Source organism: Streptomyces adelaidensis (assembly GCF_016598475.1).
GTDB lineage: Bacteria > Actinomycetota > Actinomycetes > Streptomycetales > Streptomycetaceae > Streptomyces > Streptomyces adelaidensis.
The window spans coordinates 1-57,671 of record NZ_JAEMUX010000011.1; the positions used below are offsets into that span (position 1 = coordinate 1).

Consider the following 57,671-nt stretch of genomic DNA (forward strand, 5'->3'; position numbering starts at 1 on the left):
CGGTGGACACCGGTACGGACCGCAGGCGGATCTCCGCGACGAGGGCCTGTGCCGTCTTGGTCAGCGGCGCGAAGCCCGAGCGCTCCGGACCGTGCGGCGAGAGGTTCGCGGGCAGTCCGCTGACGGCGGGGTCGAGCAGCCGTCGCATGCGCTCCGCGGAGAGCGCCGCGGTCTGCGTGAGCGCCAGCGCGACGGTGTCCAGGGCGAGGGCCAGGGCCGGGGTGTGGAAGTTGCCGCAGGAGAGGATCTCGCCGCTGTCGGCCAGCACCACCGGGTTGTCGCCGCAGCCGTTCAGTTCCGGGTCCAGCGCGGCGGCGGCGAAGTCCAGTGCCGCGTACGCCGCCCCGTGGACCTGGGCCGCGCAGCGCAGACTCAGGGGGTCCTGGACCCGTCGCGCGGCGCGGGGGTCGGTCAGTTCACCGCCGTCCAGCAGGGCGAGCAGTTCGCCTGCCGCGCGGGACTGCCCGGGCGCGGGACGCAGCTCCAGCACCCGCGCGTCGAGCGGACTGGTGTTCGCCCGGAAGCCCTCGTAGGTGAGCGCCGTGACCGCCTGGGCCAGCGCGAGGACGGCGCCCGTCTCGTGCAGGGCGAGAGCGCCCTGCCCGGCCGCCAGCGGGCTCGCGCCGCACAGCACATGCCCGTCCTTCGGGCCCAGTGCGGCCGGGGCGAGCCCCGCCCGCACTGGGCCGTGGCGCCGTCGAGCACCTCGCCGCCGGACTCGGCGGTGCCCTCCCCGATGACGACCAGCCCGACATGGGCCAGCTGGCACAGATCCGAGGCGCCGATCGACCCCACCTCGGGGATCACCGGATGCACCCGCGCGTTGAGCAGCCCCACGAGCAGCCGCGGGATCTCCGGCCGCACCCCGCTGCCCCCGCCTGCCAGACCGTTCACCCGGGCGAGCAGGGCGGCCCGTACGACGGGCACAGGCAGCGGTTCGCCGACCGCGTTGGCACGCCCCCGGACCGTACGGACGCTGAAGTCCTCCAGCTCCTCGCGCGGCAGCGCGTACGACGAGCGGCTGCCGAGCCCGGTCGTCAGACCGTACGTCGGCACCTGGCGGTCGACGACGTCGTCCACGACGGCCCGGTCGCGGGCCAGCCGGGGGAGCACCTCCTCGGCCAGGACGACCCGGGCGCCGTGGTGGGCGACGGCCACGACATCGCCGTACGACAGGGTCCGCCCGTCGACCACGACCTCCGTCGGCCCGGTCGGCCCCGTCACGAGAACCGCAGATTCTGGCCGAGGCCCCGTTCCTCGGTCTTCCTCAGCATGGCGGCGCCCAGCGCGATGTCGGAGAGGGAGAGGCCGCGGTCGCCCACGATCTTGACGCCGGCCGGCGCGAGCGGGGCGACGTAGCCGCGCAGCCCGTCCTCTACGGCGTCAAGTATCTCGATATCGGTCAGTTCCAGCTGCTCGATGTCCGAGCCGTTAAGGAACGTGAACCAGACCGGTTGCATGGATGTCTCCCTCCGTCCGAGTGGCCCATGGTGAAACTGTGAATAAGCCTCAAAGCGTTCGCAGTTCGGGCACTCCCGGCCTGGCTTTGCGTGAACGTAACGTGTCGTTCACGGGAGGCCATTGACTGTCATTCAGTCACCGGCAACTCTGCATGACAATATGCAGTCGGGTAAGGGGCAGTCTTGATCAGATTCGACGCGGTGAGCAAAAATTATCCAAACGGCACGACAGCGGTGGACGAATTGTCCCTGGAGCTGGCCGAGGGTGGCATCACGGTCCTGGTCGGTCCTTCCGGCTGCGGCAAGACCACCACCCTGCGCATGATCAACCGCATGGTGGAGCCGACCGCCGGCACGGTGAGCCTGCGCGGACGCGACATCCGGGAGGTGAACGCGCCCGAACTGCGCCGGGGCATCGGGTATGTGATCCAGCACGCGGGGCTGTTCCCGCACCGCACCGTCCTGGACAACATAGCGACCGTTCCGATGCTGCTGGGCTGGAACAAGAAGAAGGCCCGGACCCGGGCGGCGGAACTCCTGGAACTAGTGGGCCTGCCCGCCGAGATGGCCAAGCGCTACCCCAACCAGCTCTCCGGCGGCCAGCAGCAGCGCGTCGGAGTGGCCAGGGCGCTGTGCGCCGACCCGCCGGTGCTGCTCATGGACGAGCCGTTCAGCGCGGTCGACCCGATCGTACGGGCGGAGTTGCAGGCCGAGTTCATCCGGCTGCAGAAGGAACTGCACAAGACGATCGTCTTCGTCACCCACGACATCGACGAGGCGATCAAACTCGGCGACAACATCGCCGTGTTCCGAACGGGCGGCAAGCTCGCCCAGTTCGACACCCCCGAGCGGCTGCTCGCCCACCCCGCCGACGACTTCGTGGCCGACTTCGTGGGCCAGGACCGGGGCATCCGCCGGCTGTCCTTCGTCAACGCGGCCGAACTGCCGCTGCGCGACGGCCCGGTGCTGCCGGCCACCGCGCCCGTCGCGCAGGCCCGCGCGGCGGACGAGCCCTGGGTCCTCGTCGTCGACGAGGGCCGACGACCGCTCGGCTGGGCCTCGGTCGCCGAACTGGCGGACGGCGGCACCCTCGCGGACGCCTCCCTGACCCCGCTCGGCCACACCTTCAGCCTCGTCGGCGACTCGGCACGTGCCGCCCTCGACTCGGCCCTGCTGTCGCCCGCCCGCCTCGCGGTGGGCGTCGACGCGGAGGGCGCGGTCGTCGGCGTCGCGGACGCCTGCGAGCTGTCCGCCGGGACGACCGCCGTGCAGGCGGCAGCGGGGGAGCAGGCCTCGACGGAGGCCGAGTCCGCGTCGAGCGAGAGCAGGGCGACCGTGGGGAAGACCTCCGCCGACACCCCGGGCGGCGGTGACCGATGAACGACGACGAACCGCTGATCCGGTGGCAGTGGATAGCCGACCACACCGCCGAACTGGCCGACTACACCGGCATCCACCTCAGACTCGGCCTGCTGCCCGTGCTGTTCGGACTGATCATCTCCGTGCCGCTCGGGATCCTGTGCCACCGCTGGCGCTGGCTGTACCCGCCGGTGCTGACCGTCTCCAACATCATGTACTCGGTCCCGTCGCTCGCCCTGTTCATGATCTTCGTCCGCTACACGGGGCTGACCGAGCAGACGGTGATGATCCCGCTGACGCTCTACACCCTGTCGGTGCTGGTGCCCAACGTCGTGGACGGTCTCGCCTCGGTCCCCGAACCGGTCCGGCTCGCGGCCACCGCGATGGGATTCGGCGCCGTACGCCGCGTCATCCAGGTCGAGCTGCCGATCGCCGTACCCGTCGTCATCGCCGGCGTACGCGTCGCCGCCGTCTCCTCCATCAGCCTCGTCGCCGTGGGACAGCTGATCGGCCAGGGCGGCCTCGGGTACTACATCACCCGCGGCCTCCAACTCGACTTCCCCACCCCGATCCTCACCGCGATCGTGCTGATCATGCTGCTCGCGCTCGCCACCGACGCGTTGCTGGTGCTGGCGCAGCGGCTGCTCACCCCGTGGTCCAGGAACAAGGTGACGTCGGCATGAACGATTTCCTGAACCAGATGGAGCTCGTGGGGGACTGGCTGACGTCCTCGGCGCAGTGGCAGGGCGACGAGGGCATCCCGCAGCGGCTCCTGGAGCACCTCACCTACAGCGGACTGTCGCTGCTGTTCGCCGCCGTGATCGGGCTGGCCTTCGGACTGCTCGTCGGGCACACCGGCCGCGGCGCGTTCGCCGTGGCCAGCGTGGCGAACCTCGCGCGGGCGATCCCCACCTTCGGCCTGGTCGTCCTCGTCGTCACCCTGGCCGGGCTCAGCACCGCGCCGGTCCTGGTCGCCCTGGTCGCGCTCGCGGTCCCGCCCATCCTCATCAACACCTTCGAGGGAGTGCGGGGCGTGGACCCCGCGGCCAGGGACGCCGCACGCGGGGTCGGCATGACCGAGTGGGAGATCCTGACCCGGGTGGAGGTGCCGATGGCGCTGCCGCTGATCCTCCTCGGACTGCGGGTCGCCGCCATCCAGGTCGTCGCCACCGCGACCGTCGCCGCCTACCCCGGTCTCGGCGGCCTGGGCCGCTACATCGTCGACGGACTCTCCCGCAACGACTACGAGCTGGTCATCGGCGGCTCCGCCGTCGTCGTCGCCCTCGCGCTCATCGTCCAGGTCCTGTTCACCGGGCTGCGGCGCGTCGTCGTCTCGCCCGGCCTGCGGGCCCCGGCATCGTCGAAGTCCTGAGCAGTGCGCATCCCGAACCCCTCAGAAAGGAAACACCCATGAGAGGCATCTACCGAGGCGCCGCGTTCGGCCTGATCACCGCCCTCACGCTGACCGCCTGCGGCGGCGGCGGCGACAGTGACGACAATCCGCTGGCGGGCGACAGCGGTGGCGGCGACGGCAAGGCCATCATCGTCGGCTCGGCCAACTTCCCCGAGAACCAGCTGCTCGCCGAGATCTACTCACAGGCCCTGGAGAGCAAGGGCCTGAAAGTGACCCGGAAGTTCGACATCGGGGCCCGCGAGGTCTACTACGACCAGGTCGTCAAGGGCGGCATCGGAGTCTTCCCGGAGTACAACGGCGCCCTGCTGTCGGTGGCGGTCGACGAGAAGAGCACCGCGACCAGCACCGAGGAGATCAACGCCGAGCTGAAGGAGAAGCTCCCCTCATCGGTGGAGATACTCGACTCCGCGGCGGCCGAGGACAAGGACTCGGTCACCGTCACGGCGGAGACCGCGGCCAAGTACGACCTCAAGACGCTCGCCGACCTCAAGCCGGTCGCGGGCGACATGACGATCGGGGCCGGGTCGGAGTTCAAGACCCGCACCCAGGGTGGTGTCGGCCTGGAGAAGGTCTACGGCGTCAAGTTCAAGAAGTTCCAGCCGCTCGACGCGGGCGCCCAGAGCACCCTGGTGAAGCTGCTGAACTCGAACGACGTGCACGCCGCCAACCTCTACACCACCGACCCCGCGATCGTCGAGGACAAGCTGGTGGTGCTGGAGGACCCCGAGCACCTCTTCTCCTCGCAGAACGTCACGCCCCTCGTCTACAAGGACGCGGTGAACGACACGGCCAAGGAGGCGCTCAACGCCGTCTCGGCCAAGCTCACCACCGAGGACCTGCTGGAGATGATGAAGAAGCTCGTCAACGACAAGGAGGACGCGAGCGCCGTCGCCGAGGACTGGCTGAAGTCGGCCGGCCTCGAGAGCTGACCGGCCCGGCCACAACCGCACCGTCCGCCTCCGCTCCTGCCCGGCACGCCACCTGGCCGGGCAGGGGGAGGGGACCGAACACGACGACCGGCTGGGGGATCAGATGACTGACGCTGTCGGCACCGAGAGATCCGGTGGAGTCGGCGCGTCCGCGCGACTGCAACAGCTCTTCGAGGGCCGTCGGCTCACCCCGACGCAGCGCCGCATCGCACACTGCCTGGTCCGGCAGGCGGCCGACGTGCCCTTCCTGTCGAGCATGGAACTGGCCCGGCTCGCCGGAGTGAGCCAACCGTCGGTGACCCGTTTCGCGGTCGCCCTCGGCTTCGACGGCTATCCCGCCCTGCGCGCCCTCCTGCGGGATGTCGCACCCGCCGCGAACGCCGTCGACGGACGGTCGCGGAACCCGTACCAGCAGGCCGTCCAGGCCGAGATCGACAACCTGCGGCATCTGGCGTCCCTGCTCGAGGACCCCGAACCCGTCGAACGCGCGGGCCGGCTGCTCGCCGCCTCCCGGCCGCTGCCGGTGCTCGGGCTGCGCGCCTCCGCCTCCCAGGCGCGCGGCTTCGCCTACTTCACCGCGAAGGTCCACCCCGACGTCCGCCTGCTCGACGAGGGCGGCTCACTGCTCACCGACCGCATCGACGCGGCCCGGCAGGCCGGCGCCGACGCGCTGCTGTGCTTCGCACTGCCACGCCACCCGCGCGAACTCCTCGACGCGCTCGCCCACGCCCGAAGCGTGGGCCTGACGGTCGTGACCATCGCCGACGGTACGTTCGCCCCGGTCGCCGCCCACAGCGATCTGCTCCTGCCCGCCGCCGTGGGCACCGGCCTGGTCTTCGACACCGTGAGCGCGCCCATGCTGCTGGGCCAGGTCCTCCTGGAGGCGATGTGCGACGCCCTCCCGGACGCCCAGGCCCGCCTGGAGGAGTTCGACGCGCGGGCCGCGGCGCGGGGGCTGTTCGTCGAATGAGCGAGGCCGCCGGTCGCGGTGCCCCGGCGGAATCCGGCGGTATCCGACGGGGTCCGGCGGGGTCCGGCGGCCGGGGAGATCACTCCGTGGCGCGCAGCGCGACCCAGGTACGGCGCTGGACGACGCCGTTGGCGACCATCCCCCTGTCGCTCTGGAACTGCTGCACCGCGGCCTGTGTCCCGCTGCCGAACTCGCCGTCCAAGCCGCCGTCTCCGACGCCGTACCCGCGCTTGGTCAGGATGCACTGCACCTGCAGCACGCGTTTGCCGCTCTGCCCCAGTCGGGTGCGTCCGTTGCCCGAGTAGTAGGCGCAGTCCGAGATCCAGGCCGGGGTCGCGGGTTCGGTCGACACGTCGCTCGGGGACGGCGTGACCTCGGGCGGGGCGCTCGTCTCGGTGGCGGGGGTGGTGGAGGAATCGCCGGGCCGGTCGTCGGAGCCGCTGTCCGGGCCCGAGTCGGGGTCGGACTCGTCGGAACTCGTGGTGCCGTCGTCGTCGGCCGTCTCGCCGTCTCCTTCGCCGGACACCTCCGAGACGTCGGACCCGCCGTCCGGGGCGGCCCCGCTCCGCGGGTCGCCGGTCGCGGTCGCGGGGGCGCCGTCGCCGGGCCGGTCGCCGACCGCGGTCGCCGTACCCGTCTCCGGCGAGGCGACGCTGGTGTCGGGCTCCCGGAGGGTGAGTACGAGGACACCGGCGGCCACCGCGCAGACGGTCAGGCCCGCGGTGCCGACCAGCATCCGCCTGCGGTGTGTTCCGGTGCGGGGCCGCGTCGGAGGTAACCCCTGGGCCGGTGCGTCGGCCGACGGGCTCGGCGCTTCGTTCGCCGGCTCGGGGCCGGGCTGTTCGAGGGGAAGCCGACGCAGCACCTCGTACGCCTGCTGCCGGGCGAGCACTCTGCCGCCGAGCGGGCCGGGCCAGCCGGACGTCTCGGACGGTCCGGCCGCCTCGCGCTCCCCGGAGCCGTGCCCGACCGCCTGGATCAGCTGCTGCGGCGTGGGCCGGTGCCCCGGCTCCTTGGCCAGGCAGGCGGAGAGCAGTGCGGCGAGAGCGGCGTCGGCCGCCGCCATCTCGGTGATCACCTTCGGGTTGGGCTCCTCGAAGGCCACCCGGTGCATGACGTCGACGCCCGTGCCGTCCCCGAACGGGGCGCTGCCGGTCGCCGCGAAGACCAGGGTGCAGGCCAGGGAGAACACGTCGGAGGCCGTGTCGCACTCGCCCGTGCGCAGGTACTCCGGGGACATGTAGGCCGGGGTGCCCACCCGGTTGCCCGTGCCGGTGATCGCGCTCGCGTCGGCGGCCTTCGCGATGCCGAAGTCGATGACGTGCGCGCCCCGCGCGGACAGCAGCACGTTGGACGGCTTGAGATCCCGGTGCACGATCCCTGCGGCGGAGAGGTCGGCGAGCGCCTGCCCCAGCTCCGCCACCAGCCGCCGGACGGCGACGGCGGGCAGCGGACCGTCCTCGTGCACGGCGGCCGCCAGATCGAGCCCCGGGAGGTACTCGGTGGCCATCCACAGCAGTTCGTCCCGGAAGCCCGTGCCGGACAGCCGTGGCATACGCGGGGTGCGCACCCGGCTGTGGACCGACGCCTCGTGCTCGAACCGGCGGCGGAAACGGAGGTCCTCCGCGTACTCGGGCCTGATCACCTTCACCGCGACGAGATCGGGGCCGCCGTCCACTGGGCGCGCCAGATAGACGCGCCCCATGCCCCCGCTGCCGAGCAGCCCCAGCGGCACATAGGGACCGATACGGTCCGGGTCGCCGGGGCGCGGGGGCAGGGCCCCTGCCTCCCGCAGCGCCCGAGCCCGGTCTGCCGCCGAACCTGCCGGCACCGGCCGCTGGTCTGACACAACACCCCCGAAGTGACTTTCGACGTACCTCAGTTCGCCCCCCAAAAGGCTGAGGCTAGCTCAGCCCGGGCCCGTGGTCCGGGTTTCTGTCACTTCTGCCGCGCCCCGCCGGCTCAGGAGACCGTGCGTCGCACCTCCGTCGGGCCCGAGCCGACCGGTCCGATCCGCAGCACCGTGCCCGTGAGATCGGTGAACGACTCGACCTTCACCCGCCCCTGTCTGCCGGGTGCCGTCCCCTTCACCTGGTACGCCTTCGGATCGGCGTCGCCGATCTCCACCTCCAGCACGGCACGCGAGTTCGGCGGCACGGTCACCCGAGTCGTGTGCGTGTCCCCGGAGCGGCTCACCCGGACCGAGACCGGCCCGCGCACGGAGGGCACGGTTCCCTCGGCCTCGGTGAGCGAGCCGGTCCTGGGCCGGATCCGGAACCCGGCCGCGCCCGGCTCGCTGACCTGGACACCGAGGACGTGCCGGGCCACCGCGTTGGCGGGCGCGGACGCCCAGGCGTGGGAGAGCGTCAAGTTGGACTTCAGCGCGGGGTCCCACGCCTCGGTGACGATGGTGGCCTTCAGCGCGTCCAGCATGTGCAGCCACGAGTTGGTCGCCGTCGAGGTGAGCAGGGCGAGCGCCGCGTCGGAGCGGCCCAGCCGGAACAGCGCGTCCAGGAGGAACTGCGAGCCGTACACGCTCACCTTCATGCCGCCCGCCGCCAGGGTGTCGCCCAGCCTGGCCAGCACCTCCTCGTCCAGCGCGTCCGCGACACCCAGCGCCACCGGGAACGCGGTCGCGTGCTGGGCGCTGTGGGTGGTGCCGACGCCGTCGAGGAAACGCCCGCCCGCGCTGTCGAGCAGCTTGGCGCGCATGGCCGTGGCGAGAGCGCCGGCCAGGCTGTGCAGGGCGGTCGCGTCGTCGTCCTTGCCGAGGGCCTTCGCGCACTGGGCGAGGGCCTCGAAGGCCGCGTACTGGAAGGCGTTGACGACCGTGTTGACGTTGGTGAAGACGTATCCGTCACGGCTGGCGGTGGGCCAGTCGACCAGATCACCGAGGTTCTGGCTGGAGCTGCCGGGCGCCTTGTGGACCAGACCGTCGGAGTCCAGATACGACGTGAGGTTCTTCGCGGTGAGCAGGTCGTAGTCCTTGGCGAGCTGCCGGTCGTCGCCGGTGGCGAGATAGTCCTCCCACGCGGAGATCGCGCACATCAGCCGGTACTCGGTGGGCCAGGTCCCCTTGCGGACCAGATAGTCGTTCGACCAGCGGGCCAGCGCGTACGAGCGCTGTACGCCGTACTCGGAGAGCTGGTTGATCAGCGCGTCACCCTCGTACGGGCCGCGCTCGCGGGTGGGCGTGTCCGTGTAGAGGTCGCCGCGCGTGGCCTCGATGGAGTAGCGGCACAGCTCCCAGACCCGGTCCAGATCGGCGTCCGAGCTGCGGAAGGAGGCGTCGGAGTCCTCCCAGTCGAGCTTCCAGGCGCGCCCGGTGACGACCGCCTCCGACAGGTCGAGCGTCGTGCGCAGCTCGGCCCAGCGGAAGCCGCGGTAGCCCCAGTGCTCGAAGCGCTGCTCGCCGTCCCGCAGCGTCCACACCTCGCGGTACGTGTTGGTGGCGCGCAACTGGTACTTGACCGTGCCGTCGGAGTTCAGCTCCTCGCCGAGCCGCACCTCGACGGTGTCGCCGGCGCCGCCGGTCACCTCCAGGGCGAGCCCGCCGACGATCTCCCGGCCGAGGTCGACCAGCCAGCGGCCGTCGGCGACCCGGGTGACGGAGGCGGGGGTGACGCCGTGGGGCCGGATCGCCTCGATCAGCGCCGGTACGAGGCCGTCGATCGCGGTACGGACCACCGGCGCGAGCCAGTCGGCGTCGTCGAAGCCGGGCTTCGTCCAGCCCACGGGCTCGCGGCGCAGATCCCAGTACTCCTGCGGAACGGTGAAGTAGCTGCTGCCCGCACTGCCCTTCGAGGGCAGCAACCCGGCCTGGCGGCGCGCCTTCCAGCGGTCACCCGAGGCGACGGTGGACCGGCTGCCGTCCGCGTACGTGATCTCCAGCTGGGCCAGGAACTTCTGCTGCGAGGTGGTCCAGCACAGCGCCGCCAGCGCGTTGGCCTTTCCGTCGGCCCGCAGCGTGGAGGTCACGTCGAAGGCCTGGTAGGCGGTCCCGTCGCCGGAGCGGACGGAGGCGTAGCCGACCGTGGTGCCGTTGCTCCACACCTTGGCCACGTACTGCCGGGCCGGGTCCGGCGAGGTGGCCGCCACATAGAGGACGGCCGCGGCTATCTCCTTGCCGGCCGCCGTGTCGTACTCGTGGCGCAGCAGGGCCCAGGTGTCGTCGGCCCCGTAGGAGGAGAGCGAGGAGGCGCCGGTCGGGACGGTGAGGACGCCGCCGGAGACCGTGCCGGTGGCGAAGGTGCCCTTGTCGGAGGCGAAGTCGTCGTCGAGGAGGACGGTGCCGTCGGCGGCGGTGAACGTGACCCGGTCGTAGGTCTGGGACTCGGTGAGGCCGTTGCGCAGCCCGATGTTGCCGTAGGCGTAGCGGGAGTCGGTCGTGGTGTCCACGACCGTGCCGTTCACGCTGGTGGTGAAGGTGGCGCCCGCCATGGTGAGGCTCAGCTCCACCCACTCCCCGGCGGTGACCGCGAACGGCAGCCTGACCTCGCCGAGCACGGTGTACGTACCGCCCACGCAGACGTGCTTGCGCAGCACACCGGTGCTGCCCGCGCGCAGCTGCCACATGTAGTTGTTGGCGGTGTTCGTGGCCCGGAACCAGATCCCGGCCGCCACGGTGGTGATCTTCACGCGGACGGTGAGGGTGCCGTCGGTCATCACCGGCCCGGCCGGCACCCAGATCGGCTCGGCCTTCCACTCGTCCTCGACCGAGGTGGCCAGCAGCGCGGGCTCCGACCAGGCCGAACGCTTCTCACCCCAGCTGCTGACCCGCCACCAGTAGGCCGTACGGGGCTTCAGCGCCGGCCCGCCGTACGGTACGGCCGTGGAGTCGGCGGACGTCCGCTTCCCGGAGTCCCACACCAGCTCGTCGGCCTCGAAGCCGCCCGGCGTGGCCGCCAGCTGCAACTGGTAGGCGCGCTGCACGGTACCCGCCCCGAAGTCGGGCACCTGCCAGCTGAAGCGAGGGTTCTGGCCGGCGCTCGTACCGAGTGCCCGCGGCAGCAGATCCGCGAGCATCCCGGTCGGCGCGGGCGGCTTCCCCGCGGCCCCGGCCAGGCTTCCCTGACCGGGGGCGGCGAAGGCCGTGGGCCCGGACAGGACGACGGAGGCGGCCATGGTGCCGCCGACCTGGAGAAGTCTTCGCCGTGAGAAGTCCCGCGCCATGGTGCACAACCTTCGGTTCGTGAAAGGTTTCAATGAGATTGCCCGGAGGTTAGGGTTCCGGATCGAATCCGGTCAATAGGCGGTCCATGATTCGTTCCATGGATCGAATGAAACGATTTAAGCAACTGGGGTGGGCCGCAGCTGGGGCGCGGCGCTCGCGCATAATCACCGCGCCACGTTCGCCGTTCGCCGCAACCACCGGAGGTCCCGTTGTCCCCGCTGCACGACTTCGCCACCTGGGAACCTCTGGTGAGGCTTCTGCGCGCCGACAAGGCGGAGGCCTTCGCCGCCGGCGGCCAGGTGGCGGGACAGATCAGCCAGGGCGCGTGGAGCGTGCCCCTGAGGCGGCCGGCGCCGCAGCCGGGGCGGGCCGCTCAGGTCGAGGACATGCAGGCCGAGTTCGACGCGGTGCGGCGGGTGCAGGGCGCGCTCGTGGACCTCGGCGTCGAGGGCGTCTCGTTCACGGTCAAGATCGAACCGACCGGGAGGACCGTACTCCGGCTGCTGGGTCCCAGCCCCGCCGTGGAAGACAGCATCGGCAGTGCGCACCCCGGTTCGCTGGTCCTGGTCGAGGGCGCCCTCCCCGAGCCCTGGCGCCGCCTGCCCGAGCCGGTGCCCGGCGCGGTGCCTGCCCCGACCGTCGATCTCGCGCTGCTGGAGCGGACGCTCCGCGAGCGGATACCCGGCGCCATCGGTGCCACGGCGGAAGAGATCGCCGCCGCGGAGGCCCGCCTCGGTGTCGCGCTGCCCGACGAGCTCAAGGTGCTCTACCGGGTGACGCGGGCCCGCTGGGAGGACTGGGACGGCGACTACGAAGCGGCTGAGCGTGAGGGCATGGCGGTCGGCTGCGAGCTCTTCTCCCTGGACGACCTGTACATCGCCGACGTGCCGTCCCGCCCGTCCCTGTGGCGGTTCGCGGCGAAGGAGGCGGTCGTCACCCCGCCCGCCGCCGCCGTGCAGGGTCTGGTCGGCTCACCCGGCTGGATCGCCTTCGGCGACAACGGCGGCGGCGACCGGCTCGCCGTCGACCTGACCCCGGGCCCGCGTGGACACGTGGGGCAGATCATCATCCTCAGCCACGAGGAGAACATCGGCGCCGGCCTGGTCGCCGACTCCCTCACGGATCTCGTCCTGCACGGGCCCGACGCGCGGCCCCGCCGCCGCCGTCCTCGTGGGGACGAGGAGCCGTCGGCGGTGGCCTGGGTCCACCACAAAAGCCTGCGAAGCATCGAGGCCGCCGCCCACCCCGGGCTGGAGGTCCTGAACATCGGCGTATGGGACGAGGAGCCGTTCAGTCTCGCTCCCGTCATCGGACTGCCCCGGCTGCGGACCTTCACCGCCTACCCCGGTACGGTCGCCGACCCGCTGGAGATCGCCCGGTTGAGCGGACTGGAGTACCTCGAACTCCCGCCGGAGTACTGGCGGGTCCTCCTCGACGCCGGGGCCGTCCCGCGCTCCCTGCTGGCCGCGGGCATCGAGGCGCGCGGTGACCGTTCCCCGCTCCCGGTCGTGGACCTCGCCAACGAGATCCTCGCCCTCTGGAACCGCCCCCCGATCACCCGGACCCGCCTCGAAGGCGACCTCGGTCCCCGGCCGTAGCCGGCGGAGACGGTAACGGGCCCGGCCGGGCGTACCGGTGTCCGAGCCCTCGGCTAGAGTCTCGCCTCACCTCGGGCGGACGTCCTGCCCAGGGGGTGTGCGCTGGGGGTACGGCACCATGGGGCCCGAGAGACCCGCAAGAATGGAACTGCCCGGTTACGAGGTCCAGGATGTCCTGGGCCAGGGCGGATTCGCCACCGTGTACCGGGCCCGGCAGCTGGCCGTGGGCCGGGAGGTCGCGCTGAAGGTGGACAGCAGGGTGCTGTCCACCCCGCGTGACCGGCAGCGCTTCCTGCGCGAGGTCACGGCGGCCGGGCAGCTCTCCGGACACCCGCACGTGGTCCCCGTGTACGACGCCGGGGTCCTCGCCGACCACCGCCCCTACATGGTGCTGGAGTTGTGCCCCGGTGGCTCGCTGGGCGACCGGCTGCACCGGCAGGGCGCGCTCCCGGCCAAGGAGGCACGCGACATCGGCGTGGGCCTCGCCGACGCGGTGGCCGCCGCCCACGCCGCCGGGGTGCTGCACCGCGACATCAAGCCCGGAAACGTCATGGTCAACCGGTACGGCGGGGTGGCCCTCACGGACTTCGGCCTCGCCGCCATGCCCCGGCCCGGGCGGGAACTGTCCGTGACCCGGGAGGCGTTGACCCCCGCGTACGCGCCGCCCGAGGCCTTCCACATGGCGGACCCCAGCCCGGCCGGCGACGTCTACTCCCTGGCCGCCACCGTCTACGCCCTGCTGTGCGGCCGCCCGCCGCACTACCCGGACGACGGCACCCAGCTCAGCCTCGCCGAACTGATCGTCCGCCACACCTGGCCCTACCGCGACCTGCCCGGACTGCCGCCCGCCTTCAACTCGACGCTCCGGTACGCCCTGGCCCCCGACTCCGCCCAACGCCTCTGCGACGCGGGCGCGTTCCGCGACGCGCTCGCCGCGGTCGACCTCGACACGATCGACCTGGGAGGCGGCGGTGGCTTTGGACCGGCGCCCGGCATGACGACGGTGCCGCACCACTGGGACGAGCCGTCCACGACGATGCCGCTGTATCGGGACGCGCCGCCGGGCGGCGGCGGTACGACCGTGGTTCCCGGGGCGGGCGGCCCCGGCGGAACAGGCGGCACCACCGTGGTTCCCGGGGCCGGCGGCGACGGCGGGCGGAAGGGGGCACGGCGCCGGCCGGCCGTGATCGCCGTACTGGCGGCCGTGGCCGTCTCCGTCAGCGTGTCGGTCACCGTGGTGACGTATCAGAACGACGACGAGGACGGCGGGGGCAGGCGGCTCCTCCGCTGCCGCCTCGCCGTCCACCGGCGCCACGGCCGAGGGCAGGGGCACCTCCGAGTTCGGGGTGACCACCACGACGGAGAACTGTCCCGCGACGGAAGTCGGCGGTGTGGGCGGCCGGTGCGTCGCGACCCCGGAGTGCTGGAGCGGCATCGTCGACATCTCCGGCATCGTGACGGTCAGCCGTGCCGACTGCCAGACCAAGCACGTGTGGGAGACCTTCGCGATCGCGCCACTGCCGCAGGACGGCGTCACGAACAACGCGCGGGACCTGATCAAGCACCCGGACGTCAAGGCACTGTGCTCGCAGAAGGTGATGGCCGCGACGATGGTCCCCGACGGCCGTGACATCGCCGACGAGTGGAACGTCGACATCATCCCGCCGTCGGCGGTGGAGTGGGACAACGGGCTGCGGGTCCTGCGCTGTGTGGCCGCGGCGGTCTCGGACGACGGAGAGAAGACGGGGAGCCAGTTCGCGGTACAGGGCTGAACGGAGTGCGGGCGTGCGGCCCCACTGGACACCGTCACGTAGGCCAGACCTCCGATCACCTGTCAGTGACCGGACTCTCATGGCACGTCGGACACAATGCCGGGACCATGGTGTTCTTCACCAGGCAGGCCGAAGGGATCCGGAATGCTCCGCAAGGTACTGGTCGCCAACCGTGGCGAGATCGCGATCCGCGCGTTTCGCGCAGGCTACGAAGTGGGTGCGCGGACCGTCGCCGTCTTCCCCCACGAGGATCGCAACTCGCTGCACCGGCTCAAGGCCGACGAGGCCTACGAGATCGGCGAACCGGGCCATCCCGTGCGGGCCTATCTCTCCGTCGAGGAGATCATGCGCGCCGCCCGGCTGGCGGGCGCCGACGCCGTCTACCCGGGCTACGGGTTCCTGTCCGAGAACCCCGAGCTGGCCCGGGCGTGCGAGGAGGCGGGCATCACGTTCGTCGGACCCAGCGCGCACATCCTCGAACTGACGGGCAACAAGGCGCGCGCGGTGGCCGCCGCCCGCGCCGCCGGCGTACCGGTCCTCGGCTCCTCGGAACCCTCCACCGACGTCGACGAACTCGTACGCGCCGCCGACGACATCGGTTTCCCCGTGTTCGTCAAGGCGGTCGCCGGCGGCGGCGGACGCGGTATGCGCCGCGTCGAGGACCCCGCGGCGCTCCGCGAGTCCATCGAGGCGGCGTCCCGCGAGGCCGCCTCCGCGTTCGGCGACCCCACGGTCTTCCTGGAGAAGGCCGTCATCGAGCCCCGCCATATCGAGGTGCAGATCCTCGCCGACGGCCACGGCAACGTCATGCACCTCTTCGAACGCGACTGTTCGGTGCAGCGCCGCCATCAGAAGGTCATCGAGCTGGCGCCCGCCCCGAACCTCGACCCGGACCTGCGCGACCGGATGTGCGCCGACGCCGTACGGTTCGCCCGCGAGATCGGCTACCGCAACGCGGGCACCGTCGAGTTCCTCCTCGACCGCGACGGCAACCACGTCTTCATCGAGATGAACCCCCGCATCCAGGTCGAGCACACGGTCACCGAGGAGGTCACCGACGTCGACCTCGTGCAGTCGCAGCTGCGGATCGCCGCCGGTGCGACCCTGGCCGACCTCGGGCTGTCCCAGGAGACCGTCACCCTGCGCGGCGCGGCACTCCAGTGCCGCATCACCACCGAGGACCCCGCCAACGGCTTCCGCCCCGACACCGGCCGCATCAGCGCCTACCGCTCGCCCGGCGGCTCCGGCATCCGTCTCGACGGCGGCACCACCCACGCCGGTACGGAGATCAGCGCGCACTTCGACTCGATGCTGGTCAAGCTGACCTGCCGGGGCCGGGACTTCAGCACCGCGGTCAGCCGGGCGCGGCGCGCGATCGCCGAGTTCCGCATCCGGGGCGTGGCCACGAACATCCCGTTCCTGCAGGCCGTCCTCGACGACCCCGACTTCCAGGCGGGCCGGGTCACCACGTCGTTCATCGAGCAGCGCCCGCACCTGCTCACCTCCCGGCACTCCGCCGACCGGGGCACCAAGCTGCTCACCTATCTGGCCGACGTGACGGTGAACAAGCCGCACGGTGAGCGGCCCGCGCTGATCGACCCGGTCACCAAGCTGCCGCGCCCCTCCGCCACCGAACCGCCGGCCGGCTCCAAGCAGAAGCTCGTCGAGCTCGGCCCGGAAGGCTTCGCCCGCTGGCTGCGCGAGTCCCCGACCATCGGCGTCACCGACACCACGTTCCGCGACGCCCACCAGTCGCTGCTCGCCACCCGGGTCCGTACCAAGGACATGCTCGCCGTCGCCCCCGTGGTCGCACGGACCCTGCCGCAGCTGCTCTCCCTGGAGTGCTGGGGCGGCGCCACCTACGACGTCGCCCTGCGCTTCCTGGCGGAGGACCCCTGGGAGCGGCTGGCCGCGTTCCGCGCCGCCGCGCCGAACATCTGCCTCCAGATGCTGCTGCGCGGCCGCAACACCGTGGGCTACACCCCGTACCCGACCGAGGTGACCGACTCCTTCGTCCAGGAGGCCACCGAGACCGGCATCGACATCTTCCGGATCTTCGACGCGCTCAACGACGTCGGCCAGATGCGGCCCGCCATCGACGCCGTACGCGCCACCGGAACGGCCGTCGCCGAGGTCGCCCTCTGCTACACCTCCGACCTCTCCGACCCGGCCGAGCAGCTCTACACCCTCGACTACTACCTCCGCCTGGCCGAGCGAATCGTCGAGGCGGGCGCCCACGTCCTGGCCGTCAAGGACATGGCGGGCCTGCTGCGCGCCCCCGCCGCCACCAAGCTCGTGTCGGCCCTGCGCCGCGAGTTCGACCTGCCCGTGCACATCCACACCCACGACACGGCGGGCGGCCAGCTCGCCACCTACCTCGCCGCGATCCAGGCCGGCGCGGACGCCGTGGACGGAGCCGTGGCGTCGATGGCGGGCACCACCTCGCAGCCGTCGCTTTCGGCGATCGTGGCCGCGACCGACTACTCCGACCGGCCCACCGGCCTCGACCTGAAGGCCGTCGGCGACCTGGAGCCGTACTGGGAGAGCGTCCGCAGGATCTACGCCCCCTTCGAGGCGGGCCTCGCCTCGCCGACCGGGCGCGTCTACGACCACGAGATCCCCGGCGGCCAGCTCTCCAACCTGCGCACCCAGGCCGTCGCGCTCGGCCTCGGCGACCGCTTCGAGGACATCGAGGCGATGTACACCGCCGCCGACCGCATCCTCGGCCACCTGGTGAAGGTCACCCCCTCCTCCAAGGTGGTCGGCGACCTCGCCCTGCACCTGGTCGGCGCCGGGGTCGCCCCCCAGGAGTTCGAGGCGACTCCGGACCGGTTCGACATCCCCGACTCCGTCATCGGCTTCCTCCGCGGCGAGCTGGGCACCCCGCCCGGCGGCTGGCCCGAGCCGTTCCGCAGCAAGGCCCTCCAGGGCCGCGCCGACGCCAAGCCCGTCCAGGACCTGACCGCCGAGGACCGCGCCGGACTGGAGAAGGACCGCCGCGCCACCCTCAACCGCCTCCTCTTCCCCGGCCCGACCCGCGAGTTCGAGACCCACCGCCAGACCTACGGCGACACCAGCGTCCTCGACAGCAAGGACTTCTTCTACGGGCTCGGCCCCGGCACGGAGTACGCCGTCGACCTGGAGCCCGGTGTCCGGCTCCTCATCGGCCTGGAGGCCGTCGGCGAGGCCGACGAGCGCGGTCTGCGCACCGTGATGTCCACCCTGAACGGCCAGCTGCGCCCCATCCAGATCCGCGACAAGGCCGCCTCCTCCGACATCCCCGTCACCGAGAAGGCCGACCGCTCCAACCCCGGCCATGTCGCCGCACCCTTCGCCGGCGTGGTCACCCTCGCGGTCGCCGAGGGCGACGAGGTGGCGGCCGGCGCCACGGTCGCCACCATCGAGGCGATGAAGATGGAGGCCACGATCACCGTCCCGAAGGCCGGACGGGTGTCCCGGCTCGCGATCAACAAGATCCAGCAGGTGGAGGGCGGCGACCTGCTCGTCGAGATCGGCTGAGCCCCGGCCCCCGCGGGCGGCACGCCGACCGGTGAACCCGAGCCCGGTGAATCGGAACCCCGTGAACCGGAACCCGACCCACCGCAACCGTGCCGCCCGCATCCATCCGGCCCTCTGCCATTGCGGCCCGCCCCGACCCGTCCGAGTCTGGACGTCGGGACGCGGATGCCGGGCGGCGAGGAGGACGGGCGATGACGACCACCGACAGGGCCACCGGTGGTAGACCGGACGCCGAGCGACAGCGGCTCGCCGAGGCCGAGGCCGAGGTGGCCACGGTCGCCTGGCGGCGCTGGGGCCCGTACCTGAGTGAGCGCCAGTGGGGGACCGTCCGGGGGGACTACAGCAGCGACGGCGAGGACGACGTACGGCGTCGGCTGTCCGCCCGCCGAGTCCGGCTCCGGCATGTTCGGCGGCAACTCGGCGCCGACGACTGGCGGCGTGGCGGCCGGGACTCCCTGAAACCCATGGACGGCGATCGCGAGGAACCCCTGTCATGAACGTCCTCCACGAGATCAACACCCTGCTCTGGCTACGGGAGTTGAGCGAGCGGTACGGTCGCCGCGTCACCCTCGGCGAGGTGCCCGGCGAGGCCTGGGACGAGGTGGCGCTGCCGGGCATCGACACCGTCTGGCTGATGGGCGTCTGGGAGCGCAGTCCGGCCGGTCTGCGGATCGCCCTGGCCGACGAAGGGCTCATGGGGTCCTTCCGCGCGGCCCTGCCCGACCTCACCGAGGCGGACATCGCCGGATCCCCGTACTGCGTACGGGACTACGTCGTCGACGCCTCCCTCGGCGGCCCGGAGGGACTCGCGGCGGCCCGCGCCCAACTGGCGGCACGGGGGCTGCGGTTGATCCTCGACCACGTCCCGAACCATGTGGCCCCCGACCACCCCTGGCTCACCACCCACCCCGACCGTCTGATCCAGGGCACCCCGGACGACCTGGCCCACGCACCCGACGCCTTCACCGAGACCGGCGAACGGATCTACGCCCGAGGCCGGGACCCCTTCTTCCCGCCCTGGCCGGACGTGGTCCAGCTGAACGCCTTCAGCGACGGCCTGCGCGCGGCGACCGTCGACACCCTGGTGGCCATCGGTGAACAGGCGGACGGTGTGCGCTGCGACATGGCGATGCTGCCGATGAACGACATCTTCGCCAAGACCTGGGGCGACCGGGCGGGGCCGGCCCCCGCCGAGGACTTCTGGCCGTACGTCGTCCCCCGCGTCCGTGAGCACCACCCCGGCTTCCTCTTCGTCGCCGAGGCGTACTGGGACCTCGAATCGTCCCTCCAGGAGCAGGGCTTCGACCACTGCTACGACAAACGGCTCCACGACCGCCTGATCCACGAGGACGCCCGCTCCGTCCGCACCCATCTCCAGGCCGATCCCGCCTACCAGCGGGGCCTCGTCCGCTTCCTGGAGAACCACGACGAACCACGGGCCGCCGCCACCCTCCCCGCCGACCGGGGCCGGGCGGCCGCCGTCACCGTCGCCACCCTGCCCGGAGCGACCCTCTGGCACGAGGGCCAGTTCGAGGGCCGCCGGGTCCGCCCACCGGTCTTCCTCTCCCGCCGCCCGCAGGAACCGCCCGACGCCGCGCTGCGCGCCTTCTACCGCCGCCTGCTGCCGGCCGCGGCAGCCGTACGCCGTGGCGAATGGCGGCAACTGACCCCCACCGGCTGGCCTGCCGGCGGCACCCACCATGCTCTGCTCGCCTGGACCTGGACCGACGCCGACACCCGCCACCTCGTCGTCGTCAACCACTCCGACCGCCCGGCCCACGGCCGGCTGCCCCTCCCCTGGGACGACCTCCGCGGCCGCACCCACCGCCTGACCGACCTGCTCACGGACCAGGTGTACGACCGCGACGGCGACGAACTGACCGTCCCGGGCCTGTTCGTGGCCCTGGACGCCTGGCAGCACCACGTCCTGGCCGTGTCGCGGGCGGGCCGGGGGACCGGGTAACGCGATCAGGAGCGGGGGAAGAACTCCAGCACCGCCGTGCCCCCGTCCAGGGACTTCACGCGGAAGCCGAGGCCGTTGAGGCCACCCGTGGAGCCTTCACCTACCGAACTGCTGAGGAAGGTGCCGGCGCCCGAGGACTGGAGCACGACGACAGCGTCCGTGATCTCCGTGATGCGGAGATCGCTGACGCCCAACCTGCTGTCGATCTTGATGGAGGTGGGCTCGGAGACGGCGATCTCGCAGCGCCCGTCGAAGCAGGCGTCGGTGTCGGTGCTGGTGCCGTCGGCAGGGGCCGACCCATCGGTGGCGGTGGCGGTGGCGGTGGCGGTGGTGGTGCCGGTGGGCGAGGCCGAGGACGGCTGCTCCGCCTCCGACGGCGTGCCCGCCGCGCTCGTCCCCGCCTTCGACGGGGTGTGCGCGGTGGACGACGGTTCCGTCCCCTCCCCGGAACCGTCGTCCTGCCCGCCGCCCCCGCCGCAGCCGGTGAGGACCGCCGTCAGAACCAGTGCCACCCCGACGCCGCCCCGACCCCTGCCCGTGCTCATAGGCCAGCCCCTCAACTCGTACGCCCGCGGTCGCCGTTGAGCCCCGACGACGGGGCACGTCCCTTTATACGGGCCTCTTTTGGGGAGGGGTCCCGGAGCGGAGGCGGACCCTGGTGACAGAGTCCGTGCCGCGTGCCGGGAATCGACGAACCGAGGAGACCAGCGATGCCCCTCTCCACCAGCCTCGCGCGCGGGGTCGCGCCCGCGACACCCGGTACGTTGCACGCCCGTACGGTCACCGGAGACCTCAGCGCCCCGCCCCGGCCGGGCCTGACGGTTCGCTTCGGACGCGGGGAGAAGCCGGACGTGGACCTCGGCGTCGGCGTGGACGACCTGAGGGTGAGCCGGCGGCACGGTGAGTTGACGTACCGGCAGGGGCAGTGGTGGCTGCGCAACACCGGGCAGCAGCTCGTACGGCTGCCCCGCGGCCGGATGATGCACCTCACCACCGAACCGGTCCCGCTCACCCCCGGCTACACCCCGCTGTTCGTGAAGGGCTCCGGCTACCGCGAACACCTGGTCGAGCTGTACGTCGCGGGCCACGACGACCAGGGACCGGTGACGCGCCGCCGCGCCGAGACCGTACGGCCGGAGATCTGGGCCCTCGACGACGACGAACGCCTGCTGCTCGTCGTCCTCGGCCAGCGCTACCTGCTGTACGAGGAGGACCCGCGGCCTCTGACGTACACCATGGCCGCCAAGCAGCTCATCTATCTGCGCCCGGACGCGGGGTGGACCGAGCGCAAGGTCGAGTACCGGATCGAGGCCGTACGCCGCCGGCTGCACAGAACCGGTTTCAGGTATCCGCTGATGCATGACAAGGCCGAGGGCCGGCCTTCCGACAACGGTCTGCTGCACAACCTGCTCAAGGGGCTGGTGGAGTCCACGACCCTCGTACCGCCGGACCTGGAGCTGATGGAGGACGACGCGGCCTGGCCGGACCCCGAGGCGTGAGGCGCGTGAGGCCTGAGGTTCAGGATGCCGAGCGGTGTCGGGCGCGCAGTTCCGCGGCGGCGGAGCGGGCCAGGGCGGTGGCCATCTCGCACAGCTCGTCCGTGGGACGTTGCCCGCTGACGCGCAGGCGCAGCATCTCCGCGGCCGTCTCGGCGTTCTCGCCGCTGTACCGGCGGTACTCGACGTAGACCCGGCAGGTCTCGCCGTCGTCCGCCGGCACGACGAAGGCGTCGTATCCGCTGAGGCCGATGGGGGTTCCCTCGGCCGCCGACTTCGGCTGATCGCGGAAGAAGTCCACCTCGGCCTCCACCTCGTCGACACGGCTCGACCATTCGCAGTCCCACTTCGCGACGCCGACCTCCGGTGTGTCCGCCTTGAGGACGGGAACGACGGACAGCGCCTCGGCGTCGAGCAGCCCGCACGCGTCCGACCAGGCCAGCGACGTGTCCGGGTAGCCCAGGGAACGGCGGGGGACCGGGCCCTCGTTCAGGACCTCGGCCGCGCTCCGGGCGGCCTCCTCGGCGACCGTGCACAAGGTCGCGCTGCCGCCCGCCACCGAGCCTTCGCCCATGTTGACGCGCACGCCGACGATGCCGTCGGCTCCGTCGTCGGGCGTCAGAAGCAGGGTGCACTCGTCGCTCTCCGGCGACTCCTGCGTGATACCGATCCGCCCGACGGTGCTGGTGGGCTCCGACGTCTCGGACGGCGGGCCCGGGCGGAGCCGGAACGACACGTCGATCCGCGTCTCGTCGTCCGGGTGGACGAGCAGGTCGCACTGATCGAAGTTCCCGTAGTCCAGGTCCACTTCGGCCACGCCGAACTGGCTGAGAGCGGCGGGGTCGGCCAGAGCGCATACGTCGGCGGTGCGCGGATCGCCGATCAGGGCCTGTGCTTCGGGTGTGGCGGAGTTCCCCCGCACGCTGCTCCGGCCGGACTCGCGGGTGGGTCGGCCGTCCCCGCCGTCGCCGTCGCGGTCACCGGGGAGGAGAGCCAGGCCCAGGGCGAGTACGGCGCTGACGCCGAGGGCGGCGGCGAGCAGCACCCGGAGCCGCCGCGGTCGCGGGCGTCCGGCGGGCTTGGTCTCCGGGGTGTCCGGCGCGGGGGCCGCGGGGGCCTCGGCGGACTCGGGTTCGGCGACGGCCTCCAGGAGCCGCCCGGCCTCGGCGGCGTCGGGACGTTGCCGAGGATCGCGCCGCAGCATGGCCGTGAGAACGGGGTACAGCGGCCCCACGGCGTCGGCGTCCAGCGCGACGACGCCCTGCTCGGCCTTCCAGTACCTCAGACGCTGCCCGTCACCGTCGTCCTCCTCGGGTTCGCCGCCGCGCGGTGGCGAACCGGTGACCAGGGCGTAGAGGGTGGTGCCCAGGCAGAACACGTCCGAGGCGGGCCGAGGGACGTTGCCCCGGGCCAGTTCGGGGGCGGCGTAGTCGGGCGTGAAGCTGAACGGGCCGTTGGCCGTGATGGTCTCGGTGCCCCCGACCCGGTACGCGGCACCGAAGTCCAATAACTTCGCCGCACCCCGTCGGGTGAGGCCGATGTTCGCGGGCTTGACGTCGCAGTGGACGATGCCCGCCTCGTGCAGGGCCACGAGCGCGTCGGCGAGTTGGGCACCGATACGGGCCGCACGCACCGGCGACATGGGCGGCTGTCGGTCGAGGTCACCGCCTGGCACGTACTCCGTGATGAACCAGTACGTGTCCGGCTCCGTGTCCTCGCCGCTGCCTCTGACTCCCTCGTCCCCCGCGCCGTGCTGTGGCACGGTCACGACGTCGAACAGGGTCACGACGTGCGGATGGTCACGGAACTTGGCCATGGCACGCGGCTCGCCCAGCAGCCGCCGCACAGCCGTCTCACGGTCGCCCTCGACCCGCTCCGGCTTCAGCGCGACGTCCTGCCCCACCACCGTGTCGTGGGCCAGCCACACCTCACCGCTCCGCCCCGCGCCGATAACCTCCTTGAGGACGAAGCGGCCGGCGAACACCTCCCCGGAACGCACAGTTCCCCCCTCACCCGGTCCACGGCGCGCGCACCGGCCTGGCCGCGCACGTGCACAGAAGTTACTGCGTGTGGCGATCGGTTCGCGGCACCTACGCGGAGCCTGCATCAGACGTCCCCATGCGTAGAGGTTGTGGGACAGCGCCGTCAGGAGCCCGTCCCCGCCTCCAGTCGTGCCGTGGTCGCCATGAGCGAGACGGTGAACGGGTGTTGTGGCGCGGTACGGATCTGTTGGGCGGGACCCTGTTCGACGATTTCACCGGCGTCCATGACCGCGATGCGGTGGGCCACGGCCGCGGTGTCCAGGTCGTGGGTGATCAGGACCAGGGCGGGGCCGGCGGCGTCGCTGTCGTGGTGGTCGCTGCCGCTGTCGCCGAGCAGGTCCGCGAGGACGTCGAGGATGCCGCGTCGGGCGACCGTGTCGAGGCCGGAGGTGATCTCGTCGCAGATGAGGACGCGGGGGTGGGCGAGGAGGGCGCGGGCCAGGGCGGCGCGCTGGAGTTCGCCGCCGGAGAGCAGGCCCGGGTGTCGGTGTGCCAGTTCCGGTGGGAGGCCGAGGCGCGTCAGGGTGGTCAGCGCCTCGGCCTCGGCGGCGCGGTCGTCGACGCCGCGCAGCCGGACCGCCGTACGGGCGACCTGGTGCAGGACCGGACGGTGTTCGTCGAACGCGGCGCGCGCGTCCTGGAAGACGTACTGCACCGCCGCCAACTGCTCCCGGGTGCGGTCGCGCAGGCTGCGCGGCAGGGGAGTGCCGTCGAGGAGAACCTCGCCCTCGTGGTCGCGGTGGAGTCCGGCGAGGCAGCGGGCGAGGGTGGTCTTACCGCTGCCCGAGCGGCCGACGACGGCCAGGCACTGCCCGGCGCGCAGCGCGAGTTCGGGCGCGCGCACGGTCACGGTCGTGCCGCGTGGGCCGTCGCGGTGGCGGGCCACGAGGGCGCGTACGCGCAGGATGGGCTGTACAAGCCGTACGGCCGCCGAGTCGCCCCGGTCGGCGGTCTCGCTCTCCGCACCCGCACCCGCACCCGTAGCCGTATCCGCACCCGTATCCGCACCCGTATCCGTATCCGCACCCGTATCCGTATCCGGGTCCGCGAACGACGCCTGCGCTGCGAGGAGTTGGCGTGTCCACTCGTGTCGGGGCGCGAGCCAGAGTCGTTGGGCCGGGCCCGCCTCCACCACGCGCCCCGCCCGCATGACGTGGACCTCGTCGGCGAGGGCGCGCACGACGTCGAGGTCGTGGCTCAGCAGGACGACCGCGATGCCGCGCGCCGCGACCGCCGCCAGCTGGTCGACGACGAGGCTCTTGGTCAGGGCGTCCTGGCCGGTGGTGGGCTCGTCGGCGACGATGACCCGGGCGCCGAGCAGGAGGGCCTGGGCGATGACCACGCGCTGCTGCTGACCGCCGGAGAGCTGGTGCGGGTAGCGGCGCAACAGAGCCTCCGCATCGGGCAGTTGAGCTTCGCTCAGGGCTCGTAGGACGTGCTCGCGGGCGGCCGTACGGCGCCGGCCCCTGGGCAGATGCCGTACTCGCGTGCGGGCGATGTCGGTCAGGAGCGCGGCGATACGGCGAGCGGGGTTGAGGACGGCCGCCGGATGCTGGGGCACGTACCCGACGGGACCGTCGGTCATCACGCGGACCTCACCGGTGACCCGCGCGCCGACCGGGAACTCGCCGAGCAGCGCCAGCCCGGTCGTGGTCTTCCCGCTGCCCGAGGCACCCACCAGCGCGGTGACCCTGCCGGGCAGGGTCCGCAGGCTCACCCCGTCGACGATCGCCCTGCCGCCGACCTCGACCCGTAGATCCTCGATCTCGGCCAGGGGCTCCCCGGCCACCCGGTCGCCACCGCCGTCGTCGCCGTACCGCTTCACGACCCTCACGACCGTTGTTCCTTCCGTCGTTCCTTCCGTACCCGGCGCCCGCCGGGCCTCTCCAGCGCCGCGTCGAAGAGCAGATTGGTGCCCGTGGTGAGCGCGACGATCAGCAGCGCGGGGACGACCACGGCCCACGGCTGGACGAACAGGCCCGTCCGGTTGCGGTCGACCATCACCGCCCAGTCGGCGGCGTCCGGGGCCACCCCGACGCCGAGGAACGCGGCCGTGGCGACCAGGTACAGCACACCGGTCAGCCGGGTGCCGGCGTCGGCGCCGAGGGTGCGCAGGATGGTGCGGCCGACATAGCCGACAGCCGTACGCCACCAGGTCTCCCCCTGGAGACGGAGTGCCTCGACGACGGGCCGGGCGGCGGCCTCCGTGGCGGCGGCGCGCACCAGACGGGCCGCGTCCGGTACGTTGACCAGCGCCACGAGAAGGGCCAGGCCGACGGCCCCCGGGGTGAACACCGAGGCCACCAGCAGGATCAGCAGCAGCGACGGGATCGCGATCAGCACATCCAGGGGCCGCATCAGCAGCTCCTCCAGCCAGCGCCGGTGCGTCAGCGCGGCGATCAGACCGACCGGCAGCGCCACGAGATACGCCAGCACACCGGCGCCGAGCGCGGTCAGCACGACCGGCCGGCCGCCGTGCAGCACCTGCTGCCACACGTCCCGGCCCACGAAGTCCGTGCCCAGCCAGTGCCCGTCGCCGAGGGTGAAGGACACGGTCCGCGCACCCGGCTCGCCGACGAACACCGGCCCCAGCAGGGCGAGGACGAGGGGTACGGAGATGATGGCGACGCCGAGCGCGAAGCGGCCCGTACGCCGCCGGGAATCGGTCATGCCGCCACCCCCGCCCGCGGTGCGAGCCGCCGGGCGACCACGTCGGCGCCCAGGTTGAGGACGACGGTGAGGACGCCGAACACCACGGCGAGGCCCTGGACGACGGGCACATCGCGTTCGGCGACGGCGTTGAGCAGGACGGTGCCGAGTCCGGGGATCACGTAGAGGGCCTCCACGACGATGACTCCGCACAGCAACCAGTCGATGGTGCGGGCGAGTTGCTGGGCGGCGGGGGCGAGAGCGTTCGGGAGGGCGTGGGTGTATCGGACGCGGGCGCCCGGCACGCCGTACCGGCGGGCATGCGCCACGTACGGGGAGGCCAGGGCGTCGACCATGCCGGCGCGGACCAGGCGGAACAGGGAGCAGACGGGCCGGGAGAGCAGGACCAGGACGGGGAGGACCAGGGCGGCCGGGTGGGCGAGCAGGTCGGTGCCGTAGCCGACGGCGGTCGGCGGCAGCCAGCCCAGTTTCAGCGCGAAGACGGTCACCAGCAGCACTCCGAGGGCGAACTCGGGGACCGCGTACACGGCGAGCGTCAGGGCGCTGACCAGGCGGTCGACGAGCCCGCCCTCGTGACGGGCGGCCAGTACGCCGAGGCCGAAGCCGATCGGCACGAGCAGGGCCACGGTCAGCGCGGCCAGCAGCAGCGTCGGACCGAAACCGTCGGCGATGTACTGGCTCACCGGGCGGCCGGAGGCCAGGGAGGTGCCGAAATCGCCTTGCGGCAGGCCCAGCGCCCAGTCGGCCAGCCGTTCGTGCACCGGCCGGTCCAGGTGCATCGCCTCGCGGATGGCGGCGATGCGCGCCGGGTCGGGCTGGTCCCCGGCGAGGGCGACCGCCGCGTCGCCCGGCAGCGCCTCGGTGAGCGTGAAGACCAGCAGCACCACGGCCACGGTCTGCGCCACACCGAGCAGCAGCCGCCGGGCGACGAAGGAGCGCAGTCCGCCTCCGCTCACGCCAGCCACACCTTGTCGAAGCGCGCCCAGTCGAGCGTGTTGGCGGGCGCCTTGGCTTCAACTCCCTTCACATTGCGGGCCGTTCCGAGAATCCAGTCGGCGAACCCCCAGATCAGGAAGCCGCCCTCGGTGTACAGCCGGCGCTGCATGCGCGCGTAGACGGCGGTCCGCTCGGTCTTGTCGCGGGTGGACTGCGCCTGCTGGTACAGCGCGTCGAAGTCCTTGTGCTGCCACTTGGTGGCGTTGGTGGTGGAGTCGGTGAGCAGCCGCTGCGAGATGTGCGCCTCGACGGGCATGGCGCCGGAGCGGTAGCAGGCGAGGGTGCCGGAGTCGAGGATGTCGCTCCAGTAGGAGTCCTTGCTGCCCATCTTCACGTCGATCGTGACACCCGCCTTCGCGGCCTGGTCGCGGAAGATGCCGGCCGCCTCGGTGAACCCGGCGGCCACGGCCGAGGTGTCGAGCGTGACCTTCAGCTTCTCCGCCCCGGCCTCCTTCAGCAGGGCACGGGCCCGGTCGAGGTCCTGCTCGCGCTGCGGGAGGTCGGCGGCGTAGTACTCGTAGCCCTTGCCGAACAGGTCGTTGCCGACGACGCCCGCCCCGGACAGCGCGCCGTCGACGAGTTCCTGGCGGTCGGCGATGAGGAAGAACGCCTCACGCACCCGCTTGTCGTCGAAAGGCGCCCGGTCGGTCTTCATGCAGAACGCCTGCATGGCGCTGTTGCGCAGCCGGACGATCTCGATCTGGCCCTTGCCCTCATGGGCTCGCGCGGTCGTGGGATTCAGCTCGTGGGCGTACTCGACCTGGCCGCCGAGCAGCGCGTTGACGCGGGCCGACTCCTCGTTGGCGACGACGAATTCGAGCTCGTCGAGGTACGGGGCGCCCTCCCAGTAGTCGTCGTAGCGGCGCAGGACGGCCGAGCGGCCGGGGGCGAAGGACACGAAGCGGAAGGGGCCCGAGCCGATGGGCGACTTGTCGAAGGCGGTGGCGTCGTCCCCCGCGTTCTCCGGCACGATGTACGCGCCGAACGCAGCCAGGACATTGGGGAATTCGGCTGTCGGCCGCTTCAGGACGAACTCGATGCTCCGCTCGCCGGTGGCACGGCTCGCGTCCAGGTCGATGGGCTCGAGAGACGCCTTGGCGCGGAACGCCTTCTCGGGGTCGGCGATCCGGCGGTAGCTGTACAGCACGTCCTTCGCGGTGACCGGGGCGCCGTCGTGGAAGGTGGCCTCGCGCAGGGTGACCTGCCAGCGGTCCAGGGCCTTGTTCGACTCCCACTTCGAGGCGAGTCGGGGCCGCGCGGACAGGTCGGGGCCGTAGTCGGCGAGCTTGTCGAACAGTGCCTTGGCTCTGGCGACGTCGGCGAACAGGTTGGCCAGATGCGGGTCGAGTGTCTCGCTGGCGCCGCCGCCCGCGAACGCGGCACGCAGCCGTCCGCCACGCCGGGGCTTGCCGTCGCCGCCGTCCGCCTCGGCGTCCGTACCGCCGCCGGTGCCGCACCCCGTCAGGGCGAGCGCGCCGAGCGAGGCGGCACCCGTGGCGGCGAGGAAACCGCGTCGGCGCAGGCCGGGGAAACGTTCGTCGTACATGAGAGTCCCTTGGGGTGATGTGGTGTGGTCTGGTTTCGTCTGGAGGAGAGATCAGCGGGTGGAGTGGAGCCGTGCGACGACGTGCAGCCGGTCCGCCTCCGTCGCGTGGCCGGGCAACTGCCCGTCCTGCCACGGCGGTTCGGTACGCGGCCCGGGACCGTCGTGTAGTTCGAGCACCTCGAAGTCGTGTGCGGCCAGGGCGCGGCGCAGCTCCAGCGGGAACAACAGCCGCCAGGAGGACCGCTGTTCGACGGGCGGTGCGCCGTCGTCCGATGTCCAGACACGGGTACGGCGCAGAAGCTGGGCGGTGCGGTCGACGGTCAGGGTGGTGGTGGACCGGTAGGCGGTGCCCCGCCAGGTGAAGGAGTTGACGGCCGGGGTGTCGAGCAGGTCGGTACGGCCCAGGAAATAGGCGCCGTTCCGCATCTCCGAGACCAGCAGCCCGCCGGGGGAGAGTGCCTGGCGGCAGGAGGCGAGGAACCCGTCGAGCTGGTCGTCGGTGTGGCAGTACAACAGGGAGCTGTCCAGGCAGACGACCGCGTCGAAGGCGGCCCTGCCGAGATCGAAGCCGTGCAGGTCGGCCCGTACGTACGTCGGCCCGGGGTGCCGGGCGCGGGCGTGGGCGAGCATCGCCTCGGAGAGGTCGGCCGCCGTCACCGTACGGCCGGCGCCGTGCAGATGGGCGGCGTCGCGCCCGGTGCCGCAGCCCAGGTCCAGGACGCGCGGCCCGGCCCCGAGGCGGCGCAGACAGTCCTCGGCCCAGCGCCCGGCCAGCCGGTCGGGGTCGGGGAAGCGGGCCTCGTACAGCTCGGGGTTGTCGGTGAGCAGGTTGCGGCTCATCACGCGGCCCGGCCCCCGGCCCTTGCCCAGGCCCGCCTCGCGGCCCATCTCCAGGCCCGCCTTCCGGCCCGTCTCCCGGTCCGGCACACGGTCGGCCATGCGGTCGGTCACGCGGTGCTCCTCTCGTCGGCCGGAGGGGAGGAGACGGAGGCGGAGGAGGTGACGGAGGCGGAGGAGAGAGGAGCGGAGGAGTCGGGAGCGGAGGAGTCGGAAACCGGGTCGGCCGGCAGCGCCCCGCCCCGGTGCAGCCAGGCCACCCCGCCCGCCGAGGCCAGCCCGAACAGGGCGCAGCACACCCAGGGCAGCCAGGTATGGCCGCCGTGCTCCCCGGCGTCCATGGCCCACCCGACGACCGTGTTGCCGACGGCCGCCGCGACCCCCGAGACGACGTAGAAGATCCCGAAGTACGTGCCGGTCAGCTCAGGCCGCCCGAAGCGGGGGATCAGCTCCATCACGAAGGGCGAGGCGACCATGAGGCCGAGGTACAGCAGCAGCGCGCAGAGCAGGACGGGCACGGCGGCGAGCCACCCGGAGGACCCGATGCCCGCCCCCACTGCCGGCGGCACGAACGCCAGCCCCGTCACGGCCAGCCCAACGCCGATCCAACGCGCCCTGTCACCAAGCGACTTGAGTGACTTCGTGATACGCAGCTGAAGCGCGAGATTGGCGAGCGTGCCCACGAGGAAGACGAGACCGGCCGCGCCGTCCCAGCCGGTGGCCTCCCGCGCTCCGGCGGGCAGCAGCAGGTACAGCTGGTTCTCCAGCGTGAACATGCCGACCATGGCGAGCGCGAAAGCCAGGAAGGCCCGGTTCCCGAGCACCTCACGCCAGTCCCCGAGGACACCGCTGCCGCTGGGCTCCACCTTCCGCGCGGGCAGCACCAGGGCCTGCGCCACGGTGAGGACGGCGAAGATGGCGGCGGCGGTGAGCGCGGACGTACGGAAGTCCACGAGCAGCAGCACACTGCCCAGCAGCGGTCCGATCAGCGCACCCGTCGTGGCGAACACGTTGAACAGCGCGAACGCCTCCGCCTTCCGCTCCCCGGACTCCTGCGTCAGATAGGCCCGCACCGCCGGGTTGAACAGCGCGCCGGCGAGCCCGCTGAGCACCGACGCGGCGAGCAGCACCGGCAGTCCGTCGCCCAGCGCGAACAGCCCGAACCCGACGGTCCGCAGCGCACACCCGGCGATGATGACGCCCCGCGCGCCGAGCCGGTCGGACGCGGAGCCCCCGATGATGAACAGGCCCTGCTGACTGAGGTTCCGGACCCCCAGCACGATCCCGACGACAGCCGCCGACATGCCCAGGTTCTCGGTGAGATGCGTGGCGAGGTAGGGGATCAGGAGGTAGAAGCCGACGTTGACGCCGAGCTGGTTGACCAGGAGCAGCCGGACGGCGAAGGGGAACCGGCGTATCTCATGCCACGTCTTCATGACGCATTCCCCCCGTCTCTCCCATCGCTACGGCCTTGTCCGTCTCCCGCCGCCGAACTCCCAGCCCCGGTACGTCACTTGTGCGTACGAAGCCGTCGGTGCCCCCGATGCCGGTCCACGGGTCGCGGGCGAGCAGCAGATGCCCGTCGAGGTCCACCCAGCGGGCACGGTCGGCGAGATGGACGGCGGGCGCGAGCCCGAGGCTGCTGGCGGTCAGGCACCCGAGCATCAGTTCCGTGCCGCTGCCCTCGATCAGCTCGGCGATCCGCAGCGCCGCATGGACACCCCCGCACTTGGCGAGCTTCACATTGACCCCGTGCACGCGCCCCGCCAGCCGCCGTACGTCCTCCAGCCCCACGGCGTCCTCGTCGGCGATGACGGGCAGCGGAGATCGTTCGGCGAGGGCCGCCAGCGCGTCCGGATCGCCGGGCGCGAGCGGCTGCTCGACGGCCTCCACCCCGAGTTCCGCGAAACGCGGCAGCAGAGTCTCGGCCTGCGCCGCGGACCAGGCGCCGTTGGGGTCCAGGAGCAGCCGGGCCCGGGGCGCGGCGTCACGGATGACCCGTACGCGCTCGACGTCCTCCTCCGGGTCGGGTGCCCCGGCCTTGACCTTGATGACCTCGAAGCCGCTCGTGGCCAGGCGGCGCGCCTCGGCGCCGGCCCGCATCGGCGAGGTGATGCCGATGGTCCGGGCGGTGGCGGCCACCGGCGCGGCCGGGGCCCCGAGCAGCCGGTGGACGGGGCTGCCCGCCCGCTTGCCCACGAGGTCGAGCAGCGCGGCCTCGACGGCGGCGGTGACGGCCGGATGGTTGTTACGGGCCGGCGAACCGGCCGTCTCACCGCCCCGCAGCGCCTCCAGCGCGCTCTCCGGATCGCGGAAACGTAGGAGATCCGCGGCGGCGGCCGTGAACAGCCGCCCGAGGGTGTCGGCGTCGAGGCCGTAATAGACGCTGGTGACGGCCTCGCCGTGACCGGACAGTCCGTCGTGCTCGACGGTCAGCCACACCGCGTCACGCGCGGACATGGTGGAGCGGGAGATGCGCAACGGCTCGGTGAGTTCGAGACGTACGGTGCGCTGGGTGACCTTCACAGGCTCTCTTCCGAAACGAGCGGGACGGCGGGGACCCTGAGCGGGCCGGGGACGGCCGGGACCGCGAGCGGGTCGGCGACTCTGCCGCACCGGACCCAGCCGACGGCCTCGGCCGCGCCGGGATGGGGGATCTCGACGGGCCGGGCGGCGGCGGAGGCCGGGTCGAGACCGTGCGCGGCGGCGAAGTCGTCGTCGTAGACGCTGCCGAGGTAGCGGTGCGGGCCGTCCGGGAAGACCGTGGCGACGACGGCGCCCGGGTGGACGCGGGCCGCCCAGGCGGCGACGAGCGCGACCGCGCCGGTGCTCCAGCCGCCGCTGACGAAGCTGCCTCGGGCGAGGCGCCGACAGCTGTCGACGGCCTCCGCGGGCCCGACCCAGTGGACCTCGTCGAAGGCGTCGTAGGCCACGTTGCGCGGATGGATACTGCTGCCCAGGCCGCGCATCAGCCTCGGCCGGGCCGGCTGGCCGAAGATCGTGGAGCCGGTGGAGTCGACGCCGATGAGCCGCAGCGCGGGCCAGTGCCGGCGCAGCGGACCGATGATGCCCGCGCTGTGGCCGCCGGTGCCGACGCTGCACACCAGGATGTCCAAGTGGTCCAGCTGGACGGCGAGTTCGGCTGCGAGCGAAGCGTACCCGGCGGTGTTGTCGGGGTTGTTGTACTGGTCGGGCCAGTACGCCCCCGGCAGTACGGCGAGCAGTTCCCGCAGCCGCGCGAGGCGCGCCGCCTGCCAGCCACCCAGGGGCGCCGGTCGGTCCACCAGCTCCAGCCGTACGCCGTGGGAGCGCAGCAACTGCCGCATGGACGGCTCCAGTTCACTGTCGCCGACCAGTACGACCGGGTGGCCGAGGGCCTGTCCGGCGAAGGCCAGGCCGATGCCCAGCGTGCCGGACGTCGACTCCACCACCGGGGCGCCGGGCAGCAGTTCGCCGCGCTCCCGGGCACCCAGCAGCATGGAAACGGCGGCCCGCGCCTTCATGCCGCCCGCCGCGAGCCCTTCCAGCTTGGCCCAGAAACCCGGCTGCGGACCGGGCAGATCGGCGGTGATACGCGCCAGCGGCGTCCGCCCGAGCAGGGACAGCAGCTCGGGGCGGGCGACGGAACGCAGGACGGTGGTCGACGGGGTCACCGACGGCCTCCCGAAGGCGAACCCGAACCAGGAACAGATTGCGACCCCGGACCGTCGAGACGGTAGCGATGGAGCGTGCCCGGCCCCCCGTCCAGCCAGAAGAAGGGGTACGGCTCCGCGCACACCGCGCTCACCCCATGGCCGAGGAACCGGGGCAGCACCGCGCTGCCCGTCTGCGCGAACATCACCAACTGCTTGCCGTGCGCCAGCGCGTGCCGCCGCAACGGCTCGAACGTGCCGTTGCCGAGCGTCATCCCCGAGACGAGCAGCGCGTCACAGCGGTCGGCCGCCTCGTCGAGCGCGTCGGTGACTATCTCCTCGCCCCACTCCGTGACCCCGCCCTTGAGGTCGCACGGGACATAGCCGAGCCCGCGTGAACGCAACGCCTCCAGAAGGGAGTTGACGACCCCCACGACGAGCACGGTCGCACCCGTCGGCAGGTCGAGCAGTTCGACCACGGCCCGCGCACGCGCCCGCGACTTCTCCAGCGACGTACCGGCCGGCAGCGGGAAGGAGTGTGCCCCGTTCTGCGGCGTGTGCGGGCGGACATGCATCAGATAGGCGTCGAGCGCGGCCACCCGCACCGGGAGGAGCGGATGGTCCAGGAGCCGGGCGACATCGGCCCCCGCACAGTCGTCGATCGCCGCGTCCGGCAGGGCACCGGGCTCGACCGCGCAGGACCCCACGGCACCGGCGAGCCGCAGACTGAGCACCTCGTTGCGATAACCGGTGCCCCGCCCGTCGTGCCGTACGGCCTGGCGTGTCACGAACGCCACCGCGATCCGCGACGCCCGTGGATCCGGACCGAGTTCACCGCTGCGCGCCCGCTCCAGCAGCTCGTCGTAGGTGGCGGTGGCCGTGCGGGCCACCGGTGCGACGGCGGTCACCGGATCACCAGCCCGGAGTTCAGCTCGTCGAGCAGCGCCTCTACCTGGCCGCGCGCGCCCAGCCCGTCGGGGTCGCCCACCATGACGTGGCCGAGGTACTCGTTGTTGCTGCCCGCCGACTTGACCGGCCGGCCCGGCTCGGCGAGCAGGGTCTCCAACACGCCGGGTGCGTCGGTGAGTCTGTCGCCGTCCAGCGCTTCGAGCGTGCCCGAGGTCTCCGGTACGAGGAAGCCCACGGCCGCGCTGCGCAGACCCGTCTCCCGGCGCCGCAGATCGGGTTCGCGGCCGAGGGCGACATCGACGGCGGCCGCGGCCAGGTCGATGCCGGTGACATGGCGGACCAGCTCGGTGATGCGGTTCCCGGCGGGCCGGGGGTTCACCTCGACCACGCGCGGCCCGGCCGGGGTCAGCTTGATCTCGGTGTGCGCCACGACTCCGTCGGTCAGCCCCAGTGCCGTGAGCGCGCCGAGCGCCGTCTGCTCGGCGGCCCCCACATCGGCGGCGGACAGCGCGGCGGGGAACATGTGCCCGGTCTCGATGAAAGCGGGCGCCCCGCCGATGCTCTTGTCGGTCACCCCCACGACGTGCACGGCCCCCGCGTACGACACGGTCTCGACGCTCACCTCGGGCCCGGTCAGCAGCTCTTCGAGCAGGACGGCGGGCACCCGCCGCTGCCCGCGCGCGTTCAGCGGGAAGTCGGCCAACACCCGCACGGCCGCCGCGAGTTCGGCCTCGTCGTCGACGCGCCGTACATACATGCCCGCGCATAGGTCGACCGGCTTCACCACCAGCGGATAGCCGATCTCCCGTGCCGCGCGGGCGAGGTCGGCCCACTCCTCGTGGAGGGCGAAGCGGGGTCCTGGCACCCCGGCCTCGGCGAGGACACGGCGGGTGGCGTCCTTGCGGCAGGCGTTCCCGACGGCCTCCGGCCCCGGCCCGGGGAGCCCGAGGTGCCCGGCGATCCGGGCCACGGTCGGCAGGTAGTAGTCGCACGACGAGATCACTCCGTCGAAGCCGAACACCGTGTGCAGGCGTTCGACCTCCGGCAGGAGGGCGTCGACGTCATTGGTGTCGGCTGTGATCACGTTCCGGGCGCCGAGCAGCGGATGGGCCGTGCCCTCGGGGGCCGAGCGCAGGTAGTGGTGCAGGTCGCGGGTGAGGAACGTGAACTCGTGTCCACCTTCCCGAACGGCCCGTGGCAGCAGTCTGCTCATCGATCCGACCCAGCTCTCGACCACCAACAGATGAGCCACAGCTCCCCTTTTCGTGCGGTGCGTTCAGGCATCAGGGCAGCCCGACGACACCTCGACGAGGAGATGGCCGGGTTGACATGCCCACCTTACCGATAATCGTTTTCATTGTCATGGGGGTTTGGGGGGTGTGGGATGAGAGGTGTGGTTCGCGGCAGCCGTACCCGCTTGCCCTACCCGATGTCGACCACGCGGGCCCAGTCGGGCGGTGAGTCCGGTACGCAGTCGGGGTCGTCCTCGTCCCAACGGTTGCCCGTGTTCCCACGTGGGAAGAGGCCCACGACCGTCCGGCACGGGGGTCGTGAGGTGGGCCAGGGTGTCTGCCCGTCCGTGAGGACCACGACGACGTCGGGCTTGGGCCGGCTGCGGAGCGCCGTGGCGAAGCCGGTCCGCAGGTCCGTACCGCCGCCGCCCACCAGGGGGATGCCCTCGGCCCGGCACAGCGGGTGCGCGATCCGGGCGGCCGCGTCGCAGGGGACGACGGTGACGAGGTCGCGGCGGCCGCCCAGGGCGCGGGAGATCGCGGTGACCTCCAGTAGCGCGCTGCCGAGTTCGGCGTCACTGACCGACCCGGACGTGTCGATGATCACGGAGACCCGGGGCGGGGTGCGCCGCAGGCTCGGCAGCACGGTCTTGGGCACCCCGGCCGAGCGCCGCGACGGCCGGCCGTAGGTGTAGTCGTCGCCCGCGCCGCAGCTGGATGCCGCGGACCGGACCGCCGCGCTCAGTAGATCCCGCCACGGCTGGGGCGGGTGGAACGCCTCCTCCGCCCACCGCCGCCAGCCCTCCGGGGTGTTCCCCGGCCGAGCGGTGATGCCCTGCGCCACCCGGAACCGGACCGCGTCCCGTTCCTGCTCGCTGAGGCCGTGCGCCCCGTCCGGCCCCAGCTCCCACTCGCGCTCCAGGCCGTCGGAGCCACTGCCGCAGTCCAGCCAGGCCAGTTCCAGAGTCCCCGGCCCGAGCTGGAACTGGCGCAGATAGTCCTCCATCAACTGCCCCTCGGGCAGCTTCAGATACGCCGGATCGACCACACCCTCCGGCTTCACCAACCCGTCGCCGAACGCGTCGTCATTGATCTCGCAGTCCGCGGCGATGTTCATCCGCAGCCGCTCCCCGGGGCCGGTGAGGTCGCGCTCCCGGGCGACCCGGTCACTGCGCCCATGATGGTCGCGCAGCAGATGCGACACCTCGTGCACCCATACGCTCGCCAGTTCCTCCACCGGCGTACGGTCCACGAAGCCCGCCGAGACATAGCACCGCCAGTGCCGGTCGACGGCCATGGTGGGCACGTGGGTGGACTCGACGGTGTGCAGCGCGAACAGTGCCGTGGCGAGGTAGGGCCGGGCGCGGGCGGCCTGGAGCCGGGCGGCGAAGAGCTTGTCCAGGTCGAGGACGTGTGGCGTCGTCGCGGCGGGCATTTTGCCGGGACGGGAGCGAGGGCTCGCGGCGGGGCTCTTGCTGTGGCTGGAGCGGGGGCTCGCGTCGGGGCTCGTGTCGGGGCCGGCTTGGGGGCTCGCGGCGGGACTGGTGGCGGGATCGGTGGCAGGGGCGTGGGCCGGGCTGGTGGCAGGGCCGTGGGCCGGGCTGGTGGCAGGCATCGTCGTGGGGCTCGCGGCAGGACTGGTGCCGGTCCTCGCGCCGGGCATCGTCGCAGGGCTCGCGGCGGCGCTCATCGGCGGCCCTTGGTCGCCGCGTTGGCCCTGTCGGCCGCCTGGTCCGCCCGCCGGGACAAGGTCACCACTCCGGCGAGATTCTCGATCAACGCCGGAACGTCCCAGTCCTCGCGGCGCAGCGAGGCGAGGGTGGTAGCGGGGACGACCACCAGATCCGGGGCCCCCGTCTCCACCGCCCGCACCAGCAGCGCCCACGCCGCGTCCCAGCGGGACTTCTCCGGACGCGCCCGGACCGCCGCGACCACACCGTCGAGCACGGCCTGCCGCAGATCCCCCCCGCTCGGGCAGGACCGCACCCGCCGGGTCGGCGAGCAGCACCTCGGGATCCGGGAGGTCCAGCCGGTCCAGACCGGCCAGCAGTTCCAGCCCGGGACCGTCTCCCACGGTGCCCCTGACCAGCAGGGAGAGCACATCGCGCGAGACACCGGCGGCGGTCGCGAAGGCGATGAGATGCAGGGTCATCTCCCAGCTGCGGGGCGACGGCCAGGGCCCGCCGCGCCGGGTCTCGCTGCTGGGCAGCTGATGCACGAGCTTGGGCCGCGCGGCGAGCAGCGCGCACACCGCGCGACGGGCGAAGTCCACGGCCTCCGACAGCCGCTCGGGCGCGAGCCGCGGCAGGGTGGCCCGGGGCCAGGTCCCACCGAGACCCCGTACGACGACCTCGTGGTCGTGCGTCCACTGAAGGTGTACGAAGCGGTTGGCCAGCGGCGGGCTCAGCTCCCAGCCGTCGGCCGCCGAGGACCGCGGATTGGCGGCGGCCACGATCCGCACGCCGGGCGGCAGCCGCAGCGCGCCGATCCGCCGCTCAAGGACCAGCCGCAGCAGGGCCGCCTGAACGGCCGGCGGCGCCGTCGACAACTCGTCCAGGAACAGCAGCCCCCGACCCGCCCGCACCAGCCGTACCGCCCAGTCCGGCGGAGAACAACTTCCGCAGCGGTGAGCACACGGGCACTCACTTCGACGCACCCGTCCACTGGGTCTCGGGCAAGGACCTCGACGACGTGTCGTCCATACCGGCCCGCCGCCTCATCGCACCCGCGGCCGTACTGGACTTCACCGACCGGGCGGCCACTCCCAGGAGACGTTCCTCAACGCGGACGAGAACGGCCCGCACACCCCGGTCCGCCCCCCTCCTCATCGACGCCAAGGTGACCCGCGACCACGGGTCCTGGTGGCTGGAGGAGGCGTTCCGGGGGCACTGAAGGGAGGGGAGGATCTCAGGGAAGGACATCGCGTTCGCGTTCTTCACGCCAATCAGTGGTATCACTACGCTGAGTTAGTAGTTGCGTGATGGTGGACGCGGGAGCTTGGCGTCCGGTCGGGGGTGGGCATGGCAGTGGGGTCCGTTCAGGGTGACACGTTCGATCTGAAGGACTTGTTCGGGCAGGCCAGATACAACATCGAGTACTACCAGCGGGAGTACGCCTGGACGGCGGAGGACGTACGCATCCTGGTCACCGATCTGTTCGAGGCCTTCGACCGGCTGGAACGGGCGGGGAGTGCGGAGCGGTCGGACACGGAGGTGTTCTTCCTGGGGCCGTTCGTCTATGTCGAGGACTCCGTTCAGTTGCGCTTCCTGGTGGACGGGCAGCAGCGCTTCACGACACTGCATCTGTTGTTCCTGCATCTGAACCGGGCGGCGACCGGTTGGGAACAGCACCATGTGACGAGGAAACTCGACAGGGTCATCACCGACTTCTACCGCGGCGACCGCCCCGTCTTCCGCCTCGACATCCCGGAGCGCCAGGAGGCGCTGGAGGCCCTCTACCGTGACTTGCCCTACGAGGTCCCCGCCGGCGCCTCGCTTTCCGTGCGCAACCTGCACGAGCGCAGCCTGCAGATCGCCGAACTGCTCGACGAGCGGCTTGAGTCCGACCGGTGTTCGCCGTTCGTGGACTGGTTGCTCTCCAAGGTCGTGATGATCGGGATCCGCGCCCCCAGCCGTAACACCGGCTTCCGGATCTTCGAGTCGATGAACGACCGGGGCACCCGGCTGACCCCGGTCGATCTGGTCAAGAGCTATCTGCTGTCCAACGTCCACCGGGACGAGGAGAAGCTCAACGACCAATGGCGCCACATGCTCGCCGAACTCACCGGTGTCCGTGGCGACTCGGACGCCCCGCGCACGTTTCTCAAGGCGGCCCTGCTGGCCCGCTACGCCTGCCTGGGGCACGAGGCACCGGCCGACAGGCGCGACAGAGAGGAGATCGACAATGCTCTGCACATCTGGGTCCGCAAGAACACGGACCGGCTCAAGCTGCGTCGGCCGGACGACTACTTCGACTTCGTCCAGGATCTCATCCGCCTTGCCACCCACCACCGCACGTTCCTGGAAGCGACCAAGCGCCCCTACACGGACGACGGCTTGTCAGCGCTCTACTACAACGAGGTCAACGGCCTCACCAATCAGATGGCTTTCATCCTGGCGGCCATCCATCCCCACGACACCGGAACGCCGGCCAAGGAAAAGGCGGCACTCGTCGCCAACTTCCTCGACCGCCTGTACGTCGAGCGGGTCCTGAACGACGAACCCGTACAGGCCAAGGACTTCCAACCCGACATCGACGACCTCATCCCCCAACTGCGCGAGTGCGTCACGGCGCGGGACGTGGCCGAGCTGCTGGCTGCGAAACTCCCGACCGGCACCTTCGACCAGGTCGCCACATTCGGTATGCGCGGCAACAACAAGGCCCAGGTGCGCTACCTGCTCGCACGCCTCACCTCGTACGTGGAGAAAGAGCTGAAGAGACCGCGCCTCAGCGACGAGTACCTCGACAAGGAACGGCCCTGGCAGATCGAGCACCTCTACGCGAACCATCCGACGCGTCACGTTCCCGATGACGCCCCGGACGAGGTCACCTTCCGCGCTTGGCGCGCCCGCCTCGGCGTCCTCGTCCTGCTGCGGCGATCCGACAATGCGAGCTACAACGACCTGCCCCTCGAAGAGAAGCGACACCGCTACGAGCGGGAGAACGCGCTGGCCGCGATCCTCGCTCCCGGCTACCGCATGAACAATCCGACGCTGAAAGATTTCATCGCCCGCAACGACATCGGACCGTACTTCCGTGAACTGGGCAAAGAGGGCATGGGCGGGGTCGTCAAGGTACGCGGAGAGCTGTACCGGCGCCTGTGCGAACGCATCTGGGACCCCCAGCGCCTGGGATTCCCGGCCCCGGCCACCGATCGTTCCCTCCCTGACGACCCTTCCGGCGCCGAGACCGCATCGGTGCCGACCCCTCGCTCACCTTCCCCCGCGCCCCGCCGTCACGCGCTCCGCACGGACCTCGCACGCATGATGCGCGCGCTCGTCCTGCCGCCGGGCACAGAGCTGGAGGGGGAGCATCGCGGCATCCGGCACATCGCGAGTGTCGACGCGGACGGGTTTCTCGTCCTGCCCAGCGGCGACCACTTCAACAGCGCGGACGAGGCGGGCAAGCTCGTGTGCGGGATCCGCCGCTGCTCCGGCATGGCCTTCTGGCACGTCGTCGTGGCCGACGGCCGGCGACTCTCCCTGAGGGAACTCCGCAACGAGGCCCAACGGGACGGACGCCTCGCGGGTGCCCGCTCCACGTGACGACGCCGCTCAAGTGGTGACCGTCACGGCACCGGCGTAGCGTCGGACATTGGACGCGGTGGACGGGACCGTTCGCCGACCTCTGTGCGAGTGACATGCCATGAGCGAGAGCCCGCAGCCGACTTCCCCAGCAGTGACCACCACCCGGGAATCAGGTGGTGGTGGGAGTGCGATGGCGTTGTTCGTCATCGCGTCCTGTCAGCTGATGGTGGTGCTCGACATCACCATCGTGAACATCGCGCTGCCGGACATCCAGAACTCGCTGGACTTCTCCACGACGAGCCTGGCGTGGGTGGTCAACGCGTACACGCTGACCTTCGGCGGGCTGCTGCTGCTCGGCGGCCGGGCCGGTGACATTCTCGGCCGGCGGCGGGTGTTCGTGTTCGGGGTGCTGCTCTTCGTGCTGGCCTCGCTTCTCGGTGGTCTCGCGCAGAACGCGGGTCAACTCCTCGCCGCCCGGGCCCTGCAGGGGGTCGGCGGCGCCATCGCGTCCCCGACGTCGCTCGCGCTGATCAGTACGACGTTCCGTGAAGGACCGGAACGCAACCGGGCGTTCGGGGTCTTCGCGGCGGTCTCGGCGGGCGGTGGCGCGATCGGGCTGCTCGCGGGTGGCATCCTCGTGGAGTGGCTGAACTGGCGGTGGGTGCTGTTCGTCAATGTGCCGATCGGGCTGCTGATCGTGCTGGCGACGCCACGCTGGATCAAGGAGTCCCCACGCCATCCGGGGCACTTCGACTTCACCGGCGCGCTGACCTCTACCGCGGGCATGGTGCTCCTGGTGTACGGGTTCATCCGGGCCGCCCAGGAAGGGTGGCGGGACGCGCTGACGCTGGCCTCGTTCGCCGGGGCCGTCGTGCTCCTTGTGGTGTTCGTGCTGGTGGAGAAGCGTTCCCGGCAGCCGATCACCCCGCTCCACATGTTCGCCGACCGCAACCGCGCGGGCACATACGGCATCATGCTGTGCCTGGCCGCCGCGATCTTCGGCATGTTCTTCTTCCTGACGCTCTTCACCCAGAACGTCCTGGACTTCAGCCCCCTGGCCACCGGGTTCGCGTTCCTGCCGGTCAGTGCGGTCATCGCGGTCGGTGCCGGGCTGACGTCGCGGTTCCTGCCCGTGTACGGGCCCAAGCCGTTCATGGTGATGGGCGCGATCCTCGCGGCCGCCGGCCTGAGTTGGCTGACCCTGACCGACGTCCACTCCACGTACGCCGGCAGCGTCCTCGGGCCGATGCTCGTCTTCAGCCTGGGCATGGGCATGGAGTTCGTCGCGCTGACCCTGATGGCGCTCTCCGACGTCCCCACCCAGGAGACCGGCGCGGCCTCCGGTCTCCTCAACGCCACCCAGCAGGTCGGCGGTTCACTCGGCCTGTCCATCCTCGTCACGATGTACGGCACGGCCAGCACCAACGAGGCGGAGAAGCAGATCCCCGACTTCCTCTCCCAGGCGACCCCGGCGGAGCGCGTGCGGTTCGAGCGGACCGGGCAGCTGCCGCCGCCCTGGTCCGACGAGGTGCTCACCGCCGGGGTCTCGGCCGCCTTCGTCATGGCGGCGATCTTCACCGTCGTCGCCGCGCTGATCGCCGTACTGGCCATCCAGGTCCGGGCCTCCGACCTGGAGCGGCTGAAGGGCGGTACGGAAACCGGTGCGCCACCCGGCTGAGTCGTACGTCAACGGTCAACTCGACGTGCAGGCCGTCCTGTTGAGTGTGAACCCGGTCGGGACCGGGTTCGTGCTCCCGCGTGTGGCCGTGAAGCCGAGGGTCGCCGAGCCCGCCGCGGGGATGTTCGCGGTGTACGAGGCGGACGTGACGGTGACGTCCGCGCCCGACTGCGTGGCCGTGCCGCCCCACAGGTTGGAGACCCGCTGGCCACCGGGGAACGTCCAGCGCAGGGTCCAGCCGTTGATCGCCGAGGCGCCGGTGTTACGGAGGACGATCTCGCCCTGGAAGCCGCCGGACCACTCGCCCGTCACCCGGTAACCGACCGCGCAGGCCGCCGTCGAACCACCGGCGGCGGTCGTGACGGTCACCGTGCCCGAGCGCGGCGAGCGGTTGCCGGCCGCGTCCCGGGCGTAGACGGCGAAGGCGTACGAGGTGGCGGGGGCGAGGCCCGTGAGGGTGGTGGACGTGCCGGTCGTGGTCGTCGCGGCGGTCTCGGCCGTGCCGTTGACGCGGACCACGCCATAGCCCGTGACGCCGGTCGCGTCGCTCGCGGCGGCCCAGGTCAGGGTGGCGGACGACGAGGTCACCGCCGAGGCGGTCGGGGTGCCGGGCGCCGTCGGGGCAGTGGTGTCGCCGCCGGCGGAGGAGTAGATCGCGGCCTCCTTGGAAGTGGCGGCGATACCGTTCGCGCCGTTGAAGAGGCGCTGACCCCAGCTGGTGAGCTGGTTCGGGTCGAAGTTCGTCACCATGTCCAGGTACTCGACACCACCGCCGTTGCCGCTCCAGGACCAGCCGAGGTATCCGAGACGGAGCTGCTGCGCGGTGGCCAGGATGGCGTCCTCGTCGGCGTAGCCGTCCGAGTGGTCGTGCCCGAACTCGCCCACCACGATGGGGAGTTTCGCGGGTCTTCGAAGTTGAGCGGTGGAGCCGCCGCGAGATTGGCAGATCTGTTCCACTCCCGACGCGGAGAGGGCCTGGTCGCAGACCCCGGCCTGGAACAAATCTGCCTATCACCGTCCCTGGCCGTCCTGCCGTCAGGGCGCTTGCACCGCTCAACTTCGAAGACCCAGTTTCGCGGCGACGAACCGGTTGAGGTAGTCGCTGATCTCCACCGCCGTGTCGAAGACGCCGTACATGTGGATGGAGAAGACGGTGTTGGCGTCCGGGTCGGCGGCGAAGACGGATGCCGCGTTGTCGCGCATCGTGAACGCCCAGTCCTGGCCCCAGTTGGGGGCGTCGACCATGATCGTGTGATCGAACCCCGCGGTGCGCAGCTTCTGGATCGCCGCCCTGGTGTCGGCCGTCCAGCTCGCGTAATCGGTATTGCCGTACGGCTCGTTGCCGATGTTGACGATGACGTGGTCCTCCTGACCGGTCAGCGCGCTCTGCACACCGATCCAGTAGTCGGCGGCCCGAGAGAGCGTCACCGCCCCGCTCTGCTCGCCGTAGCCCGTCGTGTCGTGCACCTCCAGGACGCAGATGAGCCGGTTCTGCTTGCACTGCGCGACGACGTTCGCCACGTCGGCGGTGTCGTTACGGGTCCAGCGGTCACCGCTGGAGAGGACCACGCGCACGGTGTTGGCGCCCTTGGCCTTGACGTGGGCGAGGGAGCTGATCCGGTCCGGGTACCAGGTGTGCGCGTGGTTCACACCACGCATCACGAAGTCGTCGCCCGAGCGCTCCAGCAGCCGTCCGTTCTCGACACGGAAGCCGGTGGGCGCGGCATGCGCGGCCGGCGTGCCGAAGGCGAACAGGGGGAGAAGCAGGCCCAGGAGGGCTGCGGCGATCACGGCCGGCCGTGACCGGCGTGCGACTGCGACCGGCGGCTGCGCGAAGCCGGGCTGACCGACCGTGAGTTGGCGCGGCTCAGGTCTCCGATCGGCCTCGACCTCGGCGCCCGTACGCCCGAGGAGACCGCCCTGTCCATCGCGGCGGAGATCGTCGCGGCCCGGCGCGGCGGGACGGGCGTACCGCTGACCGGTTCGGGGGCGCCGATCCATCGGGAGGCGGGGGAGCGGGGAGCGGTGGTGGCGGCCTGAGTATCTCCGGCGGAGCGACTGAGTAGCTGGTCGGATACCGCGCGCCCGGGGCCGCTGGTGAACTGTGGTCATGGACACGCAGACCCCGCAGCCGAGCCCGTCCCCGCGCCCGCTCAGGCACGTCACCGCGACGGCCACCGCCACCGGTTCGGCCCTCGCGGTGGCGCTGCTCCCGCTGCTGGTCGGGGCGTTGGTGGCACGATCGGTCGGCGGTGACCCGATGGCGTCGGTCAACGCCCTGATCACGGGCGGCGGACAGCGGGCGCGGCTGTCCCGGAGCCAGTTGCCCGTCCTGCGGAGCAACCGGAACCGGCTGCCCGTCCTGCGGAGCATCCGCGGGACGGGCCGGCACCTGGTGCCGCGACGGCTACTGCCCGGCGGTGAGGACGTACGTGTTGAGGTTGCCCACCGTCGTGAGCGGTGACGGCGAGCCGAGGTCGTAGCGGTCCACGGCGAGGTAGTTGGGCTTCTTGCGGGCGGCCGGGGTGCAGAAGGTCTGCACCCGGTTGAGGAGCTTGGCGTTGTCCGTCTCGGCCGTCCCGCCGACCGTGTAGTCGCGGAAGTGGTTCATGACGAACAGCGGGTGGAAGGCGGTCGAGTCGGTGGTCAGTGGCCTGCTCGTGCCCCAGCGGCTGTAGCAGGACCAGTCGGAGCCGCCGAGCCCGCCGCCCATGGACCAGTAGTTCTCCACGGTCCACTCGCGCTGGTACATCACACCGAAGGTGTCGCGGGTGACGTAACCACTGGAGACGTCGCTCGCGCGGGTGCGGTCGCTGAAGATCAGCAACTGCTTGCCCCGGGAGGCGAGATCAGCCATCGTCGGCCAGCCGCTCGTCGCCACGCCCTCCTGGTCGGGCCGGTACAGCACGTCGGACAGACCGCTGACGGAGGCCAGGGACGACTTCAGTACGTCGGAGGCGACGTAGTCCTCCAGGAAGACGGTGGCGAACTCACCCGGATGGGCCTTGAGGAAGTCGACCATGCGCTGGAGGTCGGTGGCGAGGGGGACCGGACTGCCGACCCCGTCACAGCTGTTGTGACAGAGCATGGCCTGCCCCGACACGGTGTAGGTGTCCAGCATGAACCCCCGTACTCCGTCGGTGAGTTGCTGGCTGACGCCTCGCGACTGGTTGGGGAAGAGGCTGACGGGGAACGAGGCGAAGTCGCCGTCGACGCCGTTGGCGTAGGCGTTGTGCGAGGTGAGGAACGAGACCTGGTCGAGGGTGCGGGTGTCGGTGGACGGCATGGCCGTCGTGGCGTAGGCGACCGGAGTGAGGTACCAGCGCGCGTAATCGCCGCTCGACCCGATCTGTACGGCCCCGGAATCGGCGGACGCCCCCGTCAGATACCGCGAGGTCCCGGGCACACCGATGGTGTACGTGCTGTTCGCGGCGGCGGTGACCGTCCATGTGGTGCCGTCCGCGCCGCAGGTGGCGGTCACCGCCGAGGTGCCGCTGCGCCCGAGACAGACCCCCGACTCGTCGGCGTTGCGCAACTGGTGGCCGCCGCTGACGGCGACCGGCGTCCACTGCTGATGGTCCTCGTTCCCCTTGGGGTTGTGCGCGGCGACCGTACCGCCGCTGTCCGCCGCGTTGAGACCGGTGACGGAGTTCTGCAGATAGACCGAGTACGTGGGAACGGCCGCGGCGGCAGGACCCGGGAACAGAACGGGCACGCCCAGGGCGAGCGCGGCGACCGTGCACAGGGCACGGGGATGGGCTCTCTGGCGGGAACGGGAACGGGAACGGGAACGGGGACGGGGACGGGGACGGGGACGGGGCAGGCTCACAGGATTCCTTCCGCTTCGGCACATCGGACTGATGGCAGGGGAATGTCAGAGGCATGACACACCGACCATCAGGTCGCGCACCAGTCCCGGCACATGAAGACCTGATGAGTGCCGACTCGCCCGTACTGAACTTCAATTTTCAAGCAGTGTTCGGGGATTCTGTGGAGAAGATCTGTTTAAAATCTGAAGCCCGTTCGAAGAGAGACCGCGAGTGAGTGAACCGACAGCCCCCGCCTGCCCGCGATGCGACACCCCTATGGCAGCGGACGGCACCCCGGCCTGTTCCTGTGGCCGGCTCGCGTCGGACGCCCACCGCGACACCCGTACGGCGCAGGCGGCGGCCGCGGAGGACTTCGACCCGGTACGCATACGCCCCTTCGTGAACGTCGGCGACGACCCCGGGCCCACCGACGATTCCCCCGCCCCGCCCGTCCCGGAGAGCGGCCCGCCCACCGAGCCGCTCCCCACCACACCTTCGGTCACCGACGAGGAAGTCCCCACCGACAGCCCCCAGGACGGCAGGCGCGGACGCCGCCGGGCAACCCTGGCCGCAGGGGCAGCAGCCGTGGCAGCGGCCGTCCTCGTGACCGGAGGAATCATCGGCGGCCTCTTCTCCTACGAGGCCCCCTCCCGCGACGGCTCCGGCCCCGAGGACATACGCGCGGGCCTCCCGGAAGCGGTACCCGGCAACGAGGTGTCGTCGTCGGCGCCCCCGACGCGTACGCCCTCCTCGTCACCGCCGTCCGGGACCCCCGCCACCTCCCCGTCCGCCACCCCGACCGAGACCCGCCCCGCCCCGACCGACACCACCGCCCCCACCAAAACCCCTTCCAACAGCGACGCCACCATCTCCTCACCCCCTGCCCCGACCTCGTCCGACGCCCAGGCCCCCGTCCTCGGCCTCGGCGACCAGGGCCCGGAAGTGACCGAACTCCAGTCGCGCCTGCGCGACATCGGCCTCTACGGCGGCGACATCGACGGCGACTACGACCACGAGGTCGAGAGCGCGGTCCGCAGCTACCAGCTCACCCGTGTCGTCCTCGACGACGAGCCGGGGGTCTACGGCAGGGCCACGCGGACTTCGCTCGAATCCGAGACCTCGGAGCCGTGATCCGTCTTGAGGGTGGGGAGGGGCGGAACACGCCGGACGGCCGGCGGATCAGATCCTGATCCGCCGGCCGTCCGCGTTCGCTCCTTGGCGGTCCCTTCCGTCAGACGCGGTCCGCGACTATCAGCAGGTACTGGAAGCTGCCGTTCTCGTAGGCGGTGATGAAGGTGTCCTCGATGCCTGTGACCAGGTGGTCGGCCTGTTTGCGGAGTTCCCAGTAGGGGAGGGCGGCGGCGGTGAGGTCCTCGACGTGGGTGGGGACGAGGCGGTTGCGGGCCATGGCGCGGAAGTACTCGGAGCGGGGGTGGATGTCGCAGATGTAGTGGGCGTTGATGAGGGAGACCTCGCGGGAGGCCCGGCCGTAGGTGTCGTTGTAGCAGCCGGTGATGGTCACATAGCGTCCGCCGCGGCGCAGCAGCCGGGCGTGCTCGGCGAAGAGGAGTTCCAACTCGACATACATGGTGGACTCGTTGTTCCAGGAGGCCGCGAACTGCCCGGAGGGCAGCCCCGTGTCGAGCATGTTGCGGTGGTGATAGCGGACCCGGTCGTCGATGCCCCGCTTGCGGGCCTGCTCGCCTGCGAACTCGGCCTGCTTGGCGGAGATGGTGACGCCGTCGGCCTGGCAGCCGTACCGCAGATGGGCGACGACGCTGCCGCCGCCGCGCCCGCAGCCGGCGTCGAAGACACGGTCGGCGGGGGAGAGGGGGCCGAGGTGACGGGCCAACAGTTCGGCCTGGGCCTGTTCGAGGCGGTGCAGTTCGGCGGTGATGCGATCGCGGCGGCGCGCCGGATCGCTGTCGTCGTCGAGGACGGACCAGTCGGCGTCACCGAGGCCGTAGTGGTGGTGGTACAGGTCGTCGATCCTGCCGAGTTCGAGATTGACCGGGTTCTCCTCGGCGTTCCAGTAGTCCGCGACGCGGGTCTGGTACGTCGACTGGGCCGGGGACTGGTTCGGCAGCTGTGCGGTGGTCGTGGTGACGGCGTCGATGATGGTCAACGGTGGCTCCTCCGGTGCTGTCGGGCGTCGGCCATGCCTGGCGCTACCAATAATCAGGCAGGCTGTAGCGATCTGTGTGCGTGGCGTGCCACTCGTGGCTGCCGGCGACCCAGGCGGCGAGTCCGGTGGCATACCGTTCGATCAGCGGCGAGGTCGCGGAAAGCGCCGCGGACTCCTCCTCGAACGCCTCCATGATCCGGTTGTGGATCTCCACGGCCTTCAGATACGCGGCCTTCAGCCCGCACCGCTCGTTGGCGGCGATGACCATGGGCAGATTGAGATGGTCCGGGTCGCTGGACATCTCCCTGGTGAACGAGTACAGGTCGTTGACGATCGTGGCCGCGTTCCCGGCCAGCGCGGTGATCCGCTGCACCTCGGGCCGGGCGTAGACGGCCTCCGGCAACTCCCAGCCGTCCACGGCGTCGACGACCGCGAGACAGGGCCGGAAGTTGTTGAACTGCCGCATCACCAGGTACTCCCACACCTGCGGCACATGCGCCGTCTCGGACCAGGCGGCCTCGCCGAGATAGCCCAGATGCAGCCGGGCCAGGTCGTGGACGAGCCGGTCGGTCTGGCTGGGGGTGGCGAGCCTGGCGTAGTCCCGCATCGCGAAGCGGTAGGAGCGCAGCGGCCCGTCGGCCCGTACGCCGTGCTGCCACCGCTCCTCCATGTCGGGTGTGCTGTGCAGCGGGTCGAGCGCCGACTGGGCCATCAGCAGCCGGCCGCCGAGGCCGCGCGGCGAGCCGCCCTTGCCCTCGTCGACCTCGCAGTACAGGTTGTCGACGAGGTGCTCGGCGAGCAGGAACTTCCCGGCGGCGGTGAGGTGTTCGAGGCCGGCCGCGCCCGGATGCGCCAGCACGATCGCCCGGCCCAGCCCGAACCGCGCGAACTGTTCCCGCCACGCCCGCGGGAACAGATCGAGGCGCTCCGCCCATGCCGCCAGCCTGCGTTCGACCTCCGCGACCTTCACGGGGTCGGCGGGGACCGCGGGCCGGTGGTGCAGCCCCGGAATCGCCCCGCCGCCGCGGGCCCGCCGGGAACGCGCGAGACTCGGCGGCCCCGGCAACCGCGAGCCGGACGGTGGCGCGGAGGCCGGAGCCACCTCGGACGAGGCGACACCGGAGGGTGCCCCTCCCGAGGGCGCGACACCGGACGACGCCACCGGGGACCAGGGCACACCGGGCCACGGGGCACCCGGCGACGGCATGTCGGTCACTGACGGTTCGCTCATTCCGGCATCCACCCGACCTGGACGTTCTCCAGAATCCCGGCCGCGTCGGGCACCAGCACGGCCATCGAGTAGTACGCGGTGACCAGATAGCTCATGATCGCCGTGGAGTCGACGCCCATGAACCGTACGTTCAGCGAGGGCTCGTACTCCTCGGGGATGCCCGTCTGGTGCAGGCCCACGACTCCCTGGTCCTTCTCGCCGGTGCGCAGCGCGATGATGCTGGTGGTGTGCTCCGGGCTGATCGGGATCTTGCTGCACGGGAAGAGCGGCACACCGCGCCAGGCCGGCATCTCGTGCCCGTCGACGTTCACCGTGCCGGGCACCAGGCCACGCCGGTTGCACTGCCGGAAGAAGGCCGAGATCGCCTTCGGATGGGCCAGATACAGGCGGGTCTTGCGGCGCATGGACAGCAGCTCGTCCAGGTCGTCCGGGGTCGGCGGCCCGGAGAAGGTGCTGATGCGCTGGCCGTAGTCGATGTTGTGCAGCAGCCCGAACTCGCGGTTGTTGACGAGCTCCCACTCCTGGCGTTCGCGGATCTCCTCGATGGTCAGGCGGAGTTGCTGCTCCGTCTGGTTCATCGGGTTGTTGTAGAGGTCCGCGACCCGGGTGTGGACACGCAACACCGTCTGGGTGAGCGACAGTTCGTACTCGCGCGGTGCGAGGTCGTAGTCGACGAAGCCGCCCGGAAGCGTCAACTCGCCCACATGCCCGGCCTCCATGGGCACATCGGCCTCGCCCTTGCGGTTCATGGGCAGGCGCTGCCGGTCGGTGAAGGCGTCGAACTGGGCCCGCAGGGACGGCGTGCGCTCCACGAACGACATCAGTGTGTCCCAGTTGAGCGCCAGCACCACCCCCGCCGTGTCGGCCCGCACCGAGCTGAGCCACAGCGGGTCGGCGTGGCCGATGGCCTCGTCGCCGAGCCCGTCGCCGTCGGAGATGACCCCGAGGACCTCCTGTTCGCCGTACTTGCCGGTGGTGTACCGCGTGAACCGGCCGTGGACCACGAGATAGGCCTCGGTCACCGGTTGCCCGGCGTCCACCAGCACCTGGCCGGCGCGCACCTCGCGCACCCGGAACCGGGAGGAGATCGTGCGGAGGGCCGCGAGGTCGGAGTAGCCGCGCAGCGCGGGCAGTTCGGTCAGTGTCTCCGGGATGACCTTGACGTCGTCGGCGCCGTTCTGGTCGAACTGCACCCGGCCCCGGCCGATGCGCAGCTGGAGACGGCGGTTCACCCGGTAGGCGCCGCCCTTGATGTCCACCCACGGCAGGCACTTGAGCAGCCACCGAGAGGTGATGGCCTGCATCTGCGGTTCGGACTTGGTGGTCGTCGCGAGCTGCCGCGCGGCCCGGGTGCTGAGACTGGTGAACTGCGGTTCGTCGGCGGGCTCTGGGGCGCTTTCGGAGGAGCTTACGGGGGCGGTCACATTCCCTCCCGATAGGTGAGCGGATGTGCGTGGACGTGCCGGTACATGCGGGGACGCGCCTGGACACGGGCGGACACCCGTCGCTGTCGAGACACGAACTCGGGTGGCGCGCTGACGACTTGGCCGTGGGCGGATACCGAGGCGAGGGACGCCGGAACGGCGACTGCGAGGCGACCCGTGAGGCCGTGCGGCTGGGCGGCGTGCGTCGCAGATCAAGACAAACAGGCGGGACGGCCGGTAGGGCACCGCGTGAAAGGGGCGGCTTCGGATACCGGGGATGCGGAAACCCCCGACCGAGGCAGCCCGTCAGCCGCTACGTGCTCGCACGCCCCTTCACTGCCTCCCGCGACCGGCGCGCGGGGCGCGCGACGCGCGACGCCGCCCACAGGAGACCCACGAGAAAGGGGCCGCCCGGAGGCGGCCCCTGCTCAGCCGTGGTTCACCGGCTTCACGCGCCTCACCAGCGCGGAAGCCGCCGCTCGTACCCCGGCTGGATGCGCCGCATGTACCCCGTGTCGTCCCGCGTGCGCATGCCCGAGTCGACATACAGCCGGTGCAGCCGGTCGAGGGCGTCGTGGTCCAGCTCCACACCCAGTCCGGGGCCCGTGGGCACCGCGACCTCCCCGTCCCGGAACTCCAGCACGCCGGGGACGATCACGTCGTCCGCCGAGTTCCACGGATAGTGCGTGTCGCAGGAGTGGTCGAGACGGGGGATCGCCGCCGCGACATGGGTCATCGCGGCCAGGCTGATGCCGAGATGCGAGTTGGAGTGCATGGACAGCGCCAGCCCGAACGCCTCGCAGACGGCGGCCAGTTCACGGGTCCGGCGCAGCCCGCCCCAGTAGTGGTGGTCGGTGAGCAGTACCTGGACCGCGTCCTGCTCGACCGCCGGCCTCAGCTGCTCCCAGGCGACCACGCACATATTGGTCGCCAGCGGCATCGGCGACCCCTTCGCCACCTCCGCCATACCGGGGATGGTGCCGGTCGGGTCCTCCAAGTACTCCAGTACGCCGTCCAGTTCGCGGGCGACGTACGTCGAGGTCTCCACCGTCCACGCCGTGTTGGGGTCGAGGCGCAGCGGCTGCCCGGGGAAGGCCTCCGCGAGCGCCCTGATCGCGGCGATCTCCTCGTCCGGCGGGAAGACCCCGCCTTTCAACTTGAACGAGCGGAACCCGTACCGCTGTTGCATCAGCCGCGCCTGCTCGACGACACCGGCCGGGTCCAGGGCCTCGCCCCAGTCGTCCCCGACCGCCGGGCGGCCGTCGAGCGCCGGATGCTCGGCCCACTTGTAGAAGAGGTACGCGGCGAAGGGCACGGAGTCGCGGACCCGGCCGCCCAGCAGATCGCTGACCGGACGGCCGAGCAGCTTGCCCTGTGCGTCGAGGCAGGCCACCTCGACCGCGGAGGTGGTCCAGCCGCGTTCGTGGGAGCTGGGCACGGTCGGCAGCAGCGCGGCGTCGATCGCCGCCGCGACGGCGGTGGTGTCGAAGACGTCCCGGCCGACGACCACCTTCGCGGCGGCCTCCAGCCGATCCAGCCGTACGGTGCCGCCCGTCGACTCCCCGAGCCCCACCGTGCCGTCCTCCAGCACGAGTTGGAGGATGACGCGCAGCGCGAGCGGCTCGTGGACACCGTTGGAGTTGAGCAGCGGCGGGTCGCGGAAGGCGATCGGGGTGACGATCAGCTCCCGGATCCGGGTACCTGGTGTGCCGGTCATACGCCCTCCCTCTCAAGGCGGTGGTCGAGCGGGGTCACGCGCCCACCACCCCCAGGCCGTGGTCGATCAGCTTCGTCAGCCGGGCGACATGCTCCGGCGCCGGATCGACCAGCGGTGCCCGTACGCCGCCGACGTCCAGGCCACGGAGGGTCACCCCGGCCTTGATCAGCGCGACGGCGTACCCGGGGACCTCGTCGCGGAGCTCGACGAGCGGGCCGTAGAACTCGTCGAGGAGCGTGGAGAGCAGCGCCTCGTCGCCCGCGCCGAGCGCCCGGTGGAAGGCGAGGGCGATCTCCGGGGCGAAGGCGAACACGGCGGAGGAGTACAGGCCGACGCCGATGCCCTGGTAGGCCGGCGCGGTCATCTCGGCGGTGGGTAGCCCGTTGAAGAACTGGAAGCCCTCCGTGCCCGGCACGGCCCGTACCGCGCGCACGATGCGGTGCATCCGCTCGATGTCCCCGACGCCGTCCTTGAGGCCGACGACCCCGGGCAGGGCGGCGATGTCGGCGGCGGTGTCCGCGTCGAGGCGGGCGGTGCCGCGCTGGTAGAAGATGACGGGCAGGGCGGTGGCCGCCGTGACCTCCTCGACGTAGCGGACCAGACCCCGCTGCGGCGCGCTCACCAGATAGGGCGGCAGCAGCAGAATGCCGTCGGCGCCGGCACGCTCGATGCGGGCGGCCTGGTCGCGGGCGACCGGGGGCGGACCCCCGGCGGCGGCCAGGACGGGCACCCGCCCGGCCGTGGCCCTGACGGCGACCCGTGTGGCCCGCTCGATCTCGTCGGGGGTCAGCGCGTGGAACTCACCGGTACCGCAGGCGACGAACACGCCCCCGGCACCGGCCGCGACCCCGGCCTCGATGTGCTGTGCGAGCCGTTCCTCGTCCAGTGAACCGTCCGGTGCGAACGGCGTGACCGGGAAGAACAGCACTCCTTGGAACTTCATGTATCCCTCGAATTGCCAGTGGGGGTCAGCCCTTGGTGGCACCGGCGGCGATGCCGGTGACCAGCGAGCGCTGGAGGAGCAGATAGACGACGAGACTGGGCACGAGCGCGATGACCGCGCCGGCGAGGACGACACCCGAGCCGACCTCGGGGTCGGTGCGCAGGATCGACAGGGCCACGGTGACCGTGTAGTCGGTCGGGTCCTTGGCGGCGATCAGCGGCAGCAGGTACTGGTCCCAGATCATGATGAAGCCGAGGACACCGGCCACCCCGAGCGCGGGCTTGCACAAAGGCAGGATGACCTGCCACAGCATCCGCAGCTCGCCGACACCGTCGAGACGGGCGGCCTCCTCGATCTCGTCCGGGATGTCCTTCATGAACTCGGTCAGCAGCATCACCGAGAAGCCCCAGGCGCCCAGCGGCAGGATCACGCCCCAGACGGTGCCCTTGAGGTCGACGCCCACCACCGGGACATGGCCGAGGACCAGGGACAGCGGGATGGCGATGACCTCCTCGGGGAGCATCATCGTCAGCATGAACAGCGTCATGATGATCGCCTGACCGCGGAACTTGTGCCGGGCCAGCGCGTACGCGGCGAGCACGCACACCGTGAGCTGGAGGAGCAGTCCGCCGCCCGCGATGACGAGCGAGTTGGTGAAGTAGTCCCAGATGCCGCGCTCCCCGGCGACCCGGAAGTTGAGCAGCGTGCTGTCGTGCGGGAGGAAGGACAGCGACGAGCCGCTGGGGTGGGTGCTGAGGGCGCCCGAGAGGATCGTCAGGAAGGGGGCGGCGAAGATGCCGAGCGCGATCGCGCACAGCAGGATCCGCAGCGCCCAGGAGACGCCGGGCCGGTCGTGCCAGCCGAGCGCGGTGTCGAAGCGGGCGGGCGTGGTGCGGGCCGACGTGCCGGACCGCTTGGACGGGCGGGCGGAGACCTGGTCGGACGGGGTCCGGACGGGGTCGAGGGCGGGTGCGCTCATCGCACGTCTCCCCTCTTGCGGAAGTAGTTGACGGTGACGGTGAGGAGCAGCGTCACCGCGAGCAGGACGACGGAGGCCGCCGAGGCGCCGCCGATGTCGTTGCGGGTGAAGCCGAGGGTGTAGGCGCGGGTCATCCAGACCTCGGTGGATCCGGCGGGGCCGCCGCCCGTGAGGACGTAGACCTCGGTGAAGACGCGCAGGCCACGGATGGCGGCCAGGGTGAGGACGATCCCGATGGCCGGGCGGATCGCGGGCAGGGTCACATACCGCAGCCGCTGTCGGAGCGAGACCCCGTCCATCGCGGAGGCCTCGTACAACGTGCGGTCCACGCCCGCGAGTCCGGCGAGGATGATCACCATGTTGTACGGGGCGACCATCCAGATGCCCATGACCATCGTCGCCCAGAGCGCGGTGTCCGGGTTGTCGAGGAAGGGGGTCGGGCCGAGGCCGAGGAAGCCGAGGGCGCTGTTCACGAGGCCGTCGGAGGTCGGGTAGTACATCAGCCGCCACAGCTCACCGACCACGGCGGTCGCGGTGACGACCGGCAGGAAGACGGCCGCGCGGATGACCTTCAGCGAGCGGGCCTGGCCCTCCAGGAGCAGCGCCAGGACGAAGCCGACGACGATCGCGCCGAGCGACTGGCCTATGCCGAGGAGGAGGGTGTGGCCGACCGCGTCCTGGAAGCGGTGGTCGGTCAGGACCCGGGTGTAGTTGTCGAGGCCGACCCACTGGTCGCCGAGGAACGGCCGTACCTCGAAGAAGCTGAGCCAGACGCCCTTGCCCATCGGCACGAACTTGAAGACGAGGGCGAGGAGCAGGCCGGGGGCCAGGAACAGCCAGGGCAGGACGGCCCTCTTGCCGGGGACCCGCACTCTGCGTGTCCGGGGGGTGGTCACGGTCGCGGTCATTTCAGCAGGTCCTGGTCCTTGAGGTCACCGGCGAGGGTGTCGTTGAGTTCCTTGAGGCTTGAGCGGACGTCGCTGCCGCAGTACGTGAAGATCGCGTTGAGGGCGTCGGCGGTGTCCTGCTTGACCGGTGCGAAGTCGGGCGCGTTGGGGAACTGCTCGGAGGCGTCCTCGTACGCCTTCTGTACGACGCTCCAACGGGGGTCGTCCCGTACCTGGGCGGCGTCGAGCGTGGAGTTGACGGGGATACGGACCACGGGCTGGTTCTTGCCGGTCATGGCGAGCCGCTGGCCCTCGGGGGAGATCAGGAACGCGGCGAGGGCCTGCTCCTGCTCCGTCTTGCCGGTCCGCGCGCCGAAGTAGACGTTCTCGCCGTCGGCCAGCACGGTGGACCCGGCGGGGCCCGCGGGGAACGGGACGACGTCGAACTTGTCCTTGCCGGGCGTGACGTCGTACGTGGCGATGTTGTACGGGCCGGTGAGGTACATCCCGGCGTTGCCGTCCTGGAAGTTGGTGGCCGTACCGGTGATGGCGCTGATGGCGCCGGGCTGGATGACACCGTTGTCACCGCAGAAGAGGTTGTTCTTCATCCAGGTGACGGTGCGGACGGCGGCGGCCGAGTCCATGGCGGGGCGGTAGCCCTTGCCGTCCGGCTCGATGATCTTCGCGCCGCCGGACCAGAGGAAGCTGGACCCCCACCAGGCGGCGTAGCCGTTCTGGGCGCTGCCCGGGACGACCATGCCGTAGGTGTTCTTCTTGCCGTCGCCGTCCGGGTCGCGGTCGGCGAACGCCTTCGCGACGCTCAGCATCTCCTGCCAGGTCGTGGGCGCCTGGAGGCCGAGCTTGCGCAGCCAGTCCTTGCGGATCATCAGGGTCTGGGCCTGACGGGAGTACGGGATGCCGTAGTGCTCGCCGTCGATGCCGACGGTGGAGGCCCAGGTCTTGTCGGTGATCTGGTCGTGGCCCGCGATCACGTCGGGGTCGATGGGCTTGAGCAGGCCCTGGCTCTGATAGCTGCCCATCAGCGCCGTGTCGTTGATCATCACGTCGGGGAGGTCCTTGGTGGACGCCCGGCTCTGGAGTTGCTGGTCGAAGTTGATGACCGGCTGGTAGTCGATCTTGATGCCGGTCTTCTCGGTGAAGGCGGCGAACACCCGCTCGTACGTGGCGGCCGGGTCCGGATTGCTCCGGGTCCAGACCTCCAGCGTGTTCGGGTCGCCGCTCTCGGCGCTGTCGGATCCCGATCCGCAGGCCGCGGCCCCGAACGCGAGCCCCGCGACGGTGATCATGGCGGCCAGGCGGCGACTTCGTCGGCGAACGCCCATGGGCACACTCCGTTGTTCATCCGGGCTGCCCGCCCGGCTGTTCATATCCGTGAACTGCCTTCACGAATCTAAATGATCGGCCAAGCTACGGATCGTTTCGTTCGCATGTCAAGACATGGGCCCGAAATTTTCACCGGTGCCACACCGGGCGTGCGGCATCCTGTGGGCGCCACGCGGGCAGGGACGTGGTCTGAGAGGCATGGAATGGGGAGGTGGTCGCCGTGACCGAGCGCACAGCACCCGGTGTCCTGGCGGCCCGACTCGCCGGCCGCCCGGCGACCGGGGAACGCCGGCTGTCCGGCACGCTCGCCGAGGTCACCCTCGACGACGGCCGGGTGGTGATCGTCAAGCTCGGCGACGGCCCCGGCGCGGCCCGGGCCGAGACGGCCGGCCTGCGCTGGCTGGCCGAGGCGGGCACGGTCCGGGTGCCGACGGTGTACGGCCACGACGCGGGCCGCCTGGTGATCGACCGGGTGGCGCCGGGGGCACCGAGTGCCCGGGCGGCGGCCCGCTTCGGCGCCGCCCTGGCCGCACTGCACGCCACCGGCGCGCCCGCCTTCGGCGCCCCGCCACCCGGCGGCCCGACGGAGGCGTACATCGGGCGCGCCCCCATGCGGAACGTTCCCGGCACCCACTGGCCGGCCTGGTACGCCGAGCACCGCGTGCTGCCGTATCTGCGCCGCGCCGTCGACGACGGCACCCTCCGCCCGGCCGAAGCCGTTCTGATCGAGGACGTGTGCGCGCGGCTGCCCGACCTGGCGGGCCCCGCCGA

Annotated in this window: 43 protein-coding genes and 6 pseudogenes (1 of these 49 running past the window's edge); 19 read left to right on the forward strand and 30 right to left on the reverse strand. The window is 71.5% G+C overall.

All coding sequences use genetic code 11. From position 1 onward, the window contains the following. The 3 genes and pseudogenes from I8N67_RS43785 to I8N67_RS08535 all read right to left on the reverse strand — a co-directional run. Window positions 1–769, reverse strand: a 769-nt coding sequence (locus tag I8N67_RS43785) for an aromatic amino acid lyase (protein WP_307835184.1), incomplete at its 3' end; no start/stop codon positions are given. Then, a pseudogene (locus tag I8N67_RS43790) lies at window positions 745–1,224 on the reverse strand (aromatic amino acid lyase); the annotation flags it as partial. The gene I8N67_RS43785 and the pseudogene I8N67_RS43790, both read right to left, overlap by 25 nt. Next, a complete protein-coding gene (locus I8N67_RS08535) occupies window positions 1,221–1,460 on the reverse strand; it encodes a hypothetical protein (RefSeq protein ID WP_200302001.1) in 240 nt (79 codons plus the stop codon). The gene I8N67_RS08535 and the pseudogene I8N67_RS43790, both read right to left, overlap by 4 nt. A 183-nt stretch (window positions 1,461–1,643) precedes the next feature. Between I8N67_RS08535 and I8N67_RS08540 the strand changes: the two genes are divergently transcribed. The 5 genes from I8N67_RS08540 (at window position 1,644) to I8N67_RS08560 (ending at window position 6,132) form a co-directional block, all read left to right on the forward strand. Next, window positions 1,644–2,840, forward strand: a complete 1,197-nt coding sequence (locus I8N67_RS08540; protein ID WP_200302002.1) for an ABC transporter ATP-binding protein — start codon at window positions 1,644–1,646, stop codon at window positions 2,838–2,840. Beyond that, on the forward strand, window positions 2,837–3,502 hold the full coding sequence (locus tag I8N67_RS08545) for an ABC transporter permease (protein ID WP_200302003.1): 666 nt from the start codon (window positions 2,837–2,839) through the stop codon (window positions 3,500–3,502). Before I8N67_RS08540 ends, I8N67_RS08545 begins: the two co-directional genes overlap by 4 nt. Beyond that, window positions 3,499–4,191 (forward strand): ABC transporter permease, encoded by a 693-nt coding sequence (locus I8N67_RS08550; protein ID WP_200302004.1) that lies wholly within the window; start codon window positions 3,499–3,501, stop codon window positions 4,189–4,191. The genes I8N67_RS08545 and I8N67_RS08550 overlap by 4 nt, the downstream gene beginning before the upstream one ends. A gap of 38 nt (window positions 4,192–4,229) precedes the next feature. Then, window positions 4,230–5,162 (forward strand): ABC transporter substrate-binding protein, encoded by a 933-nt coding sequence (locus I8N67_RS08555; protein ID WP_234045321.1) that lies wholly within the window; start codon window positions 4,230–4,232, stop codon window positions 5,160–5,162. Window positions 5,163–5,265: 103 nt separating this feature from the next. Beyond that, the gene (locus I8N67_RS08560) at window positions 5,266–6,132 is read left to right on the forward strand and encodes a MurR/RpiR family transcriptional regulator (RefSeq protein ID WP_200302005.1); all 867 of its coding nucleotides are present in this window, start codon (window positions 5,266–5,268) and stop codon (window positions 6,130–6,132) included. Window positions 6,133–6,211: 79 nt separating this feature from the next. Here the strand turns inward: I8N67_RS08560 and I8N67_RS08565 are convergent, their stop codons facing one another. Beyond that, the gene (locus tag I8N67_RS08565) at window positions 6,212–7,963 is read right to left on the reverse strand and encodes a protein kinase domain-containing protein (RefSeq protein ID WP_307835185.1); all 1,752 of its coding nucleotides are present in this window, start codon (window positions 7,961–7,963) and stop codon (window positions 6,212–6,214) included. Window positions 7,964–8,094: 131 nt separating this feature from the next. Next, the gene (locus tag I8N67_RS08570) at window positions 8,095–11,304 is read right to left on the reverse strand and encodes a family 78 glycoside hydrolase catalytic domain (RefSeq protein ID WP_200302007.1); all 3,210 of its coding nucleotides are present in this window, start codon (window positions 11,302–11,304) and stop codon (window positions 8,095–8,097) included. Between the two features lie 210 nt (window positions 11,305–11,514). On the opposite strand from I8N67_RS08570, the gene I8N67_RS08575 reads away from it, so the two are divergent. From I8N67_RS08575 to I8N67_RS08595, 6 genes are all read left to right on the forward strand, one after another. Continuing rightward, on the forward strand, window positions 11,515–12,903 hold the full coding sequence (locus I8N67_RS08575) for an SMI1/KNR4 family protein (RefSeq protein WP_200302008.1): 1,389 nt from the start codon (window positions 11,515–11,517) through the stop codon (window positions 12,901–12,903). A gap of 142 nt (window positions 12,904–13,045) precedes the next feature. Next, complete coding sequence (locus I8N67_RS08580; RefSeq protein WP_234045323.1) at window positions 13,046–14,533, forward strand: serine/threonine-protein kinase; 1,488 nt, start codon at window positions 13,046–13,048, stop codon at window positions 14,531–14,533. Beyond that, window positions 14,502–14,675: a hypothetical protein gene (locus I8N67_RS42395; protein WP_234045324.1), complete on the forward strand. Its 174-nt coding sequence runs from the start codon at window positions 14,502–14,504 to the stop codon at window positions 14,673–14,675. The genes I8N67_RS08580 and I8N67_RS42395 overlap by 32 nt, the downstream gene beginning before the upstream one ends. Window positions 14,676–14,819: 144 nt before the next feature. Beyond that, window positions 14,820–18,194: a pyruvate carboxylase gene (locus I8N67_RS08585; RefSeq protein WP_200302009.1), complete on the forward strand. Its 3,375-nt coding sequence runs from the start codon at window positions 14,820–14,822 to the stop codon at window positions 18,192–18,194. Window positions 18,195–18,385: 191 nt separating this feature from the next. Then, the gene (locus I8N67_RS08590) at window positions 18,386–18,691 is read left to right on the forward strand and encodes a hypothetical protein (RefSeq protein WP_200302010.1); all 306 of its coding nucleotides are present in this window, start codon (window positions 18,386–18,388) and stop codon (window positions 18,689–18,691) included. Further along, on the forward strand, window positions 18,688–20,157 hold the full coding sequence (locus tag I8N67_RS08595; protein WP_200302011.1) for an alpha-amylase family protein: 1,470 nt from the start codon (window positions 18,688–18,690) through the stop codon (window positions 20,155–20,157). Before I8N67_RS08590 ends, I8N67_RS08595 begins: the two co-directional genes overlap by 4 nt. A 5-nt stretch (window positions 20,158–20,162) precedes the next feature. Here the strand turns inward: I8N67_RS08595 and I8N67_RS08600 are convergent, their stop codons facing one another. Beyond that, complete coding sequence (locus tag I8N67_RS08600; RefSeq protein ID WP_200302012.1) at window positions 20,163–20,702, reverse strand: hypothetical protein; 540 nt, start codon at window positions 20,700–20,702, stop codon at window positions 20,163–20,165. 165 nt (window positions 20,703–20,867) lie between these two features. Here I8N67_RS08600 and I8N67_RS08605 point away from each other — a divergent pair, with 165 nt between their 5' ends. Continuing rightward, window positions 20,868–21,656, forward strand: coding sequence for an FHA domain-containing protein (locus I8N67_RS08605; RefSeq protein ID WP_200302013.1), 789 nt, complete (start codon window positions 20,868–20,870; stop codon window positions 21,654–21,656). A 19-nt stretch (window positions 21,657–21,675) separates the two neighbouring features. Here I8N67_RS08605 and I8N67_RS08610 read toward each other — a convergent pair whose 3' ends face one another. The 13 genes and pseudogenes from I8N67_RS08610 to I8N67_RS08670 form a co-directional block, all read right to left on the reverse strand. Beyond that, complete coding sequence (locus I8N67_RS08610; protein WP_200302014.1) at window positions 21,676–23,652, reverse strand: serine/threonine-protein kinase; 1,977 nt, start codon at window positions 23,650–23,652, stop codon at window positions 21,676–21,678. Window positions 23,653–23,798: 146 nt separating this feature from the next. Then, window positions 23,799–25,520 (reverse strand): ABC transporter ATP-binding protein, encoded by a 1,722-nt coding sequence (locus I8N67_RS08615; protein ID WP_200302128.1) that lies wholly within the window; start codon window positions 25,518–25,520, stop codon window positions 23,799–23,801. 5 nt (window positions 25,521–25,525) lie between these two features. Further along, entirely contained in the window at window positions 25,526–26,365 is an 840-nt protein-coding gene (locus I8N67_RS08620) for an ABC transporter permease (protein WP_200302015.1), read from the reverse strand. Continuing rightward, on the reverse strand, window positions 26,362–27,321 hold the full coding sequence (locus tag I8N67_RS08625; RefSeq protein WP_200302016.1) for an ABC transporter permease: 960 nt from the start codon (window positions 27,319–27,321) through the stop codon (window positions 26,362–26,364). Before I8N67_RS08625 ends, I8N67_RS08620 begins: the two co-directional genes overlap by 4 nt. Next, window positions 27,318–28,907, reverse strand: a complete 1,590-nt coding sequence (locus I8N67_RS08630; RefSeq protein ID WP_200302017.1) for an ABC transporter substrate-binding protein — start codon at window positions 28,905–28,907, stop codon at window positions 27,318–27,320. The genes I8N67_RS08625 and I8N67_RS08630 overlap by 4 nt, the downstream gene beginning before the upstream one ends. Window positions 28,908–28,958: 51 nt before the next feature. Continuing rightward, the gene (locus I8N67_RS08635; protein ID WP_200302129.1) at window positions 28,959–29,795 is read right to left on the reverse strand and encodes a class I SAM-dependent methyltransferase; all 837 of its coding nucleotides are present in this window, start codon (window positions 29,793–29,795) and stop codon (window positions 28,959–28,961) included. A 59-nt stretch (window positions 29,796–29,854) separates the two neighbouring features. Continuing rightward, window positions 29,855–31,180, reverse strand: a complete 1,326-nt coding sequence (locus I8N67_RS08640; RefSeq protein ID WP_200302018.1) for an MFS transporter — start codon at window positions 31,178–31,180, stop codon at window positions 29,855–29,857. Next, on the reverse strand, window positions 31,164–32,270 hold the full coding sequence (locus I8N67_RS08645; RefSeq protein ID WP_200302019.1) for a dipeptide epimerase: 1,107 nt from the start codon (window positions 32,268–32,270) through the stop codon (window positions 31,164–31,166). The genes I8N67_RS08640 and I8N67_RS08645 overlap by 17 nt, the downstream gene beginning before the upstream one ends. After that, on the reverse strand, window positions 32,267–33,397 hold the full coding sequence (locus I8N67_RS08650) for a PLP-dependent cysteine synthase family protein (protein WP_200302020.1): 1,131 nt from the start codon (window positions 33,395–33,397) through the stop codon (window positions 32,267–32,269). The genes I8N67_RS08645 and I8N67_RS08650 overlap by 4 nt, the downstream gene beginning before the upstream one ends. Beyond that, a complete protein-coding gene (locus I8N67_RS08655; RefSeq protein WP_200302021.1) occupies window positions 33,394–34,284 on the reverse strand; it encodes a Rossmann-like domain-containing protein in 891 nt (296 codons plus the stop codon). The genes I8N67_RS08650 and I8N67_RS08655 overlap by 4 nt, the downstream gene beginning before the upstream one ends. Continuing rightward, window positions 34,281–35,537, reverse strand: a complete 1,257-nt coding sequence (locus I8N67_RS08660; protein WP_200302022.1) for an ATP-grasp domain-containing protein — start codon at window positions 35,535–35,537, stop codon at window positions 34,281–34,283. The genes I8N67_RS08655 and I8N67_RS08660 overlap by 4 nt, the downstream gene beginning before the upstream one ends. Window positions 35,538–35,707: 170 nt before the next feature. After that, on the reverse strand, window positions 35,708–36,952 hold the full coding sequence (locus I8N67_RS08665) for a vWA domain-containing protein (RefSeq protein WP_200302130.1): 1,245 nt from the start codon (window positions 36,950–36,952) through the stop codon (window positions 35,708–35,710). Between the two features lie 251 nt (window positions 36,953–37,203). Next, a pseudogene (locus I8N67_RS08670) lies at window positions 37,204–38,128 on the reverse strand (sigma 54-interacting transcriptional regulator); the annotation flags it as partial. On the opposite strand from I8N67_RS08670, the pseudogene I8N67_RS08675 reads away from it, so the two are divergent. The 3 genes and pseudogenes from I8N67_RS08675 to I8N67_RS08685 all read left to right on the forward strand — a co-directional run. Further along, window positions 38,128–38,327: pseudogene (locus I8N67_RS08675) on the forward strand (cyclase family protein); the annotation flags it as partial. The pseudogenes I8N67_RS08670 and I8N67_RS08675 sit on opposite strands and share 1 nt — an antisense overlap. 210 nt (window positions 38,328–38,537) lie before the next feature. Further along, the gene (locus I8N67_RS08680) at window positions 38,538–40,781 is read left to right on the forward strand and encodes a GmrSD restriction endonuclease domain-containing protein (RefSeq protein WP_200302023.1); all 2,244 of its coding nucleotides are present in this window, start codon (window positions 38,538–38,540) and stop codon (window positions 40,779–40,781) included. A 172-nt stretch (window positions 40,782–40,953) separates the two neighbouring features. After that, window positions 40,954–42,441 carry an MFS transporter gene (locus tag I8N67_RS08685; RefSeq protein WP_200302024.1) on the forward strand — a complete coding sequence of 496 codons (1,488 nt, stop codon included), beginning with the start codon at window positions 40,954–40,956 and terminating at the stop codon, window positions 42,439–42,441. Between the two features lie 15 nt (window positions 42,442–42,456). On the opposite strand, the pseudogene I8N67_RS44555 reads toward I8N67_RS08685, so the two are convergent. Together I8N67_RS44555 and I8N67_RS44560 are read right to left on the reverse strand one after the other, a co-directional pair. Beyond that, window positions 42,457–43,344, reverse strand: a pseudogene (locus I8N67_RS44555) (cellulose binding domain-containing protein); the annotation flags it as partial. 177 nt (window positions 43,345–43,521) lie between these two features. Further along, window positions 43,522–44,232: pseudogene (locus I8N67_RS44560) on the reverse strand (cellulase family glycosylhydrolase); the annotation flags it as partial. A gap of 21 nt (window positions 44,233–44,253) precedes the next feature. Between I8N67_RS44560 and I8N67_RS08700 the strand changes: the two are divergent. Together I8N67_RS08700 and I8N67_RS08705 are read left to right on the forward strand one after the other, a co-directional pair. Continuing rightward, window positions 44,254–44,481: pseudogene (locus I8N67_RS08700) on the forward strand (XdhC family protein); the annotation flags it as partial. Between the two features lie 70 nt (window positions 44,482–44,551). Next, entirely contained in the window at window positions 44,552–44,905 is a 354-nt protein-coding gene (locus tag I8N67_RS08705) for a hypothetical protein (protein WP_200302025.1), read from the forward strand. Here I8N67_RS08705 and I8N67_RS08710 read toward each other — a convergent pair. Continuing rightward, window positions 44,849–46,270, reverse strand: a complete 1,422-nt coding sequence (locus I8N67_RS08710; RefSeq protein ID WP_307835186.1) for a phosphoinositide-specific phospholipase C-related protein — start codon at window positions 46,268–46,270, stop codon at window positions 44,849–44,851. The genes I8N67_RS08705 and I8N67_RS08710 overlap by 57 nt on opposite strands. A gap of 256 nt (window positions 46,271–46,526) precedes the next feature. Between I8N67_RS08710 and I8N67_RS08715 the strand changes: the two genes are divergently transcribed. After that, the gene (locus tag I8N67_RS08715) at window positions 46,527–47,381 is read left to right on the forward strand and encodes a peptidoglycan-binding domain-containing protein (RefSeq protein WP_234045327.1); all 855 of its coding nucleotides are present in this window, start codon (window positions 46,527–46,529) and stop codon (window positions 47,379–47,381) included. Window positions 47,382–47,481: 100 nt separating this feature from the next. Here I8N67_RS08715 and I8N67_RS08720 read toward each other — a convergent pair whose 3' ends face one another. From I8N67_RS08720 to I8N67_RS08755, 8 genes are all read right to left on the reverse strand, one after another. Continuing rightward, a complete protein-coding gene (locus I8N67_RS08720) occupies window positions 47,482–48,375 on the reverse strand; it encodes a geranyl diphosphate 2-C-methyltransferase (RefSeq protein WP_234045328.1) in 894 nt (297 codons plus the stop codon). 43 nt (window positions 48,376–48,418) lie between these two features. After that, window positions 48,419–49,606 (reverse strand): family 2 encapsulin nanocompartment cargo protein terpene cyclase, encoded by a 1,188-nt coding sequence (locus I8N67_RS08725; RefSeq protein WP_234045329.1) that lies wholly within the window; start codon window positions 49,604–49,606, stop codon window positions 48,419–48,421. Beyond that, window positions 49,603–51,030 (reverse strand): family 2B encapsulin nanocompartment shell protein, encoded by a 1,428-nt coding sequence (locus tag I8N67_RS08730; RefSeq protein WP_200302028.1) that lies wholly within the window; start codon window positions 51,028–51,030, stop codon window positions 49,603–49,605. The genes I8N67_RS08725 and I8N67_RS08730 overlap by 4 nt, the downstream gene beginning before the upstream one ends. Window positions 51,031–51,487: 457 nt before the next feature. Continuing rightward, a complete protein-coding gene (locus I8N67_RS08735) occupies window positions 51,488–52,747 on the reverse strand; it encodes a glucarate dehydratase family protein (RefSeq protein ID WP_200302029.1) in 1,260 nt (419 codons plus the stop codon). Window positions 52,748–52,781: 34 nt separating this feature from the next. Next, the gene (locus tag I8N67_RS08740; RefSeq protein WP_200302030.1) at window positions 52,782–53,690 is read right to left on the reverse strand and encodes a 5-dehydro-4-deoxyglucarate dehydratase; all 909 of its coding nucleotides are present in this window, start codon (window positions 53,688–53,690) and stop codon (window positions 52,782–52,784) included. A 25-nt stretch (window positions 53,691–53,715) separates the two neighbouring features. Then, window positions 53,716–54,669 carry a carbohydrate ABC transporter permease gene (locus I8N67_RS08745; RefSeq protein WP_200302031.1) on the reverse strand — a complete coding sequence of 318 codons (954 nt, stop codon included), beginning with the start codon at window positions 54,667–54,669 and terminating at the stop codon, window positions 53,716–53,718. Further along, window positions 54,666–55,577 (reverse strand): carbohydrate ABC transporter permease, encoded by a 912-nt coding sequence (locus I8N67_RS08750; protein ID WP_200302032.1) that lies wholly within the window; start codon window positions 55,575–55,577, stop codon window positions 54,666–54,668. Before I8N67_RS08750 ends, I8N67_RS08745 begins: the two co-directional genes overlap by 4 nt. Then, complete coding sequence (locus tag I8N67_RS08755; protein WP_200302033.1) at window positions 55,574–56,899, reverse strand: sugar ABC transporter substrate-binding protein; 1,326 nt, start codon at window positions 56,897–56,899, stop codon at window positions 55,574–55,576. The genes I8N67_RS08750 and I8N67_RS08755 overlap by 4 nt, the downstream gene beginning before the upstream one ends. Window positions 56,900–57,120: 221 nt before the next feature. On the opposite strand from I8N67_RS08755, the gene I8N67_RS08760 reads away from it, so the two are divergent. Further along, window positions 57,121–57,671: the 5' portion of a fructosamine kinase family protein gene (locus I8N67_RS08760; protein WP_200302034.1), read on the forward strand. Its footprint extends 313 nt past the window's final position; the window shows 551 of its 864 coding nt (coding positions 1–551); the start codon lies at window positions 57,121–57,123; the stop codon falls past the right edge of the window.

What these genes read in the sequence shown, in the direction of transcription:
- I8N67_RS08560 (WP_200302005.1), top strand. Translation starts at nt 5,266, where the DNA reads ATGACTGACGCTGTCGGCACCGAGAGATCCGGTGGAGTCGGCGCGTCC.
- I8N67_RS08725 (WP_234045329.1), bottom strand. Translation starts at nt 49,606, where the DNA reads ATGAGCGAACCGTCAGTGACCGACATGCCGTCGCCGGGTGCCCCGTGG.
- I8N67_RS08550 (WP_200302004.1), top strand. Translation starts at nt 3,499, where the DNA reads ATGAACGATTTCCTGAACCAGATGGAGCTCGTGGGGGACTGGCTGACG.
- I8N67_RS08715 (WP_234045327.1), top strand. Translation starts at nt 46,527, where the DNA reads ATGGCAGCGGACGGCACCCCGGCCTGTTCCTGTGGCCGGCTCGCGTCG.
- I8N67_RS08600 (WP_200302012.1), bottom strand. Translation starts at nt 20,702, where the DNA reads ATGAGCACGGGCAGGGGTCGGGGCGGCGTCGGGGTGGCACTGGTTCTG.
- I8N67_RS08630 (WP_200302017.1), bottom strand. Translation starts at nt 28,907, where the DNA reads ATGTACGACGAACGTTTCCCCGGCCTGCGCCGACGCGGTTTCCTCGCC.
- I8N67_RS08680 (WP_200302023.1), top strand. Translation starts at nt 38,538, where the DNA reads ATGGCAGTGGGGTCCGTTCAGGGTGACACGTTCGATCTGAAGGACTTG.
- I8N67_RS08685 (WP_200302024.1), top strand. Translation starts at nt 40,954, where the DNA reads ATGGCGTTGTTCGTCATCGCGTCCTGTCAGCTGATGGTGGTGCTCGAC.
- I8N67_RS08595 (WP_200302011.1), top strand. Translation starts at nt 18,688, where the DNA reads ATGAACGTCCTCCACGAGATCAACACCCTGCTCTGGCTACGGGAGTTG.
- I8N67_RS08605 (WP_200302013.1), top strand. Translation starts at nt 20,868, where the DNA reads ATGCCCCTCTCCACCAGCCTCGCGCGCGGGGTCGCGCCCGCGACACCC.
- I8N67_RS08585 (WP_200302009.1), top strand. Translation starts at nt 14,820, where the DNA reads ATGCTCCGCAAGGTACTGGTCGCCAACCGTGGCGAGATCGCGATCCGC.
- I8N67_RS08590 (WP_200302010.1), top strand. Translation starts at nt 18,386, where the DNA reads ATGACGACCACCGACAGGGCCACCGGTGGTAGACCGGACGCCGAGCGA.
- I8N67_RS08750 (WP_200302032.1), bottom strand. Translation starts at nt 55,577, where the DNA reads ATGACCGCGACCGTGACCACCCCCCGGACACGCAGAGTGCGGGTCCCC.
- I8N67_RS08640 (WP_200302018.1), bottom strand. Translation starts at nt 31,180, where the DNA reads ATGAAGACGTGGCATGAGATACGCCGGTTCCCCTTCGCCGTCCGGCTG.
- I8N67_RS08755 (WP_200302033.1), bottom strand. Translation starts at nt 56,899, where the DNA reads ATGGGCGTTCGCCGACGAAGTCGCCGCCTGGCCGCCATGATCACCGTC.
- I8N67_RS08705 (WP_200302025.1), top strand. Translation starts at nt 44,552, where the DNA reads ATGGACACGCAGACCCCGCAGCCGAGCCCGTCCCCGCGCCCGCTCAGG.
- I8N67_RS08535 (WP_200302001.1), bottom strand. Translation starts at nt 1,460, where the DNA reads ATGCAACCGGTCTGGTTCACGTTCCTTAACGGCTCGGACATCGAGCAG.
- I8N67_RS08740 (WP_200302030.1), bottom strand. Translation starts at nt 53,690, where the DNA reads ATGAAGTTCCAAGGAGTGCTGTTCTTCCCGGTCACGCCGTTCGCACCG.
- I8N67_RS08735 (WP_200302029.1), bottom strand. Translation starts at nt 52,747, where the DNA reads ATGACCGGCACACCAGGTACCCGGATCCGGGAGCTGATCGTCACCCCG.
- I8N67_RS08665 (WP_200302130.1), bottom strand. Translation starts at nt 36,952, where the DNA reads ATGCCCGCCGCGACGACGCCACACGTCCTCGACCTGGACAAGCTCTTC.
- I8N67_RS08620 (WP_200302015.1), bottom strand. Translation starts at nt 26,365, where the DNA reads ATGACCGATTCCCGGCGGCGTACGGGCCGCTTCGCGCTCGGCGTCGCC.
- I8N67_RS08635 (WP_200302129.1), bottom strand. Translation starts at nt 29,795, where the DNA reads ATGGGCCGCGAGGCGGGCCTGGGCAAGGGCCGGGGGCCGGGCCGCGTG.
- I8N67_RS08555 (WP_234045321.1), top strand. Translation starts at nt 4,230, where the DNA reads ATGAGAGGCATCTACCGAGGCGCCGCGTTCGGCCTGATCACCGCCCTC.
- I8N67_RS08545 (WP_200302003.1), top strand. Translation starts at nt 2,837, where the DNA reads ATGAACGACGACGAACCGCTGATCCGGTGGCAGTGGATAGCCGACCAC.
- I8N67_RS08580 (WP_234045323.1), top strand. Translation starts at nt 13,046, where the DNA reads ATGGAACTGCCCGGTTACGAGGTCCAGGATGTCCTGGGCCAGGGCGGA.
- I8N67_RS08745 (WP_200302031.1), bottom strand. Translation starts at nt 54,669, where the DNA reads ATGAGCGCACCCGCCCTCGACCCCGTCCGGACCCCGTCCGACCAGGTC.
- I8N67_RS08570 (WP_200302007.1), bottom strand. Translation starts at nt 11,304, where the DNA reads ATGGCGCGGGACTTCTCACGGCGAAGACTTCTCCAGGTCGGCGGCACC.
- I8N67_RS42395 (WP_234045324.1), top strand. Translation starts at nt 14,502, where the DNA reads ATGGCCGCGACGATGGTCCCCGACGGCCGTGACATCGCCGACGAGTGG.